This window comes from Edwardsiella hoshinae NBRC 105699 = ATCC 33379, from assembly GCF_000474215.1.
GTDB classification, from domain to species: domain Bacteria; phylum Pseudomonadota; class Gammaproteobacteria; order Enterobacterales; family Enterobacteriaceae; genus Edwardsiella; species Edwardsiella hoshinae.
The window spans coordinates 1-56732 of the sequence record NZ_BAUC01000019.1; the positions used below are offsets into that span (position 1 = coordinate 1).

The following is a 56732-nucleotide window of genomic DNA, read 5'->3' on the forward strand; positions in this document are numbered from 1 at the left end:
TCCTTCAGTATCTATTTTCAAATATACTGTTAACGCACAGCCTTGGGCCGCGAAGTATTATTTGAAAAATATACTTGCGAGACTGGCTTCGAATCCCGCTTGGCGGTATATAGGGTCCAGTTGCATAAAGCCCCGATTATTCGGGGTTTTTTGTTATCTGACAACAGAATCACTGGGCTATAAGGCCCTTTTTTTATGTCTTGGGGGTGGGCTTGTCCACATTAGAGCAAAAATTAACAGAGATGATTACGGCGCCAGTCGAAGCCTTGGGCTTCGAGCTGGTCGGGATTGAGTTCATCCGTGGCCGCCATTCAACGCTGCGAATCTATATCGATAGTGAAGAAGGTATCACTGTTGATGATTGTGCTGATGTTAGCCACCAGGTCAGCGCCGTTCTTGACGTAGAGGATCCGATTTCAGTCGCCTATAACCTGGAAGTCTCCTCGCCGGGGATGGATCGTCCGTTGTTTACCGCCGAACATTACACCCGTTTTCTGAATGAGGAAGTGACGCTGGTATTACGGATGGCGATGCAGAATCGTCGTAAGTGGCAGGGGGTCATCAAGGCGGTAGACGGCGAGATGATTACGGTCACGGTTGATGGCAAAGATGAAGTGTTCGCGCTGAGCAATGTCCAGAAAGCGAACCTGGTACCCCACTTTTAACGTTCGGATGAGGCAACTAGGATGAATAAAGAGATTCTGGCTGTTGTGGAGGCCGTTTCCAACGAAAAGGCGCTGCCGCGCGAGAAGATTTTTGAGGCGCTGGAAACCGCGCTGGCTACGGCCACCAAGAAGAAATATGAGCAAGAAATCGATGTGCGTGTTGCCATCGATCGTAAATCCGGTGACTTCGATACCTTCCGCCGTTGGCTGATCGTCGAAGAAGTGACCCAGCCGACCCGCGAAATTACGCTGGAAGCGGCACGCTTCGAAGATCCGGCGCTTAATTTGGGTGATTATGTCGAAGATCAGATCGAATCTGTCACTTTCGACCGTATTACCACCCAGACCGCCAAGCAGGTTATCGTACAGAAAGTCCGGGAAGCTGAGCGGGCGATGGTGGTGGATGCTTTCCGCGAACACGAAGGCGAAATCGTCACCGGTGTGGTGAAGAAAGTTAACCGTGACAGCATTTCGCTGGATCTGGGCAACAACGCTGAAGCGGTGATTGGCCGTGAAGACATGCTACCGCGTGAAAACTTTCGGCCGGGCGATCGTATCCGCGGTGTATTGTACGCCGTGCGTCCAGAGGCGCGAGGTGCCCAGCTGTTCGTCACCCGTTCCCGTCCAGAGATGCTGATCGAGCTGTTCCGCATCGAAGTGCCGGAGATCGGCGAAGAAGTGATCGAAATCAAGGGCGCAGCGCGTGATCCGGGCTCGCGAGCTAAGATTGCGGTGAAGACCAACGATAAGCGTATCGATCCAGTCGGTGCCTGCGTCGGCATGCGTGGCGCACGCGTGCAGGCTGTCTCCAGCGAGCTGGGCGGCGAGCGCATCGATATCGTGCTGTGGGATGATAATCCGGCACAGTTCGTCATCAACGCGATGGCGCCGGCTGACGTTGCCTCCATCGTGGTCGATGAAGACAAGCACACCATGGATATCGCCGTGGAAGCCTCTAACCTGGCTCAGGCCATCGGCCGCAACGGTCAGAATGTGCGTCTGGCGTCACAGCTGAGCGGGTGGGAGCTGAATGTCATGACGGTTGACGATCTACAGGCTAAACACCAGGCCGAAGCGCACGCCGCCATTGATACCTTCACTAAGCATCTGGATATCGACGAAGAGTTCGCTACCTTGCTGGTCGAAGAAGGCTTCTCCACGCTGGAAGAGCTGGCCTATGTACCCGAGCATGAGCTGCTGGCCATCGAGGGTCTGGATGAAGAGACCGTTGAAGCGCTGCGTACCCGTGCGAAGAATGCACTGACGACGCTGGCGCTGGCGCAGGAAGAGAGCCTGGGCGACAACAAACCGGCTGACGATTTGCTCAATCTGCCGGGTATGGAGCGCAGCGTAGCCTTTAAACTGGCCGCGCGTGGAGTATGTACGCTGGAAGATCTTGCCGAGCAGGGCGTCGATGACCTGACCGATATTGAAGGCCTCAATCATGAATCGGCGGGTGAGCTGATCATGGCGGCGCGTAATATCTGTTGGTTTGGCGATAGTGAATAATGAACTGTAGCAGGAAGGAACAGCATGGCAGAAGTAACGGTAAAATCACTGGCAGCAGAGATCCAAACTTCGGTTGAGCGCCTGGTACAGCAACTGGCTGATGCAGGTATTAACAAATCACCCGACGACTCTGTGAGCCCCCAGGAACGTGAAGCGCTGCTGGCTCATTTAAACCGTGAGCACGGTGGATCTTCCGGTAAACTGACGCTACAACGTAAGACACGTAGCACGCTGAGTGTCCCTGGCACCGGCGGTAAGAGCAAGTCAGTGCAGATTGAAGTCCGCAAAAAGCGCACTTATGTGAAGAGCGACGCAGCAGCCCTCCAGGCAGAAGCCGAGGCTCAGGCGAAGCGCGAAGCGGAAGAACAGGCGAAACGCGAGGCTGAAGAGCAGACTCAGCGCGAGATGGCAGAACAGGCCAAGCGCGAAGCGGCAGAGCAGGCCAAGCGTCAACAAGAAGAACAAGCCAAACGTGAGGCCGCTGAGAAAGCTAAGCGTGAAGCAGCGGAAAAAGAAAAAGTGACCAACCAACATACCGACGAAAAAACTAAAGCTGCGCAGGCGGAAAAGGCCAAGCGCGAAGCTGAAGCCGCTGAACTGAAACGCAAGGCAGAAGAAGAAGCGCGCCGTAAGCTGGAAGAGGAAGCCCGTAAGGTCGCCGAAGAGGCGCGTCGTATGGCGGAAGCCAACGAGGGTAAGTGGACCGAGAACAACACCGACGAAGATAGCAGCGACTATCACGTTACGACCTCTCATCATGCCCGTGAGGCGGAGGATGAGAACGATCGTCAGGTGGAAGGCGATCGCCGTGGCCGTGGTCGTGGCGGCAAGGCCGCTAAGCAGAAGAAAGGCAGCAAGCTGTCTGAATCTAAGGCCGATCGCGAAGAAGCGCGCGCCGTTAATCGCGGCGGTAAGGGCAGTAAGCAGCGTAAACCGAGTGCATTGCAGCAGGGCTTTACCAAGCCGGCCCAGGCGGTCAACCGTGACGTGGTGATCGGCGAAACCATCACCGTGGCTGAATTGGCCAACAAAATGGCGGTGAAGGGCTCTCAGGTCATCAAAGCGATGATGAAGATGGGCGCCATGGCGACCATTAACCAGGTGATCGATCAAGAAACGGCCCAACTGGTCGCGGAAGAGATGGGTCATAAGGTGATCCTGCGTCGTGAGAATGAGCTGGAAGAGGCGGTACTGAACGATCGTGATACCGGTGCTGCTGCTGAACCGCGTGCGCCGGTAGTGACCATCATGGGCCACGTCGACCACGGTAAGACGTCACTGCTGGACTACATCCGCTCCACCAAGGTGGCGGCGGGCGAAGCCGGTGGGATCACCCAGCATATCGGTGCTTATCATGTGCAGACCGATAATGGCATGATCACCTTCCTGGATACGCCGGGGCACGCCGCGTTTACCGCCATGCGTGCGCGTGGTGCCCAGGCGACCGATATCGTGGTGCTGGTCGTGGCTGCCGATGACGGTGTGATGCCGCAGACGATTGAGGCGATTCAGCACGCCAAAGCCGCCGGTGTTCCGTTGGTTGTCGCGGTGAACAAGATAGATAAGCCGGAAGCCGATCCGGATCGTGTGAAGAACGAACTGTCCCAATACGGCGTCATGCCGGAAGAGTGGGGCGGCGAGGCTCAGTTCGTCCATGTCTCCGCCAAGGCGGGTACCGGTATCGACGATCTGCTGGATGCTATCCTGTTACAGGCCGAAGTGCTGGAGCTGAAGGCCGTGCGTAATGGTATGGCCAGTGGCGTGGTGATCGAATCCTTCCTGGATAAGGGCCGTGGCCCGGTGGCGACGGTGTTGGTGCGTGAAGGCACTCTGCACAAGGGCGACATCGTACTGTGTGGTTTCGAATATGGCCGCGTGCGTGCCATGCGTGACGAGCTGGGGCGTGAAATCACGGAAGCCGGCCCGTCCATCCCGGTTGAGATCCTCGGCATGTCCGGTGTGCCGGCTGCGGGTGATGAAGCGACTGTGGTACGTGACGAGAAGAAGGCGCGTGAAGTGGCGCTGTATCGTCAGGGTAAGTTCCGCGAAGTCAAACTGGCGCGTCAGCAGAAAGCCAAGCTGGAAAACATGTTCTCCAACATGGTCGAGGGCGAAGTCTCCGAACTGAACATCGTTCTGAAAGCCGACGTTCAGGGCTCTGTCGAAGCGATCGCCGACTCTCTGCGCAAGCTCTCTACCGACGAAGTGAAGGTGAAGATTGTTGGCTCTGGTGTGGGCGGTATCACCGAGACCGATGCGACCCTAGCGGCGGCATCCAACGCTATCCTGTTGGGTTTCAACGTCCGTGCCGATGCCTCTGCGCGTCGCGTGGTGGAAGCGGAAAACCTGGATCTGCGCTACTACTCCGTCATCTATGATCTGATCGACGAAGTTAAGCAGGCGATGAGCGGCATGCTGGCGCCGGAATACAAGCAGGAAATCATCGGCCTGGCCGAAGTGCGTGATGTGTTCAAGTCACCGAAGTTTGGCGCCATCGCCGGTTGTATGGTTACCGAAGGTGTGGTCAAGCGCCACAACCCGATCCGTGTCCTGCGCGACAACGTGGTGATCTACGAAGGCGAGCTGGAGTCGCTGCGTCGCTTCAAAGATGACGTCAACGAAGTACGTAACGGCATGGAATGTGGTATCGGTGTGAAGAACTACAACGACGTCCGTCCGGGCGATGTGATCGAAGTGTTCGAGACCATCGAAGTGAAACGCTCTATCGACTGATTTCTGTCGCGCCGCCCTTTGTTGGGTGGCGAGTAAGCGTTAGCACAGCATAAAGCTAATCGGGGGGCTCTGGCCCCCCTGTTTGTCTGGAGAAACGATCATGGTGAGAGAATTTAGCCGTACTCAGCGCGTCGCGCAGGAAATGCAGAAAGAGATTGCTATCATCCTGCAACGTGAGGTCAAAGATCCGCGAATTGGCATGGCGACGGTTTCCGGCGTCGAAGTTTCACGCGATCTGGCCTATGCCAAAGTCTTTGTCACCTTTTTGAATGATGGGGAGCCGGAGGCGGTGAAAGCCGGTCTGAAGGCGTTGCAGGATGCCTCGGGTTTCATTCGTATGTTGCTGGGTAAAGCGATGCGCCTGCGTGTTGTGCCAGAGTTGACCTTTGCCTACGATGCCTCTCTGGTCGAGGGGATGCGTATGTCTAACCTGGTGAGTAACGTGGTCAAAGACGATGAGGCACGCCGGACGGCGGCCGATCGGGGTGAGGAGGCGTAATGTCTCGACCCCGTCGTCGCGGCCGTGATATCAATGCCGTCCTGCTGTTGGATAAAGGGCCGGGGATGTCGTCCAACGATGTGCTGCAAAAGGTGAAGCGCATCTACAACGCTAATAAGGCCGGGCATACCGGAGCGTTGGATCCGTTGGCTACCGGCATGCTGCCGATCTGCCTGGGAGAGGCGACCAAATTTTCCCAGTTCCTGCTGGATGCAGACAAGCGTTACCGGGTGGTTGCCCGCTTGGGGCAGCGTACCGATACCTCTGACGCTGATGGTCAGGTGGTGAGCGAGCGTCCTGTGACTTTTAGCGAGGCGCAGTTGGCGCAGGCGCTGGAAGGGTTCCGTGGTGCGGGTCGCCAGGTGCCTTCGATGTACTCGGCCCTCAAGTACCAGGGACGCCCGTTGTATGAATACGCCCGTCAAGGGATCGCCGTGCCACGTGAGGCGCGCGACATCACCGTGTATGCGTTGCGTTTCATCCGCTGGGAAGGGGATGAGTTGGAGCTGGAGATCCACTGCTCTAAGGGGACCTACATTCGCACCATCATTGATGATTTGGGTGAAGTGCTGGGCTGCGGCGCGCACGTCATCGTGCTGCGTCGCCTCCAAGTCTCCGGCTATCCGAGCGAGCGCATGGTAACGTTGGCACAGTTGCAAGCGTTGCTGGTGCAGGCCGAGCAGCAGGGGATCGCGCCACGCGTCTTACTCGATCCGTTGTTGCTGCCGATGGATACTGCCGCCGCGCATCTGCCAGAGGTGAACCTGTCCGAGCTGGTCGCAGGCTATGTACAACTGGGCCAAGCCGTTCAGACGCCGGGTCTGCCGTCGCAGGGGATGGTACGTATCACCGTCGGTGAGTCGCGGCGTTTTATCGGTGTCGGCGAGGTAGACGATCAGGGGCGCTTGGCTCCGCGTCGGATGGTGGTGGCGTCGCGACTCTCCGAGGATGATCCGCGTTGATCATCGCCCCGTGCCAAGTGCGTTAGGAATCGGCTGATTTCTTGCCAAGGGTCAGGGTGCAGAGTAGAATGACGCGGCTAATACATTGGGTTGCTGAATTAGAGATTGGCGCCCGTTTTTTAAACTTTTCAAATTTGGAGTTCTATAATGTCTCTAAGCGTTGAAGCGAAAGCTAAAATCGTTGCTGAGTTCGGTCGTGATGCTAACGACAGCGGTTCTACCGAAGTGCAGGTCGCTCTGCTGACCGCGCAGATTAACCATCTGCAGGGCCACTTCGCCGAACATAAAAAAGATCACCACAGCCGTCGTGGTCTGCTGCGCATGGTTTCTCAGCGTCGTAAGCTGCTGGACTACCTGAAGCGTAAAGATGTAGCACGTTACTCCAGCCTGATCGAGCGTCTGGGTCTGCGTCGCTAATCTAGCGATTTTCTGAAGTAAAGGGGCCTACGTTGGCCCCTTTCTTCTAGGAAGCAACGGAAAATCAGGTTAATGTATTGCCGTTGCAGACAAAAAGGTGTAGCCGGCCTGCTTGTTACAGAGGTTCGCGCGGCTAATGCAAGCCGCCGTTTGAGGCGGCAGCTTGCCTTAGTCGCGAGAATGTAGCAAAGCCTCCGGTTATAGAAGGGCGCCGTTCTTCGGGATGGCGCGTTGCTTAACGAAAAGGAAAATGACTTTGTTGACGCCAACCGTTCGCAAATTCCAATATGGCCAGCATACCGTTACGCTGGAAACCGGCATGATGGCACGTCAGGCTACCGCTGCCGTGATGGTCACCATGGATGACACCGCGGTATTCGTTACCGTGGTCGGGGCGAAGAAAGCCCGTGAAGGTCAGGACTTCTTCCCGCTGACCGTTAACTACCAGGAGCGTGCTTACGCTGCCGGTCGTTTCCCTGGCGGCTTCTTCCGTCGTGAAGGGCGCCCTGGTGAGGGTGAAACTCTGATCGCGCGTCTGATCGATCGCCCGATCCGTCCGCTGTTCCCAGAAGGTTTCCTCAATGAGGTGCAGGTTGTGGCGACCGTGGTTTCCGTGAACCCGCAGGTGAGCCCGGATATCGTTGCGATGATCGGCGCCTCTGCGGCGCTGACACTTTCTGGTATCCCGTTCAACGGCCCGATCGGTGCTGCTCGTGTGGGTTATATCAACGATCAGTATGTGCTGAACCCGACGCAGGATGAACTCAAACTGAGCCGTCTGGATCTGGTGGTTGCCGGTACTGATAGCGCCGTGCTGATGGTGGAATCAGAAGCCGACCTGCTCAGCGAAGATCAGATGCTGGGTGCGGTGGTCTTCGGTCATGAACAGCAGCAGATCGTCATCGAAAATATCAAAGCGTTGGCTGCCGAAGTCGGCAAACCGCGTTGGGAGTGGAGCGCGCCGGAGGTTAATACCGCGCTGCAACAGCGTGTGAGCGAAATGGCCGAAGCGCGTCTGGGCGAAGCTTACCACATCACCGAGAAGCAAGCGCGCTACGCTAAAGTTGATGAGATCAAAGAGTCCGTCATCGCCGATCTGCTGGCTGAAGATGCGTCGCTGGACGCGGGTGAAATCAGCGATATCCTGGGCGCGCTGGAGAAATCCGTAGTGCGTGGCCGCGTACTGCGTGGTGAGCCGCGTATTGATGGTCGTGAGAAAGACATGATCCGTGCGCTAGACGTGCGTACCGGCGTACTGCCGCGTACCCATGGCTCTGCACTGTTTACCCGTGGCGAAACGCAGGCTCTGGTGACGGCGACCCTGGGCACCGAGCGTGACGCACAGAATATCGATGAGCTGACTGGCGAGCGTACCGACCGTTTCCTGCTACACTATAACTTCCCGCCGTACTCTGTCGGTGAAACCGGAATGATGGGATCGCCGAAACGCCGTGAAATCGGTCATGGCCGTTTGGCTAAGCGCGGTGTGCTGGCAGTAATGCCGTCCCAGGAAGCGTTCCCGTACACGGTGCGTGTGGTCTCCGAGATCACCGAATCTAACGGTTCTTCTTCTATGGCGTCAGTCTGCGGTGCCTCTCTGGCACTGATGGATGCCGGTGTACCGATCAAAGCCGCCGTGGCGGGTATCGCCATGGGACTGGTGAAAGAGCAGGACAATTTTGTCGTGCTGTCTGACATCCTGGGCGATGAAGATCACCTGGGCGATATGGACTTCAAAGTGGCCGGTAGCCGTGATGGCGTCACCGCGTTGCAGATGGACATCAAGATCGAAGGCATCACCCGCGAAATCATGCAGGTGGCACTGAACCAGGCTAAGGGTGCGCGTCTGCACATTCTGAGTGTCATGGAGCAAGCGATCAATGCACCGCGCGGCGACATCTCTGAGTTTGCACCGCGTATCCATACCATCAAGATCAATCCGGAGAAGATCAAGGATGTGATCGGTAAGGGTGGCTCTGTGATCCGTGCGTTGACTGAAGAGACCGGCACCACCATCGAGATCGACGATGATGGCACTGTGAAGATCGCGGCGACCGACGGTGAGAAGGCTAAACACGCCATTCGTCGTATCGAAGAGATCACTGCCGAGATCGAAGTGGGCCGTATCTATCAGGGTAAAGTGACCCGTATCGTTGACTTTGGCGCCTTTGTCGCCATCGGTGGCGGTAAAGAAGGGCTGGTTCATATCTCTCAGATCGCCGACAAGCGTGTGGAGAAGGTGACCGACTACCTGCAACTGGGTCAGGAGGTGGCTGTTAAGGTGCTGGAAGTGGACCGTCAGGGCCGCGTACGTTTGAGCATCAAAGAAGCTAACACCACTGCCGCAGTAAGTCAGGATGCACCCGCTGACGCAGAATAACGCGCGTGCAGCATTACGGCTTCCCCTCCGTGGGAAGCCGTTTGTCACACTACCGCAGGATGTGGTAGTACCTTGATGGATGATAGGACGTTTATCCGTGTTGGTCTTCGGGAGTTGGGAAATGAAGCCTATCTTGCGCTGGTGTTACGTTGCGACAGCAATTTTGCTGGCAGGATGCAGCAACGCTGATTGGCGTAAAAACGAAGTACTGGCCATCCCGTTGCAGCCCTCGTTGCAGCAGGAGGTAATGCTGGCGCGCATGGAACAAATCCTTGCCAGTCGAGCATTAACGGATGATGAACGCGCTCAGCTTCTCTATGAGCGCGGAGTACTGTATGATAGTCTCGGACTGAGGGCGCTAGCGCGTAACGATTTCTCGCAAGCGTTAGCCATTCGTCCTGATATGCCAGAGGTTTTTAACTATCTGGGGATTTATTTGACGCAGGCTGGCAACTTTGATGCCGCCTATGAAGCGTTTGATTCTGTACTAGAGCTTGATCCAACTTACAGCTATGCGCGTTTAAATCGCGGTATTGCCCTGTATTACGGTGGGCGGTATTCGCTAGCGCAAGATGATCTGCAGGCGTTTTATCAAGACGATCCCAACGATCCGTTCCGGTCGTTATGGCTTTACCTGGCTGAGCGTGAGCTAAACCAGGAGCAGGCGCTTGAGGCGTTGAGCCAGCGCTACAATAAGGCGAACCGGAGTCAATGGGGATGGAATATTGTCGAATTCTACCTGGGCAAAATCAGCGAAAAGACGCTGATGGAACGCTTACAGGCGGATGCAACGGATAACACTTCGCTCGCTGAGCATCTCAGTGAAACTGACTTCTATTTAGGTAAACATTACCTGAGTCTGGGGGAGAAGAGCAGTGCTTCTGCACTGTTCAAACTGACGGTCGCCAACAACGTTCATAACTTTGTTGAGAACCGTTACGCACTGTTGGAATTGGCCCGCTTGGGTCAAGAGCAAGACGACATACCAGAATCGGACCAGCAATAAGCTGACGAGCATTTTTATTTTTAAATCATTGATTTAATCGTCCTTCCCGGGCGAGGTTTTTTTGTTCGTCATTTCTTCTAATTTGAGCCGGTTCACACTTTTCAATGAAAAATGTTGTTCGTTTTCTAGACGAGTTATGCAGACTGGCCGCCATTGCACATCGTGAGGCACGTTTACATGGCTGAGTTCGAAACCACCTTTGCTGACCTGGGGTTAGCTGCACCTATTATTGAAGCCCTGAATGATTTGGGCTATGAGAAGCCGTCACCGATTCAGGCGGCCTGTATTCCTCACCTGCTGAACGGGCGCGACGTGCTGGGCATGGCGCAGACCGGCAGTGGTAAGACCGCGGCATTCTCACTGCCGTTGTTGAACAACATCGATCCTGCGCAGAAAGCACCGCAGGTGCTGGTACTGGCTCCGACTCGCGAGTTGGCGGTACAGGTTGCCGAAGCGATGACCGATTTTTCCAAGCATCTGCACGGCATCAACGTGGTGGCCCTGTATGGCGGCCAGCGTTATGACGTTCAGTTGCGTGCCTTGCGTCAGGGGCCGCAGATCGTGGTCGGTACGCCGGGCCGTCTGCTGGATCACCTCAAGCGTGGCACGCTGAGCCTGGCCAGCCTGCGCGGCCTGGTGCTGGATGAAGCCGACGAGATGCTGCGTATGGGCTTTATCGAAGACGTGGAAACTATCATGGCGCAGATCCCGGCGGAGCATCAGACCGCCCTGTTCTCTGCCACTATGCCGGAGGCGATCCGTCGTATTACTCGTCGCTTTATGAATGAGCCGCAGGAAGTGCGCATTCAATCTAGCGTCACCACCCGCCCAGATATCAGCCAGAGCTACTGGACAGTGTATGGGATGCGTAAAAATGAGGCGTTGGTGCGCTTCCTGGAAGCCGAAGACTTCGATGCTGCTATCATCTTCGTGCGCACCAAGAATGCCACCCTGGAAGTCGCCGAGGCACTGGAGCGCAATGGCTACAGTAGTGCGGCACTGAACGGCGATATGAACCAGGCGTTGCGTGAGCAGACGCTGGAGCGCCTGAAGGACGGTCGTCTGGATATCCTTATCGCGACCGACGTGGCGGCGCGTGGCCTGGATGTCGAGCGTATCAGCCTAGTGGTTAACTATGATATCCCGATGGATGCCGAGTCTTACGTTCACCGTATCGGTCGTACCGGTCGCGCTGGTCGCGCCGGTCGTGCGCTGTTGTTCGTCGATAACCGCGAGCGTCGTCTGTTGCGTAACATCGAGCGCACCATGAAGCTGACCATTCCGGAAGTGGAGCTGCCGAATGCTGAACTGCTTGGCACGCGCCGTCTGGCTAAGTTCGCCGCGCGCGTCCAGCAGCAACTGGAGAGCAGCGATCTGGATCAATACCGTGCATTGCTGGCTAAACTGCAACCGGAAGAAGAGCAGGATATGGAAACGCTGGCCGCCGCGTTATTGAAGATGGCGCAGGGTGAGCGTCCGCTGATCCTGCCACCGGATCCGGTTATCGAGCGTCGTCCGCGTCGTGAGTTCCGCGATCGTGATGATCGTGGAGGCGATCGGTTTGCTCGCCGCGAGCGCGATGGCGGCGATCGTCCGCGTCGCGAGCGTCGCGATGTCGGTGAGATGGAGCTGTATCGCATCGAAGTGGGGCGTGACGATGGCGTCGAAGTTCGTCATATTGTTGGCGCCATCGCCAACGAAGGCGATATCAGCAGCCGTTACATCGGTAATATCCGTCTGTTCGGTTCTCACTCTACCATCGAGTTACCGAAAGGTATGCCGGGCGATCTGCTAACACACTTCACCCGTACTCGTATCCTGAATAAGCCGATGAATATGCAGTTGATCGGGGATGCGCCGGCGCGCGAACAGCGTCGTGAGCGTGGTGGTGAGCGCGGTGAACGCCGCAGCTTCGGTGGTCGTGACGGCGAGCGTCGTGGCGGTTTCGGTGGCCAGCGTCGTTTCGCTGACGACCGTCGCGGCGAGCGCGGTTTTAACCGTGACGGACGTAATGCTCGTTCCGACGATAACGGCCACAGCCGCCGTCGTTTTAACGATGCATAAGCACGCCTCGCGTTAGATGATAAGGCCAGCCTGCGGGCTGGCCTTTTTACGCGCTACGCTTGCCAGATGGCTAGTTTATTATTCTAATTATTATTGTTTTTATACGTAAAAACAGAATTTTTGACTAAACTGTGCGCTTGCTCACTCTAAAATTGCGATCAGTGATACGTTTTTCTTGGCGCTAGCGCGTCATCTTGTTAACGTTAATTTTCCTCTCCGCTTTCCCCCTCTCGCTGAAAGATGCGATATATCAATGCATTATTTGCATATTGTCCATTTGTATAAAAAATAATTTTACCTTTTGCCGTTTGTGTAGGTAAATATTCAAAATAATTCCCTTTCTAGAGAAAAATTTTTATGTAGACCGCGATAGCAGAGCGATGAGTTGAAAATTTTTTCTCCCGCAACAGCGCTATGATCTCGTCACAATAATAGATCCTGCACCCGATGATGCTATTGCGCCATCGCCCTGCTGCGCGGCATCCGACTCTGTAAATGATAACGATGATAATTCTCTACAGGCGGCTCCGAGACGGCAGAGGCAGACTATGATTTGCCGTGGATCCCGCCGCGTACTGGCAAGTGAGAGCGACGATGGAAACGACACAAGCAAGCAGTGTAGTAATGACCGATATGCCCGGCTCGGTGCGTGACGGCATGAGCGAGCGTGAATGGCGTGAGGCAACGCGTTTCGACAGCACCGATGTGGGGTGGGTGATCATGAGTATCGGGATGGCGATCGGGGCCGGGATCGTCTTCCTGCCGGTTCAGGTCGGCCTGATGGGGTTGTGGGTCTTTCTGCTCTCCTCGGTGGTGGGTTATCCGGCGATGTATCTATTTCAGCGCTTATTTATCAACACTCTGGCCGAGGCGCCAGAGTGTCGTGACTATCCGAGCGTGATCAGCGGCTATCTGGGAAAGAACTGGGGCATGCTGCTTGGGGCGCTCTATTTTGTGATGCTGGTGATCTGGATGTTCGTCTATTCGACGGCCATCACAAACGATAGCGCCTCGTACCTGCACACCTTTGGTGTGACCGAGGGGTTGCTGTCGGAGAACCCGTTCTATGGTTTGGCGCTGATCTGTGTGCTGGTCGCCATCTCGTCGCGTGGTGAGCGGCTGCTGTTCAAACTCTCCAGTTTTATGGTGTTGACCAAGCTGCTGGTGGTGGCGGCGTTGGGCGTAGCTATGGTGGGTATGTGGCATCTGTATAACGTCGGTGCGCTACCGCCGTTGGCTTTATTGATCAAGAACGCGGTGATCACGCTGCCGTTTACCCTGACCTCGATTCTGTTTATTCAGACGCTCAGCCCGATGGTGATTTCTTACCGAGCGAAGGCGAAGTCTCGCGAGGTCGCACGTTATAAGGCGTTGCGGGCGATGAATATCGCTTTCGGCATTCTCTTTGTCACGGTCTTCTTCTACGCCGTCTCTTTCACGTTGGCGATGGGGCATGACGAGGCGGTGAAGGCCTATCAGCAGAATATTTCTGCGCTGGCCATCGCCGCACAGTTTATTGATGGTGGGGCAGAAAATTGGGTCACGGTGGTGAGTGTCATTCTCAACATTTTTGCCGTGATGACCGCCTTCTTTGGCGTCTACTTGGGCTTCCGGGAGGCGACTCAGGGCATTGTAATGAATCTGTTGCGGCGTCTGCTGCCGCCAGAGCGGATTAAAGAGCGTTGGGTTCAGAACGGCATCATGGTGTTTGCCGTGCTGCTGGCGTGGGGGGCGATCATCCTCAACGCGCCGGTACTGAGCTTTACCTCGGTATGCAGCCCGATCTTCGGCTTGGTAGGGTGTCTGATCCCCGCTTACTTGGTGTACCGAGTGCCGGCGCTGCATAAGTATAAGGGCGTCTCTCTATGGGTGATCATCGTCACCGGGCTGTTGCTGTGCATCTCACCGCTACTGGCCTTTTCCTAAGGGATGACGTGCGACTCGTTTCTCGATAAAGGGCTGAACTATGAACAACACATCCAATCCCTGCGATAACACACTGCTGTGGGATGAGTTTATCCGCGCAGTCCGCCAGGAAGTTAAACCGGCGGTGGGCTGTACCGAGCCGATCTCACTGGCTCTGGCCGCGGCATTGGCTGCTCGCCAGCTGGCTGCGCCGGTCGAGCGTATCGTCTGCCGTGTGTCGCCGAACCTCATGAAGAACGGTATGGGAGTCACGGTGCCGGGGACGGGGATGGTTGGCCTGCCGATCGCGGCGGCGCTGGGTGCGTTGGGCGGTGATGCGGACGCTGGACTGGAGGTGATCAAGCACGCCTCCGCCGAGGCGATCGCAGCGGCCAAGGCGTTACTCGCCGCCGGGCAGGTGAGTGTGGGCATGGAGCAGCCTTGTGAACAGGTCTTGCTTTCCTGCGCCCGCGTTTATGCTGGCGATGCTTGGGCCGAGGTTACCATTGCAGGCGATCATACCCGGGTGATCCGGGTGGAGCATAATGGGCGACTGATTTTCGCCGCCGATGAGTGCGGTGAGGCGAATGAGGCGGGGTACTGTCTGGCTCGCGCATCGTTGGAGCAGGTCTATCGCTTTGCCTGCGACGTGCCGTTGGCCCGCATTGCGTTTATCTTGGACGCGGCCGAGTTGAATGGCGCGTTGTCGCGAGAGGGATTGCGTAGTCGTTACGGCCTGCATATCGGTGCGACCCTGGCCCAGCAGCGCGAACGCGGGTTGTTGGCACACGATCTGCTGAGTGAGATCATGATCCGCACCTCGGCAGCCTCCGATGCGCGTATGGGCGGTGCCGTACTGCCGGCGATGAGCAACTCCGGCTCCGGTAATCAGGGGATTACGGCAACCATGCCGGTAGTAGTGGTGGCTGAGTATCTCCAGGCATCGCAGGAACAATTGGCGCGGGCGCTGATGTTGTCGCATCTGACGGCGATTTACATCCATAGTAAGCTACCGGCGTTGTCAGCATTGTGCGCAGCCACCACGGCGGCGATGGGCGCGGCGGCCGGTATCGCCTGGTTAATCGATGGGCGTTACGAGGCGGTGGCGATGGCTATCGGCAGCATGATTGGCGATGTCAGTGGCATGATTTGCGATGGTGCCTCCAATAGTTGTGCGATGAAGGTTTCCACCAGTGCCAGTGCTGCCTTTAAGGCGGTACTGATGGCGCTGGACAACAGCGCAGTGAGCGGTAACGAGGGGATTGTGGCACACGATGTGGATCAGTCGATCGCCAACCTGTGCGCGTTGGCTAGCGGTGCCATGCGCCAGACGGATACCCAAATTATTGAGATCATGGCCAGTAAGGCGTCCTGACGACGTGGGGATCATGACATTGCGGACGCCGAGTGCGCCCGCAACGTTAGCTGTTTTAGGCTTGCAGGGTGAGTCCGGCGAGTTGGAGCCAGTAGCCATTGCACTCCGTCTGCGTGTCTAAGGTCAGTGGGGCATCACCTTCCTCGTTGGCACGGAAGCGGCGCAACAGGTCCAGCGTCTCGACGCCTTGTGGCGAGAGGCGGACCACATCGACCCATCCCTGCATTTCGCGCAGATGATTACCCAAGTTATAGCAGCGGCCACTCAGGGTTTGGATGCCGTTAAGCACGAAGACCTGCTGTTGCTCCTGTGACAGCACGCGGCGCCCCAGTGGATAGCGTTGGCAACAAGTGTCACAGTCATCCTTAGGGCGGTTTTCGGCGCGAGCGCTAAAACAGCGTGCAGAGTAGGCGAGCGGTAAATGGCCGTAAGCGAAGACCTCGATCTCAAAACGTTCCGCTATCCCGAGCTGTTCGCACTGCTGGCGAATGTTGCGCAGCCAGTCGCGCGATAACTCCACCGGCATACACCAGCGTACCATTCCTTGACGTAGCAATAGACGCAAGGCGACGGCGTTATAGCAGTTGAGCGCCGGCCCTGCGACGAAGGGAAGGCGGCGCTCGGCGGCCAGGTTGACGGCCGCCAGATCATTGGCCTCGATGAGGAACTCGCCATTCTCCACATAGCGTCGTAGCTCGCTAAGCTCGGAGGGGGCCTGGATCAGCGCCAGGGTGGAGAGCACCACCTGCTTGCCGCTTGCGGCCAGTGTTTTGGCCAACGCCAGCCAGTCACCGACTTTCAGCGCCCGTCGCTTACTGCATACCGTTTCGCCCAGGTAGATGATATCAGCCTCGCTGTCGGCGGCGGCCTGATAGAATGTATCCAGGCTGGCCGCCGGCCAGCCGTAAAGTACCGCGCCGAGCGCATATTGCATGGTAGGACTCCTTACTGCCATCGACGGTGATAGGCGCCGAGGGTGGTTTGCACGCCCTCGGAAACGGCGTCGAGCGCATCCATCCAGGCGCGCTCGGGGGTAAAGCTTTCGGGGGCCTGGCGGCAACGATCGATCGCCTGACGCCACACGCGAGTCACCTGGCTGACGTAAGCCGGGCTGCGTTGCCGCCCCTCGATCTTGATCGAGGCGATATTGGCGGCCATCAATGCTGGCAACAGGGCGAGGGTATTCAGGCTGGTCGGCTCCTCCAGGGTATGGTAGCGCACGCCATCCACCAGATAGCGTCCCTTGCACAGGGTGGGGTAACCGGCGTTCTCACCGTGCGCATAGCGATCGATTAACACATCGTTAAGTCGCGACTCCATGCCTTGTGCCGTCTGTTGCCAGCGTACAAAGCGGGCCGGGGAACACGCGCCGACGGTATTCGGCGACTCGCCAGTCAGGTAAGAGGAGAGATAGCAGCGCCCCTCGGACATAATGCATAGGCTGCCGAAGGCAAACACCTCCAGCGGTACCGGACTGGTCCGCGCCAGCTGTTTAACCTGATGCAGGGAGAGTACGCGTGGTAAGACGACGCGTGCTACGGCGAAGTGGCGCTGGTAGAAGCGGATGGCCTCTTCATTGGTTGCAGAAGCTTGTACCGATACGTGGCGCTCGAGATGAGGATAGCGCTCGGCGGCATACTCTAGCATCGCCAGGTCGGCCAGGATCAGCGCGTCAGCGCCCTGTTGTGCGGCCATATCCACTGCCCGCTGCCAGCGTGCGTAGCCATCGGGGTGGGCGAAGGTGTTGATGGCGATGTGCAGCTTACGGCCATGACGTCGCACGTAGTCGTGCGCCTCCTGTAACCTTTTCTCATTAAAGTTGAGACCAGCGAAGTGGCGGGCATTGGTATCGTCTTTCAATCCAATGTAGACGGCGTCGGCACCGTTATCTATGGCCGCTTTGAGTGCGGGGAGATTACCGGCGGGGCACAGCAGTTCCATATGCGATTTCCTGAAATTGGCCTCGGGATGCGCTCCCAGGCGCGTAGTAAGGGCCCTCGACGCCGCCCTGCCGGCGTCAGCATGATTGTCGCTCATTCTAGATAAGACGTTATGTAGTTGTTTTGACTTGAGGCAGTTTCTGACGTGTTGACAGTCTGTTACCAAATGGCGCCCCTCTAACGTATTATTCCGTGACAACGAGGGGGCTTTTTGTTGATATAAGACGCAGTCTACCTGGCCGTATATGGCAGAATAGACGCAGTCTGATCAGAAGGAGTCACCGCGGTGTTGGAACAATTGCGAGCACAGATCGTGCGTCAGGGGCCGGCATTGTTGAGCCTGCCGTTAAAAATTACGCCGTTTGCGCTGCAACGGCAGGTGTTGCAGCAACTGCTAACTTGGCAGTTCCGCCAGGCACTGGCGGAAGGGGAGTTGGCGTTTCTCGAGGAGCGTTGGCTACAGGTAGAGGTGCGTGATCTTGGGCTGTGTTGGTGTGTCACGGCCACGCCGGGCGGGTTGCGTGTCAGCCGCCAGCAACCGGCAGATGTCACTTTCAGCGCGGATGCCAACGATCTGATTCTGATCGCCGCCGGCAAAGAAGATCCCGACACCTTGTTCTTCCAGCGTCGGTTGCGTATCGAGGGTGACACTGAATTGGGGCTTTATGTGAAGAATTTAATGGATGCCATCGACGCGGAGTCGATGCCGGCGCCATTGCGTATGGCGCTAATGCAGTTAGCCGACTTCGTCGCGGCGGGATTACAGGAGGGCACGCCGGCACACGCGCGTGTCATGCCGACATGTTGATCCGGACGGAGATCCCCGTCGATGCCCCGGGCATCGATCGCTTGCTACGGGCGAGCTTCCCGAGTAACGCCGAGGCTGAACTCGTGGCGCACTTGCGTGAGGATGGTCTGCTGACGCTAGGCGTCGTAGCGACGGATGACGAGGGCGGGGTGATAGGCTATGCCGCGTTCAGTCCGGTGACCGTCGCTGGTGAGGAGTGCCAGTGGGTTGGCTTGGCACCGTTGGCGGTGGATGAGGCCTATCGCCGTCAGGGGATCGGTGAACAACTGGTCTATGAAGGGCTGGATACGCTGAATGAGTTTGGCTATGCCGGAGTCGTGGTGCTGGGCGATGCGCACTACTATCGTCGTTTTGGTTTCGTCAATGCGGCTGAACACGGACTGAGTTGCCGTTGGCCGGGCTGTGAGGCAAGCTTCCAGGTCTATGCGTTGGCGCCACAGGCGTTGGCTCAGGCTCGTGGACGCATTGAGTACGCCGCGCCTTTCGCACGCTTTTGAACCGTGGCGGTGGGGGCTCTTCCACCGCCTATCTTCTGAACGCTTGTCGTTCTTCCCCGCTGGGTCTATCATGCATCCCCCCGCGCGCTGACTGGCGTGCGGACGAGTAGCTTTGCCTGCTCCACGCATTTATCGCCATCTTCTGCGCTTTTCTCCGCGCCTGATCGCGTATTAGGCGTTTCACTGTCGCATCGCACTATGCATGCTGGGTTAGCGCCCTGGCGGGCACGTACCAGGCGTGCCGCGTCGGTCGTCTGATGCCGTGGACAGCGCCTCTTTTGACAACAAAAAAAGCGGTGCATGACACCGTGATGACAGGGGTACAGGATGAGTGTTAATACACCGACACTAATCACTTTTCTGATTTATATCTTCGGTATGATTCTGATCGGCCTGTTGGCCTATCGTGCCACCCATAACTTCTCTGACTATATCCTCGGCGGGCGGCGCTTGGGCAGCGTGGTCACCGCGTTGTCCGCGGGAGCCTCGGACATGAGCGGCTGGCTGCTGATGGGGTTGCCGGGAGCCGTGCTGGTGGCCGGGCTATCGGAGAGCTGGATAGCCATTGGGTTGGTGCTCGGCGCCTACCTAAACTGGCGCATCGTGGCGGGGCGTTTGCGGGTACACACCGAGCTGAACAATAATGCCCTAACGCTGCCGGATTATTTCACCCAACGTTTCGACGATGAACAGCGTCTTCTGCGCTTGATCTCCGCGTTGATTATCTTGGTGTTCTTTACCGTCTACTGTGCCTCCGGTGTTGTCGCGGGTGCTCGCCTGTTCGAGAGCACCTTCGGCATGAGTTATCAGAGCGCGTTATGGGCGGGTGCAGCAGCGACCATCGCCTATACTTTCATCGGTGGTTTTCTGGCGATCAGTTGGACGGATACTGTACAGGCGACGTTGATGATCTTCGCTCTGATCCTCACCCCACTGATGGTGATCGTCAGCGTTGGAGGCTTCGATGACGCGATGAGTGCTATTGCTCAGCAGAGTCCAGCCTACTTGGATCTATTCCGTGGTCTGGATTGGGTGGCGATCGTCTCGCTGATGGGCTGGGGGCTTGGTTATTTCGGTCAGCCTCATATTCTCGCGCGCTTCATGGCGGCGGATTCGCATCACACCATTCGCAAGGCGCGTCGTATCAGTATCATCTGGATGATCTTCTGCCTGGGCGGTGCGGTAGCGGTCGGCTTCTTCGGCATCGCCTTCTTCTCGACGCATCCTCAGTTGGCGTTGGAGGTACAGGAAAACAAGGAGCGGGTGTTTATCTCACTGTCCAAGTTACTGTTTAATCCTTGGATCGCTGGCATTCTGTTGTCGGCTATTCTGGCCGCAGTAATGAGTACCCTGAGTTGTCAACTGTTGGTGAGCGCCAGCGCGGTGACCGAGGATCTGTATAAAGCGTTTCTGCGCAAACACGCCAATCAGCGTGAGCTGGTGATCGTCAGCCGTAGCATGGTGATGGTGATCGCCCTGATCGCTATTGCCCTGGCGGCTAATCCTGATAACTATGTGCTCGATCTGGTCAGCTATGCCTGGGCCGGCTTCGGCGCCGCCTTTGGTCCGGTGATCATCATCTCCCTATTGTGGCCGGGCATGACGCGCAATGGCGCCTTGGCCGGTATGTTGGTCGGAGCCGTGACGGTGGTGGTCTGGAAGCAGTATGCCTGGTTCCACCTGTATGAGATCATCCCTGGCTTCGTGTTGGCTTCGCTAGCCATTATTGTGGTCAGCCTACTGGGTAAGGGGGCGTCGCCGCAGATGCGAGCGCGTTTTGCTCAGGCGAATCGTATTTACCTGACGAAGTAAGTTGGCCGTTTTCGGTTAGCCATTGCCACGGAGAGAGAGGTTGGTCGATGACCAGCCTCTCTTTTTGTTTTTTATTCAGTCGTTTGATTTGGTACTCCAGGCTGAGTGCCTCGGCATGCGCTGCGATGGGGGCATGAAACGCCAGTGTTAGCGGCCCCTTACCACGCAGCGCCTTGGCCCCACGTCCGGCCTGGTGCTGTGCAAGACGGCGCGGGATATCGGTGGTGATGCCGGTATACAACGCGCCCGTAGCGGTACGCAATATATACAGATACCAGCGGTTATGCGCTACAGTGTCAGTCATGGCAATGTCCTGCGAGAGAGTGTGATGAGTTCCAGTTTACGCGACGACGGCGCCGGGGACGAGTCCCGCGGTGGCGAGGGGCTGGAGGAGGATCTGGCGGTGGTGCGGCGTTTCTTGGCGCGGCAACATGTGGTGACGCTGGCGACCGGTCAGGGTGAGGCGCTGTGGTGCGCCAGTTGTTTTTACGCCTTAGATGCGGCGTCAATGACTTTGTATCTGTTAACCTCCCCCCAGTCGCAGCATGGTCAATTGATGTCGGCCAATCCGCGTGTTGCTGGGACGGTGGCACGCCAGACGCGCAATGTAGCACAGATTCAGGGAATACAATTCACTGCGCATATCGCCTGCTTGGCAGGGGATGACGAGGCTTGGGCGCGGCGCTGCTACTATCGCCGCTTTCCGTTGGCACGTTTGAGATCCGCCCCCATCTGGGCACTGCGTCTGATGCGCGTCAAGATGACCGATAATCGCTGTGGTTTCGCGCACAAGCGTCATTGGCAGCGCCAGAATGAAGAGGGCGTATACTGAGAAGAGGGAGGAATAACCGATGAACGTATTACTGCTTGGCGCTACGGGTCTGATCGGGCAGACATTATTGGCGTTATTGGAACAAGAGCCCCGCGTCTCACAGATTTATGCGCCGACCCGTACGGCGCTAGCACCATCCGCGAAATTGATTAATCCCGTGGAAACGGATATCTGTCGCGCCATGTTGGCCTGGCAGGGCCCTTGCGACCTGGCTTTTTGCTGCTTGGGAACGACCCGTAAGACGGCAGGCAGCGATAGCGCCTTTCGCTATGTCGACTATTCGTTGGTTGTGGAATGCGGCGAGGTGGCGTTACAGCATGGGTGTCAGCATTATGTGGTCGTCAGCGCGCTTGGCGCCAATCCTCAGTCTCCTTTCCTTTATAGTCGGACTAAGGGCGAGATGGAGAAGGCACTGGAGTTGCAGGCGTGGCATCGTTTGACGCTGTTACGGCCGTCACTGCTTCAAGGGGAACGAGCTAAGCCGCGCCTATTGGAACAACTTTCCGAACCTTTCTTCCGCTTATTACCGGAAAAGTGGCGCGCGGTGGAGGCCGATAGCGTAGCGCGGGCCATGTTGCATTGTGCGTTACATCCCGCGCCCTATCGCTTACAGATCCTGGAGTCGGAACAGCTGGTACGCCTCACCGAGCGTTGCGACGTTTAAGCACGCCTCAACGCAGATAGTGGATAACTTGGTTGCTGCTGCCTCGCCAGATCAGCATCGGGTCTTTTAGCGCCTGGACAAACTTGCCATCGACCAGGACGTTGATCTGATCCACGATAGCCTGTTGCTCGGCGTTCAACTCTTCCAGACGGTATCCGGTCCAGAGCCAGATATCCTTACCGGGGCATTCGGCACGTACTCGCTGCACCAACTGGAGGATCGCCGCCGTATTGTTGGGATGGAGCGGATCGCCTCCCGACAGTGATAGGCCTTGGCGCTTGATACGTTGATCCTTGAGGTCGGCGATGATGCGATCTTCCATTTCCGCCCCGAAGGGGATGCCTGAGTCTGGACGCCAGGTACACTTGTTATAACACCCCGGGCACTGGTGGACGCAACCGGCGACGAACAGCACGCAGCGTGTTCCGGGGCCGTTGACCACATCGACCGGGTAGTACTGATGATAATTCATGGCGTTTTGTCCTGCATGGACGCCGGCGAGCGGCCGGCGTCGCACGACGCGATTAACCGATTTGACCGTTATTCAGGTGCTTGATGCGGCGTTTCACTTCTTCTTGCTTGCCTGCGTTGAACGGACGAGCATCCGGGCTACCGAGGTAGCCGCACACCCGGCGGATCACCGATGCCTTGGCGGAGTCGTGATTGCCGCATTTCGGGCAGCTAAAGCCTTTGCTGGTGCAGGCGAACTCGCCAGTATAGCCACACTCATAGCATTCATCGATCGGCGTGTTGGTTCCGTAATAGGGTACGCGTTGATAGCTATAGTCCCAGACATCCTCCAGCGCCTTCAGATTGTGCTGGAGATTGGGGTATTCGCCATAGCAGATGAAGCCACCGTTGGCTAATGGCGGATAGGGCGCCTCAAAGTCCAGTTTGTCGTACGGGTTGACTTGCTTCTCCACGTCCAAGTGGAAGCTATTGGTGTAGTACCCCTTGTCTGTCACGCCCTCGATCACGCCGAATTCGGCGGTATCGAGACGGCAGAAGCGATCACACAGGTTTTCGCTCGGCGTGCTATACAGGCTGAAACCATAACCGGTTTCTTGTTTCCAGGTATCGGTCGCCTGACGCAGACGTTCGACGATAGCGATGGCCTTGGCGCGCAGCGTCTCGTCATCGAACAGATGTTTCTCGGTGCCAAACAGAGCATTGATGGTCTCATGGATGCCGATATAACCCAGCGAGATAGAGGCCCGGCCATTTTTAAAGATATCGGCGATATTGTCGTCGGCTTTCAGACGCACACCACAGGCACCTTCCATGTATAGGATCGGCGCTACACGCGCCTTGACCCCTTCTAGACGAGCGATACGCGTCATCAATGCTTTGCGAGCTAGCTCCAGCCGGCGGTCGAGTAGTGTCCAGAAGGCGGCTTCGTCACCCTTGGCCTCCAGCGCGATACGTGGCAGGTTTAGGCTGATGATACCCAGGTTGTTACGCCCGTCGTGGATCATCTCGCCATTTTCCTGGTAAACCCCGAGGAAGCTGCGGCAACCCATCGGCGTCTTGAACGAGCCAGTGACTTTTACGACTTGATCATAATTGAGGATGTCCGGGTACATTCGCTTGCTGGCGCATTCCAGGGCCAGTTGCTTGATGTCATAGTTCGGATCGCCCAGTTTGTGGTTGAGCCCGTCGCGGATAGCGAACACCAGCTTGGGGAAGACCGCGGTCTTGCGGTTTTTGCCCAAACCGGCGATACGGTTCTTCAGGATCGACTGCTGGATCATGCGCGACTCCCAGCTAGTGCCCAAGCCGAAGCCAAAGGTGACGAACGGAGTTTGACCGTTGGCGGTATGTAGCGTATTTACTTCATACTCCAGCGACTGGAATGCGTCATAACACTCCTTTTCGGTGCGAGCGTGAGCGTAGCCTTCGACATCCGGGATATTCCACTGCTCGGCAATTTTGCGGTGTTTCTCGAAACTAGCGGTGACGAACGGTGCCAGCACTTCATCGATGCGATTAATGGTAGTACCACCGTAGATATGGCTGGCCACTTGCGCGATGATCTGGGCGGTAACGGCGGTCGCAGTAGAGATGGACTTGGGCGGCTCGATCTCCGCGTTCCCCATCTTGAAGCCGTTGGTCAACATTCCTTTCAGATCGATCAACATGCAGTTGAACATCGGGAAGAAAGGCGAGTAGTCGAGGTCGTGATAGTGGATCTCGCCACGCTCATGCGCCTGCACTACATCGCGTGGCAGCAGGTGTTGCTTGGCGTAGTGTTTGGCGACGATGCCGGCCAGCAGGTCGCGCTGGGTCGGGATCACTTTGCTATCTTTGTTGGCATTTTCGTTGAGCAGCGCCGGGTTGCTCTGTTCGATCAGGCCACGGATATCTTGGTTAAGGCGGCCGCGTTGTTCGCGAGCGACGTCGCGGTCATGACGGTACTCAATGTAGGCGCGTGCAAGCTGCTTGTAGTCGCCCGCCATCAGCTGGTTCTCTACGGCGTTCTGAATTTCGTTGATATCGACACGTTCGCGATCGGCCATCTGCATAGCGACTACGCGGGCAACGGTTGCGCAGTAATCCGCATCATCTACGCCAGCAGCCTGCGATGCGCGCAGCACCGCTTCCTTGATACGCTGTTCGTTGAAGGGCACCTGACAACCGTCCCGTTTAATCACTATAGGTTTCACCGTTTTTTGCTCCTGTGATTGTGGTATGTATGGCATCCGTTAACCATCTACCGGTTATCCACAACACGAAGCCGCGTGCGATAAGGCTTCACGCGGCACATGTGGATGCTCTGTGGATAACTACTATATGTAGTTGTTCACTTTAATTTCAGACACTATATATGGGAACGCTGATTTTATAAAGCAAATTTGATTGACCTAAATCAAGGATTTTTAGCTTCGGTAGAATCGCTATACAGACGGTGATTTCGCGCCTTTTTTCGCTGGAGAATAGTAAGCCTGGGTAGAAAAAACGCACTAACCATACAGCCAGTATTACCCTGTTTGGCAGGTGAGGCCGGGCTGAGCGGTGGGGGGAGATCTGTAGCCGATTCTGTTGCGGCAGGCCGCTCGTTGCCGACACATCAATGCAGAGAACGGAAAGAGGGATTCAAGGGTAGAGGCTGCGCCGAGCGAGGCGTAGTGCGCTCCACAGGGCGACGATGCGTTTCGCACCACGTAACAGACGCGAGGGACGACGTGCCGCATAGACGGCAATCACACCGCCGGCGAGGGCGAGAGGGCGACGTAGACGCCAGAGCACGCCTAAGCCGCGTTCAAGACGTTGGCATAATTGCTCTACATGCATGACCTCACGATGGAGATCCAGACGTTGTAGGGCGATTTGCTGCAACAGCAGCGCCTTTTCGCCGGCTAACGCCTGACGATGACGACTCATGGTTTCTCCTTGCGCTCAAGCAGTTGACGATCGATCGCCAGTTGTTGGCGCGTGGCCGAGAGCAGGGTTGAGCGGCGGGCCTTACTGAGTGTCCATAGCGCGCCGATGATCGCCAATAGGAAGAGCAATGCCGTGGCGAGCCCCAAGGCGAACAGTCGGTAGCTGGGATCGACTGCCCAGAACAGAAGCACCAGCAGGCTCATCAGAGCGAAAGCAGCGAACAACAAAGTGATGCCTGCCATCAGCAACAGCTGGATCAGATTTGCCTTCTCTTCTTCCAGCTCGACTACTGCCAGACGCACACGGGTTTCCGCCATGCCAGCCAGCAAGGTGACAACACGCCGGACACTACCCAAGATCCCGGGAGTGGAACCCTGGGCAGAGGATGACTCGCCGACCATTAGCGACGCGCCAACAATACGCCGAGCACCACGCCCACGGCGGCACCGATACCCACACCGGTCCACGGGTTATCGCGCACGTAGTCATCGGCACGCCCAGCCATTTCACGGGTCTGGGTGGCGACGTTCTCGCCGGCCTGGCTCAGGCGCTCACGGCTGTTGTGCAGCGCATCGTGGGCACGGGCACGCAGTTTTTCAAGTTCGGCTTTGGGTTTATCGGTGGATGAGTTGAGGACATCTTCCAATGCATCGGCCAGAGATTTTAGCTCGGCACGCAGATGTTCAGCGGTGGAATCGTTAGCCATTGTTACGCTCCTTCACGTTACTGACATGGACCTTCAACATAGCTGGCTTTTCGGGAGAGTGCAAAGGGTATGGCGCGTCAACAGTCTGTAATAAATTGGCTTTATCGTAAAATATTGCAGACAGTTTGCTTGCCCGCTCGCCATCTCTGGCGGGAAATGCGTCGGTGTCCAGCGAGAGGCTCGATTGAACGGGATGTCATATGCCAATGGGCGCGCTCATTCGTGCGTCGCTAACGAGCGAAGAGGCGGCGGGGCACCAGGCACCCGCCACGGGATCACTGGCCGTTGCCGCCACTGTAAGAGAGCGCCGCGCCAGGGCGTTCGCTCTTATGGAGTAGCGAACGATGTAGGATCTTATCAGCGATGCTATAGCCGGGAGGCAGCTCACGCAGTAGAACCTGTAACGCTAAGGTGTGTTGCTCTGGCCGAGCCAGTTGCACGACGAGACCGTCTCGATCCGGGGTAATGCTGGCGATGTCGATGCCATTCTCATCCAGTTTCTGATAGACAAAGAAGCCGTCGGGTATCGCCAGGCCGCTATGGGTCGCGCGGATGTGTAGTGAAACCTCTTTATGGCTCAGCTGCGGCAGGATCACCGCCGCCAGTGCCGCGACGATGAAGAGCAGTAGACCGAATAGACGCTTCCAGCCCCAGCGAGGTATGCATGGCGGTTGATATGCCTGGCTCACGTTATTCCCTCGGGCTTTTGCCGCTGGGCTGGCGATGTTTCTTCCGCCACAGAACCAGCAGTGATCCGCCCAAGCCGAAGCACAACAGGGCCAGCGGCAGCAGCATCAATAGGTTCATCAGTTGATCTTCATAGCGCAAGAACAGTGGTGTCTTGCCCAAAATGTAGCCCAAGGTGGTTAGGATCAGGACCCACAGCAACCCACTGGCCCAGTTGAAGAACTGGAAGCGTGCGGCGTTCAATCCCGATAGTCCGGCGATCAGCGGCAACAGGGTACGAACAAACGCCAAAAAACGGCCGATCAGCAGGGCGGCGAGACCATGGCGATGGAACAATTGATGGGCACGCTGGTGGTAGTGCGAGGGAAGATGAGATAACCATTTTTGCACCAGATGGGTATTCCCCAGCCATCGTCCCTGCAAGTAGCCGAGCCAACATCCTAGGCTGGCGGCCGAGGTCAGCACCAGGAGTGTCAGGGGGAAGTCCATCGTATCGCGGGCGATCAAGACCCCAACCAAGATCAGTAGGCTATCGCCTGGGAGGAAGGCAGCCGGTAGCAGACCGTTTTCCAGAAATAGGATCACGAAAAGAATGCCGTAGATCGTCCAGACCAGCGCGGGATTCGCTAGCGTTTCATAATCCTGATGCCACAGGGCGGTAATGAGTTGTTGAATAATTTCCATCACGAATTCCTAGCAGAGATTGCGGAGAGAACGTTTACCGTTTTAGCCGCTGATAGCAGCGGGGCCCGTAGCCAACGTTCGTCTCATATAACACCATGAGTTTAGGCAAACGCGGGATGATAGGTCACTTGGCCGCGATACAGGATGTTGCTTTCTTTCCAGCCTCCTAGCCGATGATGATGCGGCGGAAGTTGGAGGGTGCGCAACAGAATGCGTGATAGACGAGCATCATCGCCGTCGTAACCCGGCGCCTGAGGCGTGTAGGGACGACGCGTTTCCGGCGGTGCCATGTTGGGCGGGATGATGCCATTGCGCTCGACTTCGCTACCGCCGCATTGATACGAACGGATCAACGCGCTGATCTTGCGGTTGTGCTGAAGGCGACGCAGGTAGAGGTTGTCAGTCGGTTCGCGATAATCGGCGTGGTAGCCCGCTGTATTACATGGAAACTGGCTGAGGGGAAGCGAGGCCGCGGCCTGATAATGCCATACCCCCATCTTGCCGATGGCCGTGGCGGCCCAGCAGAAGAGCAATAGCAATAAGGAGGCAGAGGTTACACGCTTCAATATTTTGTCGTTTCCGGATACAGACAGAAAAACAGGCGCTCACTTTAGCAAAATCGTTGGCGCTGAAACAGCCCAAAAGAGGGATTTATCGGGTAAATTCGTGCAAATTATACACTGTCTGTCCGCCGGTATTGTAGGACAAAATCAGCGGAACAGACTGATATAACGGACTTTCTCCCGATTCGTCAATATCAGGCGCTACGGGACATGAGCAGATAGTAACCGGCGCTGACGGCCGCCATGCACAAGATCAGATTTAACAGCACATTCATCATTGCTTTCAGCCAGAATCCTTCGCTAAAGAGAGCGAAGGTATCGAAGGAGAAGGTCGAGAAGGTGGTGAGTGCGCCGAGGAAGCCCACGCCGATCAGCGGACGCCAGTGTGGCGCGATCAGCGCGCCGCTATTTAGCATGGAGACCAGAGCGCCCATGATGAAGCAGCCGATGACGTTGACAGTAAGGGTGGCATAGGGGAAAGCATTACCAAACCAGGCAGCGAACCAGTTGGTGATTTGGAAGCGGCTGATGGCGCCGAGCGCGCCGCCGCAGGCGACGACCAATAGTGTGAGGCCATAATTCATGGCGGACTCCTTTACAAACCTTGGTTATGGGGGAATACGCAGGCCGCGGAAAACGTACAACGCCGGGCAAGCGCACGCCCCGCCGATGACGGAGAAACGCGTCGTTTTGCCAGGCGTCATCAGCGCGGGGCAGGGAGCAGCGGAAGCGGACGTGATGTCCTATCTTGGTTTGCTCTCGACTATCCCCGGCGGTTTTTAATCCATCTCATGAATTAAAGGTGGAGCACCATCACCTGAAGATATTATAGGAGCCTCTTTGTGCCGGATACAATGGGCAGTTATTTATTGCCGTTGGCGACGGCATCCAGATGTACCACCGGATTCTCGGCAAAGAGGTAGCGATCGACGTTGAACTCGAAATCATCGGTGGTGGCGTGGAACAGCATCTGCTTGGTATTCTCCAGATGTTGCCACATGGCGATCTTGGCGCCATACGGATCTTTGCGGATCAGCGCTTTGAGGATCTTGTCGTGATCTTCGCACCAGCTTTCGATCGATTTATCATCAATATGTTCGTGCAATTTTTGCCAGTAGGGGTTGTGAATACGCTGGCTCCACATCTTCTCGACGATGGTTGCCATCGCACTGTTTTGCGTTGCCAGGGCGACCTGAACATGGAACTTGAGATCCCACTCCGAGTCGCGGAAGCGATCCTCCTGGCGTGCTCGCTCCTGGATTGCCATTAGGTTGACGATGTCTTGCTTGGTGACTTGCGTTGCAGCGAACTCGGCGATATTGCTTTCGATCAACTGGCGAGCCTGCAACAGTTCGAATGGCCCGGCGCTGGCAAACTCGATGGTCGTATCAGGCTGAATCAGTGACTTGGGTTGGTTGTTGATCACGTGGATACCGGAGCCTTTACGCACCTCAACATACCCTTCGACCTCTAGCATGATGATGGCTTCGCGCACCACGGTACGACTGACATCCATCTCCTCGGCGATGAAGCGCTCGGCGGGTAGTTTATCGCCGACAGGGTAGACACCGCCTTCAATGCGTTGTTTCAGTTCGGCGGCCAGCTGTTGATAGAGTCTCGTGCATTCCATATTCGTGCTCGGTTAGGGGGTGAAGAGGCAGATATCGGATGACTCGAAGTCATGATGCGAGTTGTTATACCACTTTTCACGCTGTTGTCACCAGCCGCACGCATGCGGAGTGTGACCCCCTCGCACAAAATAAGGGGCGTTAATCACCCGCTTCATGGCGGATGATTAGCGCAGAATGGACTAGGCATTCACGTTAGCGGGCAGCGTACATGGTAATGGGGTATTCGCGTTACGATTCTGTAGCACCGTCCAGATGAGCAGAGCACCAAGCAGATCGAAGACGGCCAAGGTGGCGAATAGCGGACTGAACCCGATGCTATCGGCCAGCGCACCAACCACCAGGGCGAACAGGGTGCTGGCGGTCCAGGCCGCCATGCCCGTCAATCCGTTGGCCGTTGCCACCTCATTACGGCCAAACACATCGGAGGAAAGCGTGATCAGTGATCCGGAGAGCGCCTGATGGGCGAATCCCCCGACACATAGCAAGGCGATGGCGATGTAGGGACTGCTGAACAGGCCGATCATTCCGGGGCCGATCATGAGCACTGCGCCCAGGGTCACTACCAGCTTACGTGAGACGATGAGGTTAACCTTGAGGTACTTTTGGAACAGTGGCGGCAGATAACCGCCGACGATGCAGCCTAAATCGGCGAACAGCATCGGCATCCAGGCGAACATGGCGATCTCTTTCAAGTTGAAGCCGTAGGCTTTAAACATGAACAACGGGATCCAGGCGTTAAAGGTACCCCAGGCCGGTTCGGCAAGAAAACGCGGTAGGGCGATGCCCCAAAATTGGCGATTGCGCAGGATCTGCCAGGCTGACATGCGTTGGGCGTTGTCGCTCTGATGTTGCGCCTCTTGACCGCTGAGGATGTACTGGCGCTCGGTTTCGCTCAGTCGCTTCTGATCTTTGGGTTGTTTGTAGAAGATAAGCCAGCCAATCGCCCAGGCGAGGCTCAGCACGCCGGTGATGATGAAGGCCATTTCCCAGCTGTGCACCATGATCGCCCATACTACTAACGGTGGTGCAATCATCCCGCCGATAGAGGAGCCGACGTTAAAGTAACCGACGGCGATCGAGCGCTCTTTGGCCGGAAACCATTCCGAGGAGGCTTTGAGGCCGGCAGGGATCATCGCCGCTTCGGCCATGCCTACCGCGCCGCGTGCAATGGCTAGACCTCCCCAACTATTAGCCAATGCGGTGCCTATACAAAATAGCGCCCACAGCAGGGCGAATACCGCGTAACCGACTTTGGTACCCAATAGATCCAGCACATAACCGGCCACCGGTTGCATGATGGTATAGCAGGCAGAATAGGCGGCGATGATATAGGAGTACTGCTGGGTCGTGATGTGTAACGTATCTTCTAGCGCGGGTGCCGCGACGGCGATGGCGTTGCGCGTTAGATAGCCAAGTACCGTACCAATGGTCACCAGGCCGATCATATACCAGCGTAATCCTTTGATTTTACGCATTTAAACTCTCTCCCCTGTTTCATGATTTAACCGTATCGCCCACCGTTATTGACATAAGACGGCCTATACCCCTCTTGACAGTTAGGGGCGATGGTTAGTGTGTCCTTATGCAAGGAATAATGATGACGCACACCGGTAAACCACTACGTCCTGACAGTGATGTAGTGAATGGACGGATAACCCGCTACGGTGTACTTGCTGAATATTGGTCAAACCACAATGGGCTAAATTGGTTGACACTCAGCCGAGTTACTGCGACGGCCAAGATAACTTGTCATACAGATTCAAAGATTGAGAGCTATCACAAAAACCATAATTGGATTACGGAATAATGATCATCATAATTTATTGCGTCTATGTGTGACCGCGCTGACGCTTTTGTCGCCATGATAAGACGTTTTTTGTCATACAGTCCGCAAAGCTGGATAAAGTTCTGGACTAACTTTTAAATTGGTGTGATAACTTTCGCCAGCGCACCCCCGAGCGAGTGCATCCACCGCATCTGAGGAACCCGATCATGTCTCAGTTTTTGACCGAAGATTTTTTGCTTGATACCGAATTTGCCCGCCGCTTGTACCATGATTACGCGGCTGAACAGCCTATTTTCGATTATCACTGCCACCTTCCTCCGGAGCAGATCGCCGAAGATTATCGTTTTGAAAACCTGTATGACATCTGGTTGAAGGGTGACCACTATAAGTGGCGAGCGATGCGTACCAATGGTGTGGCCGAACGTTTCTGTACCGGCGATGCCAGCGATCGTGAGAAGTTTCAGGCATGGGCGGAGACTGTGCCGCATACTATTGGCAACCCGTTGTACCACTGGACTCATTTGGAACTGCGTCGTCCGTTTGGCATCTGTGACACCTTGTTATCCGGTACGACGGCGGAAGCTATTTGGACACGCTGTAACCACCTACTGGCCGATGAGGCGTTTACGGCACGCGGTATCATGCGTCAGATGAATGTGAAGATGGTCGGCACTACCGACGACCCGATTGACGATCTGCGTCACCACCGGGCGATCGCCGCCGATAGCAGTTTCACTACTCAAGTATTGCCTAGCTGGCGCCCCGATAAAGCATTCAATATCGATGCTGCTATTTTCCCTGACTACATTAGCCAACTGAGCGCGGTAGCGGATGTCGACATCACGCGTTTCGCCGATCTGTGTCAGGCGCTGAAGGTGCGCCTGGATTACTTCGCCGCACACGGCTGTAAGGTTTCCGACCATGCCCTGGACGTGGTGCTGTATGGCGAGGCGGATGAGGCGACGCTGGATGCGATCTTGGTGCGGCGTCTGAGCGGCGGCGTGCCCAGCGCAACGGAGATCGCCCAGTTCAAGACGGCAGTTCTGGTGTTCCTCGGCGCGGAATATCGGCAACGCGGCTGGGTGCAGCAGTATCACATCGGCGCGTTACGTAACAACAATACGCCGATGTTTGAGCGCCTAGGGCCGGACATCGGTTTCGATTCGATCAACGATGCACCGGTCGCCCAGCCGCTTTCCCGTCTGTTGGATGCCCAAAGCCGTAACGGTGGTCTGGCGAAGACCATTTTGTATTGCCTGAACCCGCGCGACAACGAGGTGCTGGGTACCATGATCGGTAACTTCCAGGGCGAAGGTATGCCGGGCAAGATGCAGTTTGGTTCCGGCTGGTGGTTCAACGATCAGAAAGATGGTATGCAGCGTCAGATGACCCAACTGGCCCAGTTGGGTCTGTTGAGCCGCTTCGTCGGAATGCTGACGGATAGCCGTAGCTTCCTCTCCTATACCCGTCACGAATATTTCCGCCGCATCCTGTGTCAGATGATTGGCCGTTGGGTGGCTCAGGGGGAGGCGCCAGCAGACATCGCGCTGTTGGGGGAGATGGTGAAAAACATCAGCTTCGACAACGCCAAGCGTTACTTCGCCATTGAGGTGTAATCGCCGCTAAGATTTCGGCTACGACGTCGTCGTGGCCGATTCCCATTGATTGTCGCGGGCCGCCGCAGGGCGGAAGGCCTGCTATTGAGGTCGTGCCTGATGCAAACCCTGAATCGTCGCAACTTTCCCGGTCGCCAACACCCCGACAAAGTGATCCAGTTTGGCGAGGGCAACTTTTTGCGCGCCTTCGTTGACTGGCAGTTAGACTTGCTGAATGAACATACCGATCTCGATGCTGGCATTGTTGTCGTGCGGCCGATCGACAGTGACTTCCCGCCCTCGCTGAATCGTCAGGATGGCCTGTATACCACGCTGGTGCGCGGCCTGGATGAGCAGGGGCAAGCGGTCGCCACGCAGCGTGTGATCCGTAGTGTCAATCGCGAGTTGAATGTCTACCGAGAGTTCGATCAGTTTCTGGCGCTGGCGCGCGATCCCAATATCCGCTTTGTCTTCTCCAATACCACCGAGGCCGGCATCAGCTATGCCGAGCGAGATAGCCTCACGGACGCTCCGCCGTCTAGCTTCCCGGCTAAGCTGACCCGTCTGCTGTATGAACGCTTCTGCCACTTCGCCGGTGCGGCGGACAAAGGTTGGCTATTGCTGCCTTGCGAGCTGATCGACTACAACGGTGAGGCATTGCGTGAGTTGGTGTTGCGCTATGCCGAGCAGTGGGCTTTACCGGCCGACTTCCGTCACTGGCTGTGCCAGCACAATACCTTTTGCTCGACCTTGGTCGATCGCATCGTCACTGGTTATCCGCGGGAGGAAGCAGCGGCGCTGTGCGACGATCTGGGGTACCAGGATGATTTCCTCGACAGCGCAGAGTACTTCTATCTGTTTGTCATCCAAGGGCCGCAATGGCTGGCGCAGGCGCTACGGCTGGATGCTTACGCCGCCACGCAGTCCGCGTTAAATATCCGTATCGTGGACGATATTCGCCCCTATAAGGAGCGTAAGGTGGCGATTTTGAACGGTGCCCACACCGCGTTGGTGCCAGTGGCCTACTTGGCTGGCCTGGATACCGTAGGGCAGAGCATGGATGATGACCAGGTAGCGGCCTTCGTAGAGCAGACAATCTTCCAGGAGATCGTCCCGCAGCTTGACCTACCTAGCGAGGAGCTGAATGCCTTCGCGGCAGCGGTACTTAGTCGTTTCCGTAACCCTTATATCCAGCATCAACTGTTGTCTATCGCTCTTAACGGTATGACCAAGTTCCGTACCCGCCTCCTGCCGCAGTTGTTGGCCTATTGCGACGAACAGGGGCAACCGCCGGTGCGTCTGAGCTTTGCCTTGGCGGCGCTGATCGCCTTTTATCGCGGTGAGCGTGATGGGCAACGTTACGCGTTGCAGGACGATGCCCACTGGCTGACATTCTATGCTGATGGCTGGCAGGCGGTGCGTGCGGGACAATTGCGTCTGGATGAGCTGGTCGCCGCAGTGCTGCGCGATGAGGGGCACTGGGGGCACGACCTCAATCAGGTGCCGGGCTTAGCGCAACAGGTGAGCACGGCGCTACAGGCCATCGAGCAGCAGGGTATGCGTGCGGCGCTGAGCGCCTTGTCAGTTTCTTGTGGTTAAGGGAACGAGCCAACTTCTATGCAAAGCATTATTAAGATCCATCCTCAGGATAACGTGGCGGTTGCCCTGCGTGACTTGGCCTGCGGCGAGACGATTTGCTGCGATGGCATGGCGTTGACGCTACGTGCGGCGGTTGCCTGCGGGCATAAACTGGCGTTGTGTGATCTGGCGCCGCAGGCGTTGATCATCAAGTACGGTCTACCGATCGGCCACGCCCTGGCACCGATCGCTGCTGGCGATCATGTGCATGCCCATAATCTGCGTACCAATCTCAACGATCTGGACGATTATCACTATCAGCCCGACTTCGTCGCGCCAACGGCGCAACCGGCAGATCGGGCGGTCGCGCTGTATCGGCGTGCTAACGGAGAGGTCGCGATCCGCAACGAATTGTGGATCCTGCCGACCGTCGGTTGTGTCAACGGCATCGCGCGTCAGATGTTGCAACGTTTCCTGCGAGATAGCGATGGTGCGCCGGGGATCGATGGCGCACATCTGTTTAGTCACACTTTCGGTTGCTCACAGTTGGGCGACGATCACCTGAATACCCGCACGCTGTTGCAGAATATGGCGCACCATCCTAATGCCGGCGGCGTGCTGGTGGTGGGGTTGGGCTGTGAAAACAACCAGATCGCCGCCTTTCGTGAGACGTTGGGCGACTATGATCCGGCACGGGTTCGCTTCCTGATCTGTCAGCAGGAGGAGGATGAGGTGGAAGCTGGTGTGGCGCAATTGCAGCAGCTGTATGCGCGGATGTGCCGCGACCAGCGTCAGCCGGGACGGTTGAGCGAGTTGCGTTTCGGCCTGGAGTGCGGTGGCTCCGATGGTTTCTCGGGGATCAGCGCCAACCCACTGTTGGGGCGCTTCTCCGACTATGTCATCGCCCACGGCGGCACCAGTGTGCTGACCGAGGTACCGGAGATGTTTGGTGCCGAGCGTATCTTGATGAGTCGTTGCCATGACCAGACTACTTTCGATAAGACGGTGACCATGGTGAACGACTTTAAACGCTACTTCATCGACCATCATCAGCCGATCTATGAAAACCCCTCACCGGGCAACAAGGCTGGCGGCATCACTACGTTAGAAGAGAAATCGCTGGGATGTACCCAAAAGGCCGGGCAGAGTCCGGTGATGGATGTACTGCGTTACGGTGAGCGCCTGCGTACGCCGGGGCTGAATTTACTCAGCGCACCGGGCAACGATGCGGTTGCCACCAGCGCTCTGGCTGCCGCCGGTTGCCATATGGTGTTGTTCAGCACCGGACGCGGCACGCCATACGGCGGTTTTGTGCCAACGGTCAAACTGGCGACCAATAGTTCGTTGGCACAGAGGAAACCACACTGGATCGACTTTGATGCCGGGCAGTTACTGCATGGTCACTCTTTGGATCAACTGTTGGAGGCGTTTATCGATCTGATCGCCAAGATCGCCGAAGGTGAAGCGACCTGTAATGAAAAGAACGATTTCCGCGAGTTGGCGATCTTTAAGAGTGGTGTCACGTTGTAACCGGCTATCATCTGCCGTCGGAGGTGCCATGAGGGGCCTCTTATCCTGAAGGGATCAGGGACATGAACAGCGCGTATCTGGTTGCCCAGGGGGTGGGGATCGTCGCCTTTCTGGTCGGCATCACGACCTTCTTTAACCGCGATGAACGACGTTTTCGTCTGCAATTGGCGCTGTACAGTGCCATTATTGGTGCACATTTCTTCCTGATGGGAGCCAGTGCCGCTGGAATGAGTGCCGAGTTGAATGCGATCCGCTCGGTCATCGCCACGCGGACGCGCAACCTGTGGGTGATGGCCGTGTTTATCGTACTAACTCTGGTGCTGGGGGGCGGAGAGTTGCAGCATCCGCTCGAAGTGTTGCCGATCGCCGGCACCCTCGCCAGTACCTGGGCGCTGTTTCGTTGCCGTGGCCTGACAACGCGTTGTGTGATGTGGTGCTCGACCGGGTGCTGGGTGATCCATAACCTGTGGTTGGGGTCGCTAGGCGGCTCACTGATCGAGGGGAGCTTTCTGCTGATCAATGGCTATAACATTGTGCGCTTCTACCGCATGCAACGGCGTGGTATCGATCCTTTCCGCGCCATGTAAAAAAATGGGTGCCGCTTTCGGCACCCATTCGGTGTGGTTAGTGATTAACTCAGTTCAGCCGTGGTCTGGCTGCTCGATGCCTCCACCGCCTGGCAGGCGGCAGCGGTAAATAGCACGTCGGTAGAGGAGTTAAGGGCGGTCTCACAGGAGTCCTGGAGTACACCGATGATGAAGCCGACGGCGACCACCTGCATGGCGACATCGTTACTGATGCCGAACAGGCTACACGCTAGCGGGATCAGCAGCAACGAACCGCCGGCCACACCGGAGGCTCCGCAGGCGCAGATCGCGGCGACCAGGCTCAGTAGCAGCGCGGTCGGCAGATCGACGGTGATGCCTAGGGTGTGTGCCGCGGCCAGCGTCAGCACGGTGATGGTGATCGCCGCGCCAGCCATGTTGATGGTGGCACCTAGCGGAATGGAGACGGAATAGGTATCTTCGTTCAGCTTCAGCTTCTTACACAACTCCATGTTCACCGGAATATTGGCGGCCGAGCTGCGAGTAAAGAAGGCGGTTAGGCCGCTCTCACGTAGGCAGGTGAAGACCAGCGGATAAGGATTGCGACGGATTTTCCAGAAAACGATTAGCGGGTTAAGCACCAACGCCACCATCAGCATGGCGCCAATCAGCACCACCAGCAAATGGGCGTAGCCCCACAGCGCATCGAAACCGGTCTCGGCCAGGGTCGAGGCGACCAGGCCAAAGATGCCCAACGGGGCGAAGCGGATCACCACTCGAACGATAAAGGTCACGCCATAGGAGAGATCACCGACCACGCGTTTGGTGGTATCGGAAGCATGGCGTAATGCCACTCCTAGGCCGATAGCCCAGGCCAGGATACCAATGAAGTTACCGTTAGCCAGCGCGCGGAAGGGGTTATCCACCACGTTCAGCAGCAGCGTCTGGATCACCTCGACGATACCGCCTGGCGGGGTAATATCGTTGTTGTGTCCGACCAACGCCAGTTCAGAAGGGAAGAGGAAACTCATAACTACCGCCACTAACGCGGCGGCAAACGTCCCGAGCAGATACAGCAGCACGATGGGACGCATATTGGTCTTTTGCCCTTTACGGTGATTGGCGATGGACGCGGCGACGAGGATGAAGACCAGTACCGGTGCGACGGCTTTCAGCGCGCTGACGAACAGCGAACCCAACAGACCGGCGGCGACGGCCGCGGAGGGCGAGAACGAAGCCAGCGCGATACCCAGAATAAGCCCCACCATGATTTGCCCGACGAGGCTACCGCGCAGGATAAAGCGCACCAACCCAGATTGTCTTTCCATAATCGATTACCTACTTGTTATATTTTTAGCCTGTCTGTCTAGCAGACAACCTGTAACTAAATGTGTTTGCTACCCCAGTATAGGGAAATCGGCTCAATAGGGAACGACCAATTTATAAAATTCTGTCGCGGTGCTTATGTTTTAACATAAAAAATATATTTAACGTGTTTTTTTAACCAATTCACATCAAAGTTCGCGGAAAAGCCAACCGCGCTCACATCGACCTAAACGGGTGTCAGAATAAGCCACTAAAAAAATAGCAATAACCAACTATTACTCTATTTTATTGCGGCAAAAGGTAGTGGGTTTGACGGGAGGAAAGGCTCCGGCGTAGCACACCGGAGCGTTGATGATCAGTGGGGAGTGCGCATCGCGCGCCGGTGATTAACCCAGGCATTAATCAGCAGGGTCAACGCCAGGATCCCGGCAACGGTTGCCAACGAGATAGCGATCGGAATGTGGTAGATGTCGATGATCAGCATCTTGATACCGATGAAGGTCAGGATCGCTGCCAAGCCATACTTTAACAGTGAGAAGCGTTCGGCGACACCGGCCAGCAGGAAGTACATGGCACGCAGCCCGAGGATGGCGAACAGGTTAGAGGTCAGTACCAGGAACGGATCGGTCGTCACGGCGAAGATCGCAGGGATGCTATCGACGGCGAAGATCACGTCGCTCAGTTCGACCAAGATCAGCGCTAGCAGTAGTGGTGTCGCAAACAACACCCCGTTACGGCGGGTGAAGAAGTGCTCACTCTCGATACGGTCGGTCATACGCAGATGGCGACGCAACCAACGCACTAGCGGACGATCGCCGAGGTCACCTTCGTTGTCGCTGGCTATCGCCATCTTGATGCCGGTGAACAACAGGAAAGCGCCGAACAGATACAGGATCCACTGGAACTGAGTCACCAGCCAGCTACCGGCGAAGATCATCACCGTACGCAAGATGATGGCACCTAGCACGCCATAGACCAATACACGGCGTTGCATATTGGCCGGTACGGCGAAGTAACTGAACAGCATCAGCCAGACGAAGACGTTATCGACCGCTAGCGCTTTTTCGATCAGGTAACCGGTGAGGAAGGCCAACGCCTGTTGGTCGGCGATCTCACGCCCTAGCGTTTCACTCAAGTAGAGCCACAGACCGGCGTTAAACAGCAGGGCCAAGCTGACCCAGACCAGCGACCAGACGGCGGCTTGACGCATGGTCATGGCCTGAGCGCCTCGGCGCCCCTGCAATAGCAGGTCGATGGCCAGCATGATGACGATGATCAGGGCGAAGCTCCCCCACAACCAGGGAGTGCCGACGGAGTTGAGCATGGAAGGATCCTTTAATGGTTAATCGGCCGATGGTGTCGGAGGGCGGACCGCGGCAGTATGTTTATTAACCATGCATCGCAGACACCTCGCCTTCCGGCAAGGTCTCACTTACAACGCAGTTGCCGGCGAGAGCCGGCGAGGTTGCCCGGTAACCGGGTGCGGGTGCGCACCGTAATGACGATTAGCCGGCAAATTAGAAGTTACTCCCCTTTGCTGCGCAGAAAATAATGCAAAATGTGTCAGCGGTCAATCCCTGTCCGAGTCAGTCACGATAGTTAGCTATCAGAACGGCGTTATTCAGGTCAATATTGCATAAGCAATGCCTGTTGCAGCCATGCAACTCGGGGCTGAAGCCGTTATAGTGACCTGTTAATTGAAGAGATAAGCATAACGGTGGCAATGTCATGGCAGTTGCAAGGAAAACCCATCCCCTCGCGATCGGCGGCCTGATCGTCCTGACGCTAATTTGGAGCTATAGCTGGATTGCGATGAAGCAGGTGACGCTGTATATCGGCGCATTCGACTTTACTGCGTTGCGCTGTATTTGCGGCGCGTTGCTGTTATTGCTGGTGCTACGCCTGCGAGGGCGCGGCATGCGGCCGACCCCGTTTGGCTACACCCTGGCCATCGCGTTGCTACAGACTTGCGGCATGGTCGGTCTGGCGCAGTGGGCGTTGATGAGTGGCGGCGCCGGTAAGGTCGCCATCCTGAGCTATACCATGCCATTCTGGGTAGTGATCATGGCGGCGTTGTTCTTGGGGGAGCGGATGCGCCGACTACAGTACGGCGCGATCGTGGTCGCCGCCATCGGATTATTGTTGGTGTTACAGCCCTGGTTGTTGGACTTTTCTTCGTTGCAGAGCGCGCTGCTGGCGGTGCTCTCCGGGATCAGTTGGGGGGCGAGCGCCATCGTGGCGAAACGCATGTACGCCCGTTATCCCGGTATTGATTTGTTGGCCTTGACCACCTGGCAGATGCTGTACGCCGCCGTGGTGATGAGTGTGGTGGCTTGGCTGGTTCCGCAGCGGAGCGTGGATTGGCAACCCTATGTATTTTGGGCATTGGCCTACAGCGCTATCCTGGCGACGGCGTTGGCTTGGAGTCTGTGGCTGTTTGTGTTGAAGAGCTTACCGGCCGGGATTGCCAGTCTGAGCACCTTGGCGGTGCCGGTCTGTGGCGTGTTGTTCTCATGGTGGTTGCTGGGGGAGAATCCCGGCGCGGTCGAGGGCAGCGGGATTGTCTTAATCGTGCTGGCGCTCGCCGCGATCAGTATCAAGACGTCGGGGCCACAAGCGCAGCGTACCCGTAGCCGCCGCTAGTGGCCCTGCGCCGTTAGGCGTTATCGGCGGGGAAGATCACGCCGGTCTGGCGGCGGATCTCATCCAACAGGCGGGCGGTGCAGAGCGCTCGCGCGACGCCGGCATGGGCGATCCGTCCTTCGCGGATCAGGCGGGCGAAGTGCTGTGCCTCATACACCATGGTATTTTCACACTGCGACACCCCGATCTCTTGCGCGACACCGCCGCGCGGTATCAGCGTTACCCGCTGGCATTGTGAGAGATGCTCGATCACCAGGCTGCCCTCTTCTCCTTGGATTTCGCTGGGGAGTGCCGAATCGCTGACTTTGGAGTGGAATAGCAAGACCTCGATATCGGGATAGCTCATGACGACGTGACCGTGCGCATCGACACCTGATGCCAACAGCGTCGCTCCGGCACTGACCCGCTGCGGCTCGCCAAAGAGCGCTACGCCGCTGGCCAGGCAGTAGAAGCCAATATCCATGATGGAGCCATTGGAGAACGCCGGGTTAAAGGTATTGGGATTCTCGCCCTTCAGATAGCGCGGGTAGCGCGAGGAGTACTGACAGTAGTTGAGAAATGCTTTGCGCAGGCGTCCCAGGCGCGGCAACGTGCGGCGTACCACCTCAAAATTGGGGAGATAGGCGGTTTTGAAAGCCTCGAACAGTACCACGCCGTGAGCGCGCGCGCAGTCGAAGGCTCGTTGTGCCTCGGCATAGTTCGACGCGAGGGGTTTCTCGCAGATGACATGCTTACCATGGCTCAGCATCAGTAAGGTCTGCGGGCTGTGTAGGGCGTTGGGGCTGGCGATGTAAACGGCGTCGACGTCGGCGCTACGCGCCAACGCTTCTAAGCTATCGAAGCAGTGCATCGTCCCGTAGTCGGCGGCGAAGGCGCTGGCCTGCTCTAGGCTGCGTGAATAGACGGCGCTGAGACGGTACTGGCCGCAAGACAGCGCGGCATCGACAAAGCGTCGGGTAATCCAGTTGGTTCCGATGATGGCGAGGCGGATCATGGCAGTCTCCCTAAGGATAAAAATTATCCATCAGGCTAGCATATTCATTACGCGATCAATATACGTCGCCCTCAACATCGAGGCAGGTGAGATAGAGGCGTGCGTCGAACTCTAACTGGTGGTAGTCCGGCTCCATATGGCAACAGAGACTGTAGAACGCCTTATCATGGTTTTTCTCGCGCAGATGGGCCAACTCATGTATCACGATCATGCGCAACAAGGGTTCGGGCGCTTGGCGGAACAGGCTAGCGATGCGGATCTCCGCCTTGGCCTTCAGGCGACTGCCTTGCACGCGAGAGACGGCGCTATGCAGTCCCAGCGCCTGCTGGATCACCTGAATGCGGCTATCGTACTGCACCCGGCTGAGGGGCGAGGCATTACGCAAATAACGGTTCTTGAGTGTCATGACATAGGCATACAGGGCACGATCGGTGGTGATGTCGTGACACTGGGGGTAACGTCGCCGCAGTGTCTGTGCCAGGCGGCGTTGCTCGATCAGGGTTCGCACCTGTGCCAACAGGGATTCCGGATAACCGGCAAGGTAACTCAGGGACGTCATTTGGCCCTCCTTCAGGTACAATAGTGGACTATTGTACTTGATGCCCGCCGTCGGCGGGCGATTTTGCGGAGGGGCGATGAGCCAACTCGAATCCAGCGCCGGTTGTCCGGCCATCACCGACCTGACGCTGGAGCGTTTTCCCCGTCAGTCAGACGATCCGTCCCTACAGGCTTGGGAGGCCGCGGACGAGTATCTACTGCAACAAGTCGAGCTGACCAAGGTGCAGGGGCGTCCGGTGATCATTTTCAACGATGCCTTCGGCGCATTAGCTTGCGCTTTGCATGCCTGGCGTCCCTATTCCGTGAGTGACTCCTATGTTAGCCAATTGGCGACGCGTCATAACTTACAGCTTAATGGGTTGGACGAGACGGCGGTGACTCTGTTGGACAGCTTGAGCGCTTTGCCCGAGGCGCCGGGACTGGTCGTGATCAAGCTGCCCAAGATGCTGGCGTTGTTGGAGCAGCAACTGCACGCGTTACGCGCGGTAGTGCGCGCAGATACCCAGATCATCGCCGCGGCTAAAGCGCGTGATATCCATACCTCGACGCTACAGCTGTTTGAGTCGATCCTCGGGGATACCCATACCTCATTGGCCTGGAAGAAAGCGCGTCTGATCCATTGCCAGGTGGCGCCGCGTAACCCGGCACCGGCAGCGGCGACCACCGTCTGGCCGCTGGATGAGACCGACTATGTGATGCATAACTATGCAGGTGTGTTCTCCCGCACTGGGTTAGATATCGGCGCGCGTTTTTTCCTGCAACATCTGCCGGATGATCTCGTGGGCGAGGTGGCCGATCTGGGGTGTGGTAATGGAGTACTGGGATTGAGGGTATTGCAGGTTTGTCCGCAGACGCGGGTGCTGTTTGCCGATGAATCTTATATGGCGGTGGCCTCAGCCCGGCTCAATGTGCAACACAACCGGCCACAGGATCTGGCGCGTAGCGAATTTTGGGTCGGCAATGGTTTAGCTGGACGTGAGGGCGGTTCGCTGGACGCGGTGCTATGTAATCCGCCGTTCCATCAGCAACACTCCATCACCGACCAGGTGGCTTGGGACATGTTCGTCGCGGCTCGACGTTGCCTGAAACGCAATGGGGTACTGTACATCGTCGGTAATCGTCATTTGGATTATTATCAGAAACTGCGCCGGTTGTTTGGCAACTGTATCACGCTGGGTATGAACCGTAAGTTCGTGGTACTCAAGGCTGTGAAGACGGCTAACTCGCCACGCTAGATTGAATATATAGTCGTTTTTCGAGCATGATTATTGGTTATGGCGTATTTTTACGCTATGCTGCGTAGCGGCGCTATTGGCCTATCGTAGCCATTCATTTTCCTCCTTTACGCTGGCGCGTTAGCCGTTCGGCGTGGGGAGGACACGAAAAGGACTTTTTCATGGATCGTAGAACGCTACTCAAGTCTTCCGCCGCCCTGTTCGGGGCCCTGTCGTTATCCGGCCCGCTCGGTCTCGCCCGGGCGCAGGCGGAGCCCGTTCATCCGCGCGTGGCGCCGGATGCCGCCCACCCATTGGCATTGAACTTCAATGAGAATGCGTTGGGCATGTCACCACTGGCGCAGCAGGCTATCGTGGCGGCCTTGCCTGCTGCCTTTCGTTACCCCGATGCGGCACGCGAGGCGTTGATCGCCGCGTTGGCCGAGAGGTGGACGCTGACACCGGAACATATTTCCCTAGGAAATGGTTCTTCTGAGTGCATTCAGGCCGTCTTGCAGTCTCAGGCGATCGCGGCGCAGCGCCAGGGGAAAGCGGTGCAATTGGTGGTGCCTGATCCCACCTTTAATTACGCCGAACTGTATCTGCGCCCGTTAGGCGTCGAGGTGGTCAAGGTTCCCTTGGATGCACAGCTGGCTTTCCCGTTGGTGGAGATGCAACGCCGTACGCGGGCCTTTAAGGGGGTGTCGTTGGTGTATCTGTGTAATCCGAATAACCCCACGGCGACCATCACGCCAGCCGATCAGTTGGCGGCCTGGATCAGCCAAGCGCCACCAGATACGTTCTTCGTCATCGATGAGGCCTATGCCGAATTCGTGAGCGATCCGGCATTTCGCAGCGCCATCGAATTGGTGCAGGCGGGGCATGAGAATCTATTGGTGACGCGCACTTTCTCCAAGTTGTATGCCCTAGCGGGGCTACGGGTTGGCTATGGCGTAGCGCAGCCGGGGGTAGCGGCACAGAGCGAAGCGCTGATGTCGCTGGATAACACCAACACCGCCGGGGCTGTCGCCGCGTTGGCCTCACTACAGGATCGGGACTTTGTGGAGCAGAGCCGTAAGAATACCGATCTTGCCCGCCAGATCGTCTGCACGGCGTTGGATGAGTTACAACTGGCATATCTGCCGTCGCAGGCAAACTTTGTTTTTCATCGGGTGACGGGAGACGTCGCGGATTACCAGGCTCGCATGAAGCAGCATCACATCCTGGTCGGCCGTCCTTTCCCACCGTTAACGAACTGGAATCGCCTGACCTTGGGGACGCCGCAGGAGATGCAGTTGTTTGTCACGCAACTGCATGCCTTCCGTCGCCAAGGTTGGGTCTAAGCGTTATCGTCTACCAGTGGAGTATGACCTGGAAGCCGCCTCCCGGGGCGTGGGCAAATTGGACTCGCATACCATGCAGGGTCGCGATCTGGCGCACGATGGACAGCCCCAGCCCGCTACCGGTTTTTTCCTGACCGGGAGGGCGGTAGAAGCGCTCGCCTAGGCGTTGTAACACTTCGTCGTCGACACCGCTACCGTTGTCGGTCACCTGGAGGCTGCGGCCATCCAAGCGCAAGGTGACCTGGCTACCCGCCGGGCTGTAGCGGATCGCGTTATCCAGCAGATTACGCAGCAGCAGGGAGAATAATAGCGGTTGGATTTGGCGGCTGACGTTGGGGTCCTCGACGTTGAGAGCCAAGGTGACGCCCGCGGTATGCGCTTTGGTATCCATCTCGATGACCGCCTCTTGCAGCATTTCGACCAAGGGGCGCGACTGCACATCTTCGAGTTGCGCCAGTGAATCCAGACGTGACAGGGTTAGCAGTTGGTCCACCAAACGCGTCGCGCGATCGATCCCCTGTTCTAACTGGCTGAGCGCGCGTTGGCGTAACGCGGTGTCATCCTGTGCCAACTGTACTACCTCGGCTTGAACCCGTAACGCCGCCAGCGGCGTGCGTAGCTCATGGGCTGCGTCGGAAGTAAAGCGGCGTTCGCGTACCATCTGGGCGGTAGTACGCGAGAAGAGGGTATTGAGCGATTCGACGACCGGCCACACTTCACTGGGAATGGCACCTCGCGCCAAGGGGGCGGCGTCGTCGGGGCGGCGGCGGCTAAGGGTTGCCGCCAGACGGTGCAGCGGCGCCAGCCCACGGCTGATGATGATCAGCAATAGGATCACCATGATCGGTAGCGCCACCATCCAGGGTACCATTTGGGCCGCGACGATGCTCAGCGCCATATCGTCGCGGTAGTCCCACTCTTGGCCGACCAGGATGCGGTAGCGGCCGTCCGGGGTGGTCAGCCACAGCAAGCGCCAGCTGTCATCGTCGTTGTTGAGATAACCGTCGGTGAAACCATCGCGCCGGTAGCTATAGATCAGATTATCGCCGTTATCGCCATCGTTGAGCAGCATATGTCCATCGGCGCTGAAGATGGCGAAAGCCAGTGCGTCGTTATCTTGCTCACCCCGGTGTTTACGCAGGAGATCATGGCTTTGCGGTAGTTGGAGCGGTGACTTTAACTGGCTGAGATCGAAGGCCAACAGGCGTTTGGCAAACAGCATCTGCTGGGTGTCGAACAACTCATTCAAGGCTGAGCGCGTCTGATACCAAGCCAAGCCGCTGGCGCTACTCCATACCAGTAGTACCAGAATGAGAAAACCGCCAGTGAGGCGGGCGCGCAGACTATGCGCCAGACGATGCGGCAGATGCGGCATCAGGCGTCTCCCAGAGTATAACCAACACCGTGTACGGTGCGAATGAACGCGCTGCCCAGCTTACGCCGCAGGTGGTGGATGTGCACCTCAACCGCGTTACTGGAGACATCGCCTTCCCAGTTGTAGAGCTTCTCCTCGATCAGGCTGCGCGGCAACACGCGTCCGGCGTTACGTAGCAGCAGCTCCAGCAAGGCAAACTCTTTCGGCTTCAAGAGTAATGGGGCGCCATCCAGGGTGGCAGTAAGGCTCAGCGGATCGAGGGTAACCGCGCCGTGGCTGAGTTGAGTCTGGGTTTGTCCATGGTTGCGTCGTATCAACGCCTGTAGCCGGGCGGCGACTTCGATCAGCGCAAAGGGTTTGCACAGATAGTCATCCGCACCTTGCTGTAGCCCGGTAACCCGTTGCTCTAGCGCGTCGCGGGCGGTGAGGATCAGTACGGGTTCGGCGTGTCCCGCTTCGCGCCAGCGGCGTAGGATTTCCAATCCATCGATCCCAGGTAGGCTGAGATCCAGGATCACGGCATCGTAGGGCGCGGCATCTAATGCCGCCAATCCTTGGTGACCGTCACTGAACCAATCCAGGGTAAAGCCCATTTTGCTGAGGCCGGCTTTGATGCCATCGCCGATTAAACGATCATCTTCGATTAACAATACGCGCATCATGCTATCTTCGTTTGGGTTATTGCGCCCGATTTAACCGTGTGGCAAGCCTTTTGTACAGCGTTACGATGGGTGATATGCAGCATAGTGGCCGTTATTGGCGTAATCGAGCGTTAAAATTAACACTTAAGATCTTGTTAAGGACTGTTTGGTGTAATGCACACATCGGCAGTCGGCGAGGCTGCTTTCTGAATTCCATCACGGGAGTATCACGAATGAAAAAAAGCGCAGTGATTTTTGCTGTTCTGGCCCTGTGCAGCGCACCGGTTCTGGCTCAGACTCAGACGGGGGGATTCTCCGGTCCGGGCGCGGCGCAACAGGTCCAGACTACGCAGCAAGGCGGTTTTGTTGGCGGCCAGCAGGCGGTCACCACTATCGCTAAGGCGAAAGAGATGAGCGACAATAGCTGGGTAACCCTCCAGGGGCATATCGAACAGCGTGTACGCGGCGATCATTACACCTTCCGCGATGCGAGTGGCACGATCGAAGTCGAGATCGACCACAAGTACTGGAATGGTCAGACCATCACTCCGCAAGATAAAGTCGAGATCCAAGGTGAAGTCGATAAAGACTGGAGCACCACTAAGATCGATGTGAAACGTCTGCATAAGATGAATTGATCGATTCGCTCAGCCCGACTGCTTACGGCACTGTCCAACGGACAGTGCCGTTTTTCATTACAGTTGGTGTTCAGTACGAGCGATGATGTCGTCCTGGGTATCCGGCGACAGTGCGGTGAAGAAGGCCGAATAGCCGGCGACACGTACCACCAGATCACGGTGGCGCTCCGGGTGAGCCTTGGCATCCAGCAGCGTCTCGCGTGAGACGATGTTGTATTGCACATGCCAGCCTTGGTGTACCTCGAAGAAAGTGCGCAGCAGTTGTATCAGTTTTTGGCGGTCGCGCTCACTCTCCAGCGTGGCGGGGTTCAGTTTCTGATTAAGCAGTACCCCTCCGAGGATGGCGGCGGTTGGTAGTTTAGCGACCGATCCCATCACCGCTGTCGGCCCGAGACGGTCGCTGCCGGAGGCCGGGCTGGCGCCTTCGGCCAGTGGCGTGTGCGCCTTGCGGCCATCCGGGGTAGCCAGGGTGGCCGCTCCGAAAGGGACGTTGGCCGAGATGGAGGAGGTGCCCGCGTAGTAGCCCCCGCCGATCGGTCCCCGACCGTGGCGAGGGTTATGGTAATGAGACAACTCGTCGATGTAGTAGCCATAGGCCTGTGCCAGTAAGGCGTCTACGCGATCGTCATCGTTGCCATATTTCGGCGCACCGTTGAGTAAGCGCTGGCGTAGCTGTTCATGCTGCGAGCCGTTAAAGTCTTCAGCCAGCGCCCGTGCCAGCGCTTGTTGGCTGACGCGTCCCTGTTCAAACACCAGCGTCTTCACCGCTGCCAGGCTGTTACCCAGATTAGCGATACCGACCTGAAGGCCTGAGACCCAATCATAGTGGGCCCCGCCTTGTTTGATGCTTTTGGCGCGCTCAATGCAGTCATCCACCAAAGCGCTGCATAAGATGTCGTGCGCATTCTCTTCCAGTACCGTATCTACCACGTATTCGATCTCGATGGACTTGCGTGTGTAGTAGCGGATCTGGCGCTCCCAGGCGGCCATGACTTGGGCGAAGTCGGCGAAGTTCCCTTGTGACAGCGCCTGCGGCTGCGCCAGGAAAACTTGACCGCTGGTGGCGTCTTTGCCGTTGTCGAGTGCCGCCAGCAGGACGCGGGCGAAGTTGATAAAACTCATTCCGGTACAGCGGTAGCCCCACTTCCCAGCAACGGCGGTTTCGATGCAGCCGATGGCAGCATACTGGTAGGCATCCTGTGGCGCGACGCCCAGATCGATAAAGGCGGGGATGACGATCTCATCGTTATTGAAGGCCGGCATACCGAAGCCGCAGCGGATCACCTGGGTGCAGGCATCGAGGAAGTCGTCGCTGATCCCGGCATGGTAGCGCACGCTCAAGTTAGGCTGGGTGGAGCGTAGGCGTCCGCAGGACTCCAGAATGGCATAGGAGAGCGGGTTAACCGCGTCCTGGGGGACGCCGTCGACCAAATTTTGTCCACCGATGGTGACGTTCTGGTACAGCGGGCTGCCGGCGGAGGCCTTGGAGTGGCTACCGGAGCGTATTTTGTTAACCTCCAGCAGCTTCAGCCAGCAGCTTTGTAGAAGCTCGATGGCCTGTTCGCGATCGAGGCTATGCTCCAGCTCGACCTCGCGGCGATACCAGGGATAGAGGTACTGATCCATTCGGCCAAAGGAGACGGAGTGGCCGTTGGACTCGATCTGCAACAGTAATTGAATGAAATAGCATAGTTGTAGCGCTTGCCAGAAAGTTTGCGGTGGCTGCTGGGCGATGTGTTCACAGTTGGTGGCGATAGTATGCAGTTCGGCGCGCCGGCTCTGCCGTTGCTCGTCGGCGGCCATGCGCCGCGCTAGGGCAGCGAAACGTAGGCAGTGTTCACTGACCGCCACCAGGGTGATGTCGATCGCCTTGAGGAACTGCTCACCGTGCAGATCGTCGAGCTGCGTCAGGTTGATACGGCGTCGGCGTGCGGCGACCCGCGCGCGCAACCCCGCAATCCCCAGCGTCAACAGTAAGGGATAGTTGACGGCCAAATGCGCGTCGCCGGAGGTCATGTTGCCTTCCGCCTTGATGATCCCGCTGGCGAGTAGCGCCTTCTGCTCGTCGGTGAACATGCCGTAGCAGCGATCCTGCACAGTTTGCCCGCGCCACCAGGGACAGAGACGGTGTAACACGGCTTTATCCTGCTCGCTGACGTTGAACCTGGCCCCGGGACGATCGGCCAGCTCATCAATCTCTTGTTCGATCCAACTGACAGTGTATTCCGGGAAGATCGGTGCGGCGCGCACGCGGCTGGCTTGATTGCCGACGATCAGTTCGTCGTGATCGATCCAGATAGTTCGGCGGGCCAGGTGCTCCGCCAGCGCCAAGGCGCGTCGCACTGGGAGCGGTTTGTCCAGATGACGCTGGTAGGCCTCGGTATAGTGTTGGGCTCGCTCGGTACAGATGGACGGCGTGGCGATGTGGATCAGGGCGGCTTTATGCGCCCGGATGCGTGCGCTCAGAGTAGTCAGGTGCAGAGTGGTCATGATGCTATCCTCCCAGTGTCGCGCTCAAGCCGCATTGACTTGCATAGGCGCAAGCGGCATCCAGCAAGGCGGGATCGTTGAATGCCTGTTCCGGGGCCAGATAGGGGCGATCGAGCAGGCGGTACTTGTTGCGCCCCAAGGTGTGGTAGGGCAGAAAGTGGATCGTGCTGGTCGCCAGCTCACTGGCGGCGAAATCGATGATGCGTTGAATGTCGTTGAGATCGGTGTTGAAGCCAGGGATCAATGGGACACGCAGGATCAGGGCTTTACCGCGGGCGGACAGGCGACGCAGGTTATCCATGACGCGTCCTACGCTACCGCCGGTCCAGGTACGGAAGCGCTCCCTATCCACCTGTTTGAGATCGGCCAGAAACAGATCTGTCCACGGCAGCGCCGGGGCCACATAGCGCCAAGGGACATGCAGGCAGGTTTCGACAGCGGTGTGGATCCCGGCTTGCTGGCAGCGACGCAGCAGCGTTTCGGCTAAGTGTGGCTGCATGAAGGGTTCCCCACCGGAGAGGGTAATGCCGCCGCCGCTGCGTTGATAAAAAGGACGATCGCGTTCGATCTGCTGGAGGATCGCCGCGACGGACATCTCTTCGCCACAGACCGTCAACGCCTGGCTGGGGCAGCAGTCACGTAGCGCTGCAATGGCGCGCGCATCTGCGTGTGCGCGTAGCAGTCTTATCCCCCGTCCTTCGCGTACCGCGACGTTGGGCGCAGCTGTCTGGCACTGCGTACACGCCGCCAAACAGCTGCGGGCGTCATAGAGCAATTCTGGAGCGCGCGCTAAACTCTCCGGGTTCTGGCACCAGCGGCAGGCGAGCGAACACCCTTTAAAAAAGATCACCGTGCGGATCCCGGGACCATCGTGTGTGGAGTAACGCTGAATATTAAATATCATCATTAAGACTCCAACGTTCTTCTTATGAAGATTAAATAGCTTCCGAATGAAAGTAAAGTTGATACTAATCAATCATTGCTGATCTTTTCATCGCTGAGTAGGACAAAAATCAGCCTTACCCCAGCGTGATTAAGGACACCAGCATGGAGGACTATCTCGACAGCACCGATTGCGTGCGCATGCGACGCCTAACCATACCTTGCCACCGAGGGGGCTAAGCTATCAGGCTGGTGCCGGAGGTTGCCGAACCGTTCATCGGCGCGCTAGCCGGGACGGTGACGTTAGCGCAGTGTGAGCGGGAGCACCTGGCGGTTTATGCTCACCGTGACGCGGTAAGCGTTCATGGCGCCTCTTTGAGGACTGAGGGACAAAATAGGGGCAATCATTTCCAAGCAACAAAAAAGCCACCCGGTTAAAGGTGGCTTAAATGACTGAATCTAAAGCTAAAATTTGGTGGCCCCTGTTGGGTTTGAACCAACGACCAAGCGATTATGAGTTCCTACCGGAACAACCGAAAATCAATAGTTTGCGTTATTTATCATTGACATAGATTGCCATTGTTTGCCAATGATTACCCATTATTCGCCATTTCCACCGCCACTTTATCGCCACATTTACTATCAATACATCGCAATTTTCAAATAGCCAAAGCCATCCTTCAGGTGAAGATTAGTCATCAGCTGTTGAGCGTCTGAAGGTACTGGCATTGCTACATGCTCGGGATTATCTTCAAACATGTCATCTTGCCGCTCAAGATAGTAGTTATAATCCATCCTTTGGAGGTAAGCATGCATGTCAAACTTGTCACCAAATTCAAGGAGAAATGATTGTATATAGAGCGCTGTGACCCGAGTCGCAGAAATTAGTAAGCCATGCAATACATGCCACATCTCGGCTGAACCGTAATATTCAGGCACAAGATTTATTGGAATTGTACCATGCGCAATAAAATTTCTTAGGTTGCGAACTATATGAAGCCCGTGACACTTGTGACCCTTTGGGTAGTTTTTAATAATGCTTATTTGAGGGTCGTATTCTTTTTTATACTTCTCGAATCTCGAAAACAAGTTGTCACAATAATGATAGAAGCCTACAGGCAAATTTTGTTCGTCGGTTTTTTCGAACAAAAGAACACTTTTCTTACTGTCATTGTACTCTCTATTACTTTTAATCTCCTTTGACGAAAGAGTGTAATATGTACTGGCGAAACGGTATGTTTCCTCTAATGCGTTAGAGGTATATAGAAAACGGGTCAGTGCAGTTGAGTAGCGGCTGTAATGGAGCCGTTCAGCTTCATATGCTTCGGCAGCAGGTCTGCACCATATCAGGTCAGAGCCTGCGTATTTTTCTGGGGCAATTTGAACTTCATCGAGGTATGCTGAAAGCTTAAGCCATTCAGCAATATTTGAAAAATTATCATATCTGTCGGATTTAAAATATTCGCAAGCTATAGATAATTCATAAAGATGATTATCGAGCTTGCTTAGCTTGTTACAGATAGGACACTTTTTCATTGGTGTTCCTTGTGAGTACTAAGTGGATTGAGCTTTACTGCATCTTCTAAGTGGTCTGGAGCAAAATGTGCGTAACGCATTGTCATCTTGATGTCGGTATGGCCGAGCACACGTTGCAAGATAAGAATATTACCACCATTCATCATAAAGTGGCTGGCGAAGGTGTGGCGCAATACATGGGTAAGTTGTCCGGCTGGCAACTCAATGTTAGTGCGTTGTAGCGCCGAACGAAAAGCACCATAGCAATTCTGGAATAAGCTACCATGCTCTTTGTTTTTAGCTGGTAATTCTTCATAAAGTTCTTTGCTGATTGGTACAGTGCGATTCTTCTTACCTTTAGTGTAGTTATAGGTAATTTTATATTTTGATAGCTGTGATTTCTTGAGGCCTTCGGCTTCAGACCAGCGAGCACCAGTTGCAAGGCATATTTTTACAACGGATACTAAATCAGGGTGTTCGTGTCGTTTGCACTCGTCAAGAAGCGCTGCAATCTGTTCCTTCGTGAGCCAGGCCATTTCCATTTCTTCTGTGCGGAATGGGCGCATATTTTTCAGTGGATTTTCACCTTTCCATTCTCCGAGCCGGTTTAGCTCATTGAACACCGCCCGGAAATAAGCCAGCTCAAGATTAAGCGTGCGAGGTGATACTTCTTTTACCCTGTTCGAACGGGCGTAATCACCTTTTAACCGCTTTTCTCGATACCGGGAAAACATCTGCGCATCAAAATCGCGAGCCAGCGGCTCTCCCATGCAATCAAACGCATGATGCATAGCCAGCTTCCGCTTTTCGCCGTCCTTTAGAGTGATTCCATGCGCGCTATACCAGGAATTGACAAGTTCTTTTAGAGAACGGCGGTCTTCTTTTTCTTCTTGCCAAGGGTGCTGTATCTTGTGCTGTTCAAAAGCCAGCGCCTCGCCTTTGGTGGCAAACTTCCTTCTGATGCGTTTGCCTTTCGCCCCATTAGGATAGATTTCGCAAATCCATCCTCCAGCCGGATTTTTACGGACGGCCATCAGTTAACCTCGTTGTAGACACCCACCACTCGACCTAATGCTTTAATGTCGTCAAATCCACACTCGAAGGGAACCTTACCCCCTGCAACGTGAAGTTTTTTGCCGGGCAACTTCGTCAATTCTCGAATGCTAATAGCACCTTCAATATCGACAAGCCATTCACCATCTGCAAGAGAGGTGTCGCGCTCAATGAAATAGAGTTTTCCGTCAGCGTAGACGGCAATCGGGTTTATAAGCGGTTTGCTAAAGAACTTACCAGCAATGCTCAAATCCCCATCGCTAACCAAAGATTCTTCACTTAAAGTGAATCTTTCCACGCTTTGGGTATCGGTTTTCGTGTTTCCGGTTGCTGGTGCCCCCTTACCAGTGAGTAACCAGGCGAGATTGGCGCCAGTTTCAAGAGCGCAATGCACAATAAAGTCATAAGAAATAGAATCGCGGCTGTACCTGTTAGCAAGAGAGCTTGATGCAATTTCGAAGTGTCTAGCTAATTGAATTTTCTGAGAAAAACCGTAAGCCTCGCAAATCCTATCCAACACTTCTTCGTTGTTTAATCCAAGACCTTCAATTCTCATGTAGTTTTAACCTATTTACAAACTCCATTTTGGGAGTTATGTTAAGCCTAAACCTAGGCAATTAATGGCGAGCGTTGGCAAACAGATAGCTATTAATTGCAATCTTTAGCAAAAGGAGAATCATGCAACATGGCTTCTGAAATCGCAATCATCAAAGTGCCTGCACCTATCGTTACTCTGCAGCAATTCGCAGAGCTTGAGGGTGTTTCTGAACGCACCGCTTACCGCTGGACAACCGGCGACAACCCTTGTGTACCAATCGAACCCCGCACTATCCGTAAAGGCTGCAAGAAAGCAGGTGGCCCGATTCGTATTTATTACGCACGCTGGAAAGAAGAGCAGTTGCGTAAGGCGCTGGGTCATTCCCGTTTTCAACTCGTCATTGGCGCTTAATTCACTTTATGTGAATTGGAAGGATGCAACATGTTTGATTTTCAGGTTTCCAAACATCCCCACTATGACGAAGCGTGCCGGGCTTTTGCGCAGCGTCACAACATGGCGAAGCTGGCCGAGCGTGCGGGTATGAACGTTCAAACGTTACGCAACAAGCTCAACCAGGAACAACCTCACCAGTTTACGCCGCCTGAATTGTGGCTACTGACTGACCTGACCGAAGATTCAACCCTCGTTGATGGTTTTCTGGCGCAGATTCACTGCCTGCCATGCGTACCGGTTAATGAGCTGGCTAAAGACAAATTGCAGTCTTACGTCATGCGCGCAATGCGTGAACTCGGCGAACTGGCGAGCGGCGCGGTATCTGATAAACGTCTGACCTCTGCCCGTAAGCACAACATGATTGAAAGCGTTAATGCTGGCATTCGCATGTTGTCATTATCGGCGTTGGCGCTGCATGCGCGTCTGCAGACTAATCCCGCTATGTCGAGCGTGGTCGATACCATGAGCGGTATCGGTGCATCATTCGGTCTGATTTGAGGTGCGTATGCTGAAAAGTGAACCGTCATTCGCGTCTCTGCTAGTCAAGCAAAGTCCAGGCATGCACTACGGCCACGGCTGGATCGCAGGTAAGGACGGCAAGCGCTGGCACCCGAGCCGCTCACAGGCTGATTTACTGGCTGGCCTCTCTACTCAAAAGCAGGGGGAATCATGGCTATCGAATCTGTTTCCGCGACTGTTCCGCTGAAGGCGGGTGAACGTCTGGCCGGTCTCAATCATGTGGCTGAATTGCGCGCGAAATATTGGGGCGATAGCTGGAAAGAGGTTGAGCGTTTTGTTGATGATATGCGCGATAAACGTGACCCACAATATGAAGAAAATAATCGGGCGCTGGCCGCTATTTTCTTTCTTGCAAAATTACCGGCGGCTCGTCATGAGCTCGAATTAAGTGAGCTGACTACTGACGAGAAAAAAGCGCTTATTACAGCGATGAATCATTTTCGTGCAGTAGTGAGCTTATTTCCAAAACGGCTAACCATGCCGAATTAACCAACGGCAGAAATTAATGGCGTAAACCCGCCGGGTATTCTTTTGCCTAAATTCAGGAGGATTTATGAGTCGAGTTGTTTATTTTTCAACACCGAGAAATGCAGGAAAAAACACGCTGGATGAATTGTTTAAAGAAGCCAAAAAAGAAGAGCGTAAAGACCGCGCGCTCGCTGTTTCAATCCGTCTTGAGGCGCTGGCTATCCATATCACCAAAGAGGGCATGAGCGGCACTGAAGCTGCCGAACTGCTGCGCCGTGAAGCAACCCGCTTTGAGAATGAATCACAGGAGCTGCACTAATGGCCGACGCAATGGATTTAGCACAACTGCGCGAGCAGGAAGACCGCGAACGCCATATCAGCAACGCGCGCAGCCGTATCGCTGCACCTTCCCGTTTCCTTTGCGAGGAATGTGACGCACCAATCCCGGAAGCTCGCCGCATTGCGATTCCGGGTGTGGCCTTTTGCGTGACCTGTCAGCAAATCGCTGAACTCAAGTCAAAACATTACAGGGGCGTATAAATGGGTATTCGTATCGAAGTCGGCGATAAATGGGTAATTACCAGCGACCAGTATCAATTCATCCTGAATGAAAAGAAAGTCGTTAAGTCAGGTAATAAAGCTGGCGAGGAATGGCTCAATACCATCGGCTATTACCCAAAGATTAACCAGCTTATTTCCGGTCTAGTTCATCACCATATTCAAACTGCAACGTTTAATACTCTTTCTGAAATGGCGGCGGAAATAGAGAGAGTTGGCGCTATCTGCTCTGCGGAATTTAAGGGGGAAAAATGAGCCAGTCAGCTACTGTAATTTCTGTTTCTGATATTTCGGAGAAGGTCAGGGAAATCGAAATAGCATACCACCGCTATTTGAATTTATTCCGTATACCCGATGACCATAAAATAGTCGTGAATTATTCTGCCGGTAAAGACAGCACTGCGACTCTTGCTGTCGCCCATGCAGTGTTCGGAAACCGTGTACAAGCTGTAATGGCGGACACTGATAACGAGCATGAGTTGACTGTTGAATTTGCTCGCAACGTCCATCAGCAAATTGGCTGCAACCCAGTGCAGGTAGTTAAGCGGGTTTACACAGAGGCTGACTTTGCTAAACGCCGTGCATATCTGGAGAAAAACTGGCGAAAGCGTCAGGCAATCCGTATGGGAGTGTATCGTGGAATTGTAATGCCGTCCCTTGCTCGCGCGGACACTAAATTCGGTCAGGCGTGGTTACGTACCGCTGAACGGTGGGGAATTGAATTTGAAACACCTCTCGACGCGGCACTTTCAGTTTTACATCCATCAGGA

General features: G+C 56.0%; 57 protein-coding genes and 1 pseudogene (1 of these 58 running past the window's edge). 33 read left to right on the forward strand and 25 right to left on the reverse strand.

The window, feature by feature from the left end:
- Positions 1-212 precede the first annotated feature (212 nt).
- The 12 genes from rimP to EHO01S_RS08390 all read left to right on the forward strand — a co-directional run bounded on the left by rimP (position 213) and on the right by EHO01S_RS08390 (position 15515).
- On the forward strand, positions 213-665 hold the full coding sequence (gene rimP, locus EHO01S_RS08340) for a ribosome maturation factor RimP (protein WP_005295942.1): 453 nt from the start codon (positions 213-215) through the stop codon (positions 663-665).
- Positions 666-686: 21 nt separating this feature from the next.
- Complete coding sequence (nusA, locus tag EHO01S_RS08345; RefSeq protein ID WP_024523524.1) at positions 687-2174, forward strand: transcription termination factor NusA; 1488 nt, start codon at positions 687-689, stop codon at positions 2172-2174.
- A gap of 24 nt (positions 2175-2198) precedes the next feature.
- On the forward strand, positions 2199-4907 hold the full coding sequence (gene infB / locus EHO01S_RS08350) for a translation initiation factor IF-2 (protein ID WP_024523525.1): 2709 nt from the start codon (positions 2199-2201) through the stop codon (positions 4905-4907).
- A 100-nt stretch (positions 4908-5007) separates the two neighbouring features.
- Positions 5008-5406, forward strand: coding sequence for a 30S ribosome-binding factor RbfA (gene rbfA / locus EHO01S_RS08355; RefSeq protein ID WP_024523526.1), 399 nt, complete (start codon positions 5008-5010; stop codon positions 5404-5406).
- Positions 5406-6368 (forward strand): tRNA pseudouridine(55) synthase TruB, encoded by a 963-nt coding sequence (gene truB / locus EHO01S_RS08360; protein ID WP_024523527.1) that lies wholly within the window; start codon positions 5406-5408, stop codon positions 6366-6368. Before rbfA ends, truB begins: the two co-directional genes overlap by 1 nt.
- Positions 6369-6515: 147 nt before the next feature.
- Complete coding sequence (gene rpsO, locus EHO01S_RS08365; protein WP_005281373.1) at positions 6516-6785, forward strand: 30S ribosomal protein S15; 270 nt, start codon at positions 6516-6518, stop codon at positions 6783-6785.
- 256 nt (positions 6786-7041) lie between these two features.
- Positions 7042-9165: a polyribonucleotide nucleotidyltransferase gene (pnp, locus tag EHO01S_RS08370; RefSeq protein ID WP_024523528.1), complete on the forward strand. Its 2124-nt coding sequence runs from the start codon at positions 7042-7044 to the stop codon at positions 9163-9165.
- A gap of 121 nt (positions 9166-9286) precedes the next feature.
- Complete coding sequence (nlpI, locus tag EHO01S_RS08375; RefSeq protein ID WP_024523529.1) at positions 9287-10171, forward strand: lipoprotein NlpI; 885 nt, start codon at positions 9287-9289, stop codon at positions 10169-10171.
- 104 nt (positions 10172-10275) lie between these two features.
- The gene (yrbN, locus tag EHO01S_RS19480) at positions 10276-10356 is read left to right on the forward strand and encodes a protein YrbN (RefSeq protein WP_500778242.1); all 81 of its coding nucleotides are present in this window, start codon (positions 10276-10278) and stop codon (positions 10354-10356) included.
- On the forward strand, positions 10349-12235 hold the full coding sequence (locus tag EHO01S_RS08380) for a DEAD/DEAH family ATP-dependent RNA helicase (RefSeq protein WP_024523530.1): 1887 nt from the start codon (positions 10349-10351) through the stop codon (positions 12233-12235). Before yrbN ends, EHO01S_RS08380 begins: the two co-directional genes overlap by 8 nt.
- 594 nt (positions 12236-12829) lie before the next feature.
- Positions 12830-14161 carry an SLC5/6 family protein gene (locus tag EHO01S_RS08385; RefSeq protein ID WP_024523531.1) on the forward strand — a complete coding sequence of 444 codons (1332 nt, stop codon included), beginning with the start codon at positions 12830-12832 and terminating at the stop codon, positions 14159-14161.
- 40 nt (positions 14162-14201) lie between these two features.
- Complete coding sequence (locus tag EHO01S_RS08390) at positions 14202-15515, forward strand: L-cysteine desulfidase family protein (RefSeq protein ID WP_024523532.1); 1314 nt, start codon at positions 14202-14204, stop codon at positions 15513-15515.
- 55 nt (positions 15516-15570) lie between these two features.
- Here the strand turns inward: EHO01S_RS08390 and EHO01S_RS08395 are convergent, their stop codons facing one another.
- Together EHO01S_RS08395 and ubiU are read right to left on the reverse strand one after the other, a co-directional pair.
- Positions 15571-16449: a U32 family peptidase gene (locus EHO01S_RS08395; protein WP_024523533.1), complete on the reverse strand. Its 879-nt coding sequence runs from the start codon at positions 16447-16449 to the stop codon at positions 15571-15573.
- Positions 16450-16460: 11 nt separating this feature from the next.
- Positions 16461-17456: a ubiquinone anaerobic biosynthesis protein UbiU gene (ubiU, locus tag EHO01S_RS08400; RefSeq protein WP_024523534.1), complete on the reverse strand. Its 996-nt coding sequence runs from the start codon at positions 17454-17456 to the stop codon at positions 16461-16463.
- Positions 17457-17741: 285 nt separating this feature from the next.
- Here ubiU and ubiT point away from each other — a divergent pair, with 285 nt between their 5' ends.
- From ubiT to putP, 3 genes are all read left to right on the forward strand, one after another.
- Positions 17742-18263 (forward strand): ubiquinone anaerobic biosynthesis accessory factor UbiT, encoded by a 522-nt coding sequence (gene ubiT / locus EHO01S_RS08405; protein WP_024523535.1) that lies wholly within the window; start codon positions 17742-17744, stop codon positions 18261-18263.
- A complete protein-coding gene (locus EHO01S_RS08410; RefSeq protein WP_024523536.1) occupies positions 18257-18760 on the forward strand; it encodes a GNAT family N-acetyltransferase in 504 nt (167 codons plus the stop codon). The genes ubiT and EHO01S_RS08410 overlap by 7 nt, the downstream gene beginning before the upstream one ends.
- A gap of 327 nt (positions 18761-19087) precedes the next feature.
- Positions 19088-20572 carry a sodium/proline symporter PutP gene (gene putP, locus EHO01S_RS08415; RefSeq protein ID WP_024523537.1) on the forward strand — a complete coding sequence of 495 codons (1485 nt, stop codon included), beginning with the start codon at positions 19088-19090 and terminating at the stop codon, positions 20570-20572.
- A gap of 37 nt (positions 20573-20609) precedes the next feature.
- On the opposite strand, the pseudogene EHO01S_RS18250 reads toward putP, so the two are convergent.
- Positions 20610-20876, reverse strand: a pseudogene (locus EHO01S_RS18250) (GIY-YIG nuclease family protein); the annotation flags it as partial.
- A 24-nt stretch (positions 20877-20900) separates the two neighbouring features.
- On the opposite strand from EHO01S_RS18250, the gene EHO01S_RS08420 reads away from it, so the two are divergent.
- Together EHO01S_RS08420 and EHO01S_RS08425 are read left to right on the forward strand one after the other, a co-directional pair.
- Positions 20901-21404, forward strand: a complete 504-nt coding sequence (locus EHO01S_RS08420; RefSeq protein WP_081702245.1) for a YhbP family protein — start codon at positions 20901-20903, stop codon at positions 21402-21404.
- A 19-nt stretch (positions 21405-21423) separates the two neighbouring features.
- A complete protein-coding gene (locus EHO01S_RS08425; RefSeq protein WP_024523539.1) occupies positions 21424-22068 on the forward strand; it encodes an NAD(P)H-binding protein in 645 nt (214 codons plus the stop codon).
- Positions 22069-22075: 7 nt separating this feature from the next.
- Here the strand turns inward: EHO01S_RS08425 and nrdG are convergent, their stop codons facing one another.
- From nrdG to EHO01S_RS08485, 11 genes are all read right to left on the reverse strand, one after another.
- The gene (nrdG, locus tag EHO01S_RS08430; RefSeq protein WP_024523540.1) at positions 22076-22540 is read right to left on the reverse strand and encodes an anaerobic ribonucleoside-triphosphate reductase-activating protein; all 465 of its coding nucleotides are present in this window, start codon (positions 22538-22540) and stop codon (positions 22076-22078) included.
- Positions 22541-22592: 52 nt separating this feature from the next.
- Positions 22593-24731 (reverse strand): anaerobic ribonucleoside-triphosphate reductase, encoded by a 2139-nt coding sequence (gene nrdD, locus EHO01S_RS08435; protein ID WP_035370381.1) that lies wholly within the window; start codon positions 24729-24731, stop codon positions 22593-22595.
- A gap of 430 nt (positions 24732-25161) precedes the next feature.
- Positions 25162-25449: a YqjK family protein gene (locus EHO01S_RS08440; protein WP_024523542.1), complete on the reverse strand. Its 288-nt coding sequence runs from the start codon at positions 25447-25449 to the stop codon at positions 25162-25164.
- On the reverse strand, positions 25446-25850 hold the full coding sequence (locus EHO01S_RS08445; protein WP_024523543.1) for a phage holin family protein: 405 nt from the start codon (positions 25848-25850) through the stop codon (positions 25446-25448). The genes EHO01S_RS08440 and EHO01S_RS08445 overlap by 4 nt, the downstream gene beginning before the upstream one ends.
- A complete protein-coding gene (locus EHO01S_RS08450) occupies positions 25850-26155 on the reverse strand; it encodes an ElaB/YgaM/YqjD family protein (protein WP_005281437.1) in 306 nt (101 codons plus the stop codon). The genes EHO01S_RS08445 and EHO01S_RS08450 overlap by 1 nt, the downstream gene beginning before the upstream one ends.
- Before the next feature lie 275 nt (positions 26156-26430).
- A complete protein-coding gene (mzrA, locus tag EHO01S_RS08455) occupies positions 26431-26844 on the reverse strand; it encodes an EnvZ/OmpR regulon moderator MzrA (protein ID WP_024523544.1) in 414 nt (137 codons plus the stop codon).
- A 1-nt stretch (position 26845) separates the two neighbouring features.
- Positions 26846-27526, reverse strand: a complete 681-nt coding sequence (locus tag EHO01S_RS08460) for a DedA family protein (protein WP_024523545.1) — start codon at positions 27524-27526, stop codon at positions 26846-26848.
- A 101-nt stretch (positions 27527-27627) separates the two neighbouring features.
- On the reverse strand, positions 27628-28092 hold the full coding sequence (locus EHO01S_RS08465) for a hypothetical protein (RefSeq protein WP_024523546.1): 465 nt from the start codon (positions 28090-28092) through the stop codon (positions 27628-27630).
- A 191-nt stretch (positions 28093-28283) separates the two neighbouring features.
- A complete protein-coding gene (crcB, locus tag EHO01S_RS08470) occupies positions 28284-28673 on the reverse strand; it encodes a fluoride efflux transporter CrcB (RefSeq protein WP_024523547.1) in 390 nt (129 codons plus the stop codon).
- A 278-nt stretch (positions 28674-28951) separates the two neighbouring features.
- A complete protein-coding gene (gene exuR / locus EHO01S_RS08480) occupies positions 28952-29719 on the reverse strand; it encodes a transcriptional regulator ExuR (RefSeq protein WP_024523549.1) in 768 nt (255 codons plus the stop codon).
- A gap of 180 nt (positions 29720-29899) precedes the next feature.
- Positions 29900-31195: an MFS transporter gene (locus EHO01S_RS08485; RefSeq protein ID WP_024523550.1), complete on the reverse strand. Its 1296-nt coding sequence runs from the start codon at positions 31193-31195 to the stop codon at positions 29900-29902.
- A 517-nt stretch (positions 31196-31712) separates the two neighbouring features.
- Between EHO01S_RS08485 and uxaC the strand changes: the two genes are divergently transcribed.
- From uxaC to EHO01S_RS08505, 4 genes are all read left to right on the forward strand, one after another.
- The gene (uxaC, locus tag EHO01S_RS08490) at positions 31713-33122 is read left to right on the forward strand and encodes a glucuronate isomerase (RefSeq protein WP_024523551.1); all 1410 of its coding nucleotides are present in this window, start codon (positions 31713-31715) and stop codon (positions 33120-33122) included.
- 99 nt (positions 33123-33221) lie between these two features.
- Positions 33222-34700, forward strand: coding sequence for a tagaturonate reductase (locus EHO01S_RS08495; RefSeq protein WP_024523552.1), 1479 nt, complete (start codon positions 33222-33224; stop codon positions 34698-34700).
- Positions 34701-34718: 18 nt separating this feature from the next.
- Complete coding sequence (locus EHO01S_RS08500) at positions 34719-36209, forward strand: UxaA family hydrolase (RefSeq protein ID WP_024523553.1); 1491 nt, start codon at positions 34719-34721, stop codon at positions 36207-36209.
- Between the two features lie 62 nt (positions 36210-36271).
- A complete protein-coding gene (locus EHO01S_RS08505; protein WP_024523554.1) occupies positions 36272-36796 on the forward strand; it encodes a YgjV family protein in 525 nt (174 codons plus the stop codon).
- Positions 36797-36840: 44 nt separating this feature from the next.
- On the opposite strand, the gene sstT is transcribed toward EHO01S_RS08505, so the two are convergent.
- Positions 36841-38082: a serine/threonine transporter SstT gene (gene sstT / locus EHO01S_RS08510; RefSeq protein ID WP_024523555.1), complete on the reverse strand. Its 1242-nt coding sequence runs from the start codon at positions 38080-38082 to the stop codon at positions 36841-36843.
- A 353-nt stretch (positions 38083-38435) separates the two neighbouring features.
- Positions 38436-39404, reverse strand: a complete 969-nt coding sequence (locus EHO01S_RS08515) for a TerC family protein (RefSeq protein WP_024523556.1) — start codon at positions 39402-39404, stop codon at positions 38436-38438.
- Between the two features lie 404 nt (positions 39405-39808).
- Between EHO01S_RS08515 and EHO01S_RS08520 the strand changes: the two genes are divergently transcribed.
- A complete protein-coding gene (locus tag EHO01S_RS08520; protein WP_024523557.1) occupies positions 39809-40723 on the forward strand; it encodes a DMT family transporter in 915 nt (304 codons plus the stop codon).
- Between the two features lie 13 nt (positions 40724-40736).
- On the opposite strand, the gene EHO01S_RS08525 is transcribed toward EHO01S_RS08520, so the two are convergent.
- The gene (locus EHO01S_RS08525) at positions 40737-41717 is read right to left on the reverse strand and encodes a Gfo/Idh/MocA family protein (RefSeq protein WP_024523558.1); all 981 of its coding nucleotides are present in this window, start codon (positions 41715-41717) and stop codon (positions 40737-40739) included.
- A gap of 55 nt (positions 41718-41772) precedes the next feature.
- Positions 41773-42276, reverse strand: coding sequence for a M48 family metallopeptidase (locus EHO01S_RS08530; RefSeq protein WP_024523559.1), 504 nt, complete (start codon positions 42274-42276; stop codon positions 41773-41775).
- 76 nt (positions 42277-42352) lie between these two features.
- On the opposite strand from EHO01S_RS08530, the gene rlmG reads away from it, so the two are divergent.
- Together rlmG and EHO01S_RS08540 are read left to right on the forward strand one after the other, a co-directional pair.
- Positions 42353-43510 (forward strand): 23S rRNA (guanine(1835)-N(2))-methyltransferase RlmG, encoded by a 1158-nt coding sequence (gene rlmG, locus EHO01S_RS08535; RefSeq protein ID WP_024523560.1) that lies wholly within the window; start codon positions 42353-42355, stop codon positions 43508-43510.
- Positions 43511-43671: 161 nt separating this feature from the next.
- Positions 43672-44832, forward strand: coding sequence for a pyridoxal phosphate-dependent aminotransferase (locus tag EHO01S_RS08540; RefSeq protein WP_024523561.1), 1161 nt, complete (start codon positions 43672-43674; stop codon positions 44830-44832).
- 10 nt (positions 44833-44842) lie between these two features.
- Here the strand turns inward: EHO01S_RS08540 and qseC are convergent, their stop codons facing one another.
- Positions 44843-46207, reverse strand: a complete 1365-nt coding sequence (qseC, locus tag EHO01S_RS08545; RefSeq protein WP_024523562.1) for a quorum sensing histidine kinase QseC — start codon at positions 46205-46207, stop codon at positions 44843-44845.
- Entirely contained in the window at positions 46207-46866 is a 660-nt protein-coding gene (gene qseB / locus EHO01S_RS08550) for a quorum sensing response regulator transcription factor QseB (protein ID WP_024523563.1), read from the reverse strand. Before qseB ends, qseC begins: the two co-directional genes overlap by 1 nt.
- Before the next feature lie 215 nt (positions 46867-47081).
- Here qseB and EHO01S_RS08555 point away from each other — a divergent pair, with 215 nt between their 5' ends.
- Entirely contained in the window at positions 47082-47486 is a 405-nt protein-coding gene (locus EHO01S_RS08555) for a YgiW/YdeI family stress tolerance OB fold protein (RefSeq protein ID WP_024523564.1), read from the forward strand.
- Positions 47487-47543: 57 nt separating this feature from the next.
- Here the strand turns inward: EHO01S_RS08555 and EHO01S_RS08560 are convergent, their stop codons facing one another.
- The 5 genes from EHO01S_RS08560 to EHO01S_RS08580 all read right to left on the reverse strand — a co-directional run bounded on the left by EHO01S_RS08560 (position 47544) and on the right by EHO01S_RS08580 (position 53982).
- Positions 47544-49976, reverse strand: coding sequence for a formate C-acetyltransferase/glycerol dehydratase family glycyl radical enzyme (locus EHO01S_RS08560; protein ID WP_024523565.1), 2433 nt, complete (start codon positions 49974-49976; stop codon positions 47544-47546).
- A 4-nt stretch (positions 49977-49980) separates the two neighbouring features.
- Complete coding sequence (locus EHO01S_RS08565) at positions 49981-50880, reverse strand: glycyl-radical enzyme activating protein (RefSeq protein ID WP_024523566.1); 900 nt, start codon at positions 50878-50880, stop codon at positions 49981-49983.
- A 620-nt stretch (positions 50881-51500) separates the two neighbouring features.
- Positions 51501-52394 carry a hypothetical protein gene (locus EHO01S_RS08570; protein WP_024523567.1) on the reverse strand — a complete coding sequence of 298 codons (894 nt, stop codon included), beginning with the start codon at positions 52392-52394 and terminating at the stop codon, positions 51501-51503.
- Positions 52391-53407, reverse strand: a complete 1017-nt coding sequence (locus EHO01S_RS08575; RefSeq protein WP_024523568.1) for a phage integrase — start codon at positions 53405-53407, stop codon at positions 52391-52393. The genes EHO01S_RS08570 and EHO01S_RS08575 overlap by 4 nt, the downstream gene beginning before the upstream one ends.
- Positions 53407-53982 carry a phage repressor protein CI gene (locus EHO01S_RS08580; RefSeq protein WP_024523569.1) on the reverse strand — a complete coding sequence of 192 codons (576 nt, stop codon included), beginning with the start codon at positions 53980-53982 and terminating at the stop codon, positions 53407-53409. Before EHO01S_RS08580 ends, EHO01S_RS08575 begins: the two co-directional genes overlap by 1 nt.
- 129 nt (positions 53983-54111) lie before the next feature.
- Between EHO01S_RS08580 and EHO01S_RS08585 the strand changes: the two genes are divergently transcribed.
- The 8 genes from EHO01S_RS08585 to EHO01S_RS08615 all read left to right on the forward strand — a co-directional run.
- The gene (locus EHO01S_RS08585; RefSeq protein ID WP_001630878.1) at positions 54112-54375 is read left to right on the forward strand and encodes a hypothetical protein; all 264 of its coding nucleotides are present in this window, start codon (positions 54112-54114) and stop codon (positions 54373-54375) included.
- A gap of 30 nt (positions 54376-54405) precedes the next feature.
- Positions 54406-54915 carry a phage regulatory CII family protein gene (locus tag EHO01S_RS08590; protein WP_024523570.1) on the forward strand — a complete coding sequence of 170 codons (510 nt, stop codon included), beginning with the start codon at positions 54406-54408 and terminating at the stop codon, positions 54913-54915.
- A gap of 7 nt (positions 54916-54922) precedes the next feature.
- Entirely contained in the window at positions 54923-55123 is a 201-nt protein-coding gene (locus EHO01S_RS18255) for a phage filamentation protein Fil family protein (protein ID WP_071991007.1), read from the forward strand.
- Positions 55087-55425, forward strand: a complete 339-nt coding sequence (locus EHO01S_RS08595; protein WP_024523571.1) for a DUF5347 domain-containing protein — start codon at positions 55087-55089, stop codon at positions 55423-55425. Before EHO01S_RS18255 ends, EHO01S_RS08595 begins: the two co-directional genes overlap by 37 nt.
- A 64-nt stretch (positions 55426-55489) precedes the next feature.
- Entirely contained in the window at positions 55490-55723 is a 234-nt protein-coding gene (locus tag EHO01S_RS08600) for a DUF2732 family protein (protein ID WP_001534891.1), read from the forward strand.
- A complete protein-coding gene (locus tag EHO01S_RS08605; protein WP_024523572.1) occupies positions 55723-55944 on the forward strand; it encodes a TraR/DksA family transcriptional regulator in 222 nt (73 codons plus the stop codon). The genes EHO01S_RS08600 and EHO01S_RS08605 overlap by 1 nt, the downstream gene beginning before the upstream one ends.
- A complete protein-coding gene (locus tag EHO01S_RS08610; RefSeq protein WP_024523573.1) occupies positions 55945-56217 on the forward strand; it encodes a DUF5405 family protein in 273 nt (90 codons plus the stop codon).
- Positions 56214-56732, forward strand: the 5' end (the start) of a protein-coding gene (locus EHO01S_RS08615; RefSeq protein WP_024523574.1) for a phosphoadenosine phosphosulfate reductase domain-containing protein. 726 nt of this gene lie beyond the right edge of the window; the window shows 519 of its 1245 coding nt (coding positions 1-519); it begins with the start codon at positions 56214-56216; its stop codon lies beyond the right edge, outside the window. Before EHO01S_RS08610 ends, EHO01S_RS08615 begins: the two co-directional genes overlap by 4 nt.

Bases quoted from the DNA above. Each gene is read 5' to 3' on its own strand.
- nusA (WP_024523524.1), top strand. From the start codon at position 687: ATGAATAAAGAGATTCTGGCTGTTGTGGAGGCCGTTTCCAACGAAAAG.
- infB (WP_024523525.1), top strand. From the start codon at position 2,199: ATGGCAGAAGTAACGGTAAAATCACTGGCAGCAGAGATCCAAACTTCG.
- rbfA (WP_024523526.1), top strand. From the start codon at position 5,008: ATGGTGAGAGAATTTAGCCGTACTCAGCGCGTCGCGCAGGAAATGCAG.
- truB (WP_024523527.1), top strand. From the start codon at position 5,406: ATGTCTCGACCCCGTCGTCGCGGCCGTGATATCAATGCCGTCCTGCTG.
- rpsO (WP_005281373.1), top strand. From the start codon at position 6,516: ATGTCTCTAAGCGTTGAAGCGAAAGCTAAAATCGTTGCTGAGTTCGGT.
- nlpI (WP_024523529.1), top strand. From the start codon at position 9,287: ATGAAGCCTATCTTGCGCTGGTGTTACGTTGCGACAGCAATTTTGCTG.
- yrbN (WP_500778242.1), top strand. From the start codon at position 10,276: ATGAAAAATGTTGTTCGTTTTCTAGACGAGTTATGCAGACTGGCCGCC.
- EHO01S_RS08380 (WP_024523530.1), top strand. From the start codon at position 10,349: ATGGCTGAGTTCGAAACCACCTTTGCTGACCTGGGGTTAGCTGCACCT.
- EHO01S_RS08385 (WP_024523531.1), top strand. From the start codon at position 12,830: ATGGAAACGACACAAGCAAGCAGTGTAGTAATGACCGATATGCCCGGC.
- EHO01S_RS08390 (WP_024523532.1), top strand. From the start codon at position 14,202: ATGAACAACACATCCAATCCCTGCGATAACACACTGCTGTGGGATGAG.
- EHO01S_RS08395 (WP_024523533.1), bottom strand. From the start codon at position 16,449: ATGCAATATGCGCTCGGCGCGGTACTTTACGGCTGGCCGGCGGCCAGC.
- ubiU (WP_024523534.1), bottom strand. From the start codon at position 17,456: ATGGAACTGCTGTGCCCCGCCGGTAATCTCCCCGCACTCAAAGCGGCC.
- EHO01S_RS08410 (WP_024523536.1), top strand. From the start codon at position 18,257: ATGTTGATCCGGACGGAGATCCCCGTCGATGCCCCGGGCATCGATCGC.
- putP (WP_024523537.1), top strand. From the start codon at position 19,088: ATGAGTGTTAATACACCGACACTAATCACTTTTCTGATTTATATCTTC.
- EHO01S_RS08420 (WP_081702245.1), top strand. From the start codon at position 20,901: ATGAGTTCCAGTTTACGCGACGACGGCGCCGGGGACGAGTCCCGCGGT.
- EHO01S_RS08425 (WP_024523539.1), top strand. From the start codon at position 21,424: ATGAACGTATTACTGCTTGGCGCTACGGGTCTGATCGGGCAGACATTA.
- nrdG (WP_024523540.1), bottom strand. From the start codon at position 22,540: ATGAATTATCATCAGTACTACCCGGTCGATGTGGTCAACGGCCCCGGA.
- EHO01S_RS08440 (WP_024523542.1), bottom strand. From the start codon at position 25,449: ATGAGTCGTCATCGTCAGGCGTTAGCCGGCGAAAAGGCGCTGCTGTTG.
- EHO01S_RS08445 (WP_024523543.1), bottom strand. From the start codon at position 25,850: ATGGTCGGCGAGTCATCCTCTGCCCAGGGTTCCACTCCCGGGATCTTG.
- EHO01S_RS08450 (WP_005281437.1), bottom strand. From the start codon at position 26,155: ATGGCTAACGATTCCACCGCTGAACATCTGCGTGCCGAGCTAAAATCT.
- EHO01S_RS08460 (WP_024523545.1), bottom strand. From the start codon at position 27,526: ATGGAAATTATTCAACAACTCATTACCGCCCTGTGGCATCAGGATTAT.
- crcB (WP_024523547.1), bottom strand. From the start codon at position 28,673: ATGAATTATGGCCTCACACTATTGGTCGTCGCCTGCGGCGGCGCGCTC.
- exuR (WP_024523549.1), bottom strand. From the start codon at position 29,719: ATGGAATGCACGAGACTCTATCAACAGCTGGCCGCCGAACTGAAACAA.
- EHO01S_RS08485 (WP_024523550.1), bottom strand. From the start codon at position 31,195: ATGCGTAAAATCAAAGGATTACGCTGGTATATGATCGGCCTGGTGACC.
- uxaC (WP_024523551.1), top strand. From the start codon at position 31,713: ATGTCTCAGTTTTTGACCGAAGATTTTTTGCTTGATACCGAATTTGCC.
- EHO01S_RS08495 (WP_024523552.1), top strand. From the start codon at position 33,222: ATGCAAACCCTGAATCGTCGCAACTTTCCCGGTCGCCAACACCCCGAC.
- EHO01S_RS08500 (WP_024523553.1), top strand. From the start codon at position 34,719: ATGCAAAGCATTATTAAGATCCATCCTCAGGATAACGTGGCGGTTGCC.
- EHO01S_RS08505 (WP_024523554.1), top strand. From the start codon at position 36,272: ATGAACAGCGCGTATCTGGTTGCCCAGGGGGTGGGGATCGTCGCCTTT.
- sstT (WP_024523555.1), bottom strand. From the start codon at position 38,082: ATGGAAAGACAATCTGGGTTGGTGCGCTTTATCCTGCGCGGTAGCCTC.
- EHO01S_RS08515 (WP_024523556.1), bottom strand. From the start codon at position 39,404: ATGCTCAACTCCGTCGGCACTCCCTGGTTGTGGGGGAGCTTCGCCCTG.
- EHO01S_RS08520 (WP_024523557.1), top strand. From the start codon at position 39,809: ATGGCAGTTGCAAGGAAAACCCATCCCCTCGCGATCGGCGGCCTGATC.
- EHO01S_RS08525 (WP_024523558.1), bottom strand. From the start codon at position 41,717: ATGATCCGCCTCGCCATCATCGGAACCAACTGGATTACCCGACGCTTT.
- EHO01S_RS08530 (WP_024523559.1), bottom strand. From the start codon at position 42,276: ATGACGTCCCTGAGTTACCTTGCCGGTTATCCGGAATCCCTGTTGGCA.
- rlmG (WP_024523560.1), top strand. From the start codon at position 42,353: ATGAGCCAACTCGAATCCAGCGCCGGTTGTCCGGCCATCACCGACCTG.
- EHO01S_RS08540 (WP_024523561.1), top strand. From the start codon at position 43,672: ATGGATCGTAGAACGCTACTCAAGTCTTCCGCCGCCCTGTTCGGGGCC.
- qseC (WP_024523562.1), bottom strand. From the start codon at position 46,207: ATGCCGCATCTGCCGCATCGTCTGGCGCATAGTCTGCGCGCCCGCCTC.
- qseB (WP_024523563.1), bottom strand. From the start codon at position 46,866: ATGCGCGTATTGTTAATCGAAGATGATCGTTTAATCGGCGATGGCATC.
- EHO01S_RS08555 (WP_024523564.1), top strand. From the start codon at position 47,082: ATGAAAAAAAGCGCAGTGATTTTTGCTGTTCTGGCCCTGTGCAGCGCA.
- EHO01S_RS08560 (WP_024523565.1), bottom strand. From the start codon at position 49,976: ATGACCACTCTGCACCTGACTACTCTGAGCGCACGCATCCGGGCGCAT.
- EHO01S_RS08565 (WP_024523566.1), bottom strand. From the start codon at position 50,880: ATGATATTTAATATTCAGCGTTACTCCACACACGATGGTCCCGGGATC.
- EHO01S_RS08570 (WP_024523567.1), bottom strand. From the start codon at position 52,394: ATGAAAAAGTGTCCTATCTGTAACAAGCTAAGCAAGCTCGATAATCAT.
- EHO01S_RS08575 (WP_024523568.1), bottom strand. From the start codon at position 53,407: ATGGCCGTCCGTAAAAATCCGGCTGGAGGATGGATTTGCGAAATCTAT.
- EHO01S_RS08580 (WP_024523569.1), bottom strand. From the start codon at position 53,982: ATGAGAATTGAAGGTCTTGGATTAAACAACGAAGAAGTGTTGGATAGG.
- EHO01S_RS08585 (WP_001630878.1), top strand. From the start codon at position 54,112: ATGGCTTCTGAAATCGCAATCATCAAAGTGCCTGCACCTATCGTTACT.
- EHO01S_RS08590 (WP_024523570.1), top strand. From the start codon at position 54,406: ATGTTTGATTTTCAGGTTTCCAAACATCCCCACTATGACGAAGCGTGC.
- EHO01S_RS18255 (WP_071991007.1), top strand. From the start codon at position 54,923: ATGCTGAAAAGTGAACCGTCATTCGCGTCTCTGCTAGTCAAGCAAAGT.
- EHO01S_RS08595 (WP_024523571.1), top strand. From the start codon at position 55,087: ATGGCTATCGAATCTGTTTCCGCGACTGTTCCGCTGAAGGCGGGTGAA.
- EHO01S_RS08600 (WP_001534891.1), top strand. From the start codon at position 55,490: ATGAGTCGAGTTGTTTATTTTTCAACACCGAGAAATGCAGGAAAAAAC.
- EHO01S_RS08605 (WP_024523572.1), top strand. From the start codon at position 55,723: ATGGCCGACGCAATGGATTTAGCACAACTGCGCGAGCAGGAAGACCGC.
- EHO01S_RS08610 (WP_024523573.1), top strand. From the start codon at position 55,945: ATGGGTATTCGTATCGAAGTCGGCGATAAATGGGTAATTACCAGCGAC.